Raw genomic sequence first — 57671 nt, 5'->3', positions numbered from 1 at the left:
CCGGAGCATCTGGAATTCAAAAAGGTGACTTATTGCTAATCATCCAAATGCAGGGTGCAGATATTGATTCCACAAATACCAATTCCTATGGTGATGGTAGTGCTACTAACAACCCGAATCAAGGAGCAATAAACTATCCTGCGAATGGTGTAGTTAACGGAAATTTAACCACAAACTTTACTGCTGGAAACTTTGAGTATGCTGTTGCCGCTAGTGATGTTGGTTTGAGCGGTGGTACAATTACTCTGACTTCTCCGCTTGTCAATAGCTACGGTAATAGCGATTTTGCGACTCAAGGACAAAAACGTTATCAAGTGATTCGAGTTCCTCAGTATAATAATTTAGATGTTACTGGTACAATCATTGCTACACCTTGGAATGGCCAGACAGGTGGTATAGTTGCCGTTGATGTCGCCGGAAAACTAACTTTTAATGGCGGACAAATTAACGCTAATGGTCTGGGCTTTAGAGGTGGTGCTGGTCGCAAGCTGTCAGTAGCTACTGGTGGGAGTAACACAGATATAGTCACACTTTCAAGCTTCAACGCCAACGGTTCCAAAGCAGAAGGAATCGCAGGTACACCAAGATATTTATATGATCCAACTAGAACCATACCTCTAGATACAACAGTAGAAGGTTATCCTGGTGGTAGTTACGGACGTGGTGCGCCAGGAAATGCTGGTGGTGGTGGTACAGATGGAAACCCTTCAAATAACGAAGAAAACGCTGGTGGTGGTGGTGGTAGTAATGGGGGTCTAGGTGGTAAAGGTGGTAAAACTTGGAGATCTGCATTGCCTTTTGGTGGAGATGGTGGTGCTGTTTTCCCTGCTTCTGCTCGCCGCTTGGTTTTAGGTGGAGGTGGAGGTGCTGGTAGTAATAACAACGGTACTGGAACTCCAGGTAATGGTTACGCCAGTAGCGGCGCCCCTGGTGGTGGTATTGTGATGGTGCGTGCAGGTACAATTGCAGGTACGGGTACGATTAACGCTGACGGTGCAACTCCAAGTATGCTTCCTGCCAATGATGGTAGTGGTGGTGGTGGTGCGGGTGGTAGCGTTTTAGTAATTTCACAAAATAGTACTATACCTGGTGGTATTACCATTAACGCTTCGGGTGGTAAAGGTGGTACTAACACAGGTGGCGGTTCTCCTCACGGGCCTGGTGGTGGTGGTGGTGGTGGTGCAGTATACATTAGCCCTAACACCGCAACAATTAACTTGAGTGGTGGTCAACCTGGAACTACAAATAACGAAGCTACTAACTTTGGTGGTGCAACAGCAGGTTCTGGTGTGATTGGACCAGTCCCTACAACACCCACAGATGCTACCACTAGTATCTCTGGCGCCGGTTGTTTAATTGAGGCAGCAAAAACCACTTCAACGCCTAATCCAATGGCGGCGCCAGGTACAGCAACTTATACTATTACAGTTTCTAATCCTAGTGGAAGTAATCGTCCAGAAGCTCGTGAAGTAGTAATTATTGATGATTCTCTACCTGCGGGATTTACGCATACAGCCGTACCGATTACACCAGTATATACAGGAGGCGCCAGCGGACCCACTACTGTCACTAGTACCGGAACAGCATCCAAACCTGAGTGGAAAGACTTTACAATTCCCCCAGGAGGCAGTGTTTCTATTACCTTTAATGCGGATATTGCCAATGGTACTGCACCTGGAAAGTACAACAACAGTGTTTTGGCTAGTGCTAAATATGTTAACCCAAGCGCTGGGGTTACAACTGTACCCAATACTGCTGTTACAGTATCTACCACTTACGATGGGACTGTTCCTGCTAACACAGGAGAAGACGTTACTATTATTCCATCAAGTACTTTAACGGCTGACAAAACTGTAGCCTTGGTAGTAGACAGTGATAAATCTGGTGGTACTACCCCTCTACAAAATCAAGTCCCAACTCCAGGGGATATTCTCGAATACACAGTTGTCGTTAAAAATACTAGTACTACAATATCAAGAAATAATGTCGTCCTCAAAGATACAATTCCTCCAAATACAACTTATGTCTCTGGCACATTAGAAATTTCTGCTGGCGCCAATGACGGAGCCAAAAGCGACACATCAGCAAACGACCAAGCAGAATTTGCAGGTTCCCAAGTAGTATTTAGATTAGGAACAGGAGCAAGTAGTACTACAGGTGGGACTTTAGGTACTACAGCAGCAGACAGCACCAGTACGATTAAATTCCGTGTCAAAGTAAATGACCCATTAGCAAATGGTGTAACAACAGTATCCAACCAGGCAGTAATTTCTAGCGATGGTGTTGGGGATATTAAAAGTGATGACCCAGTTACACCCACAGTTAGTGACCCAACAATTAGTAAAATTGCCCCTCGTGTACGTTTGGTGAAACGAATTACAGGTGTTAAAAAGTTTGGAAGTGCAACAGTAGCCTCTATTGGTGGTTACAACGATTTAGCCGCAGATGTCAATGATGATACTACTGTTGGCTGGACTCCCGCTGCAAATACTTACTTGTTAGGAGCCATTACGGGTAATCAAATTCCTGTAAATCCTGGGGTACCTGCTCCTAAAGATGAAGTTGAATATACAATTTACTTCCTCGTTGATGGTGGAATTCCTGCACAAAGTCTTAGCTTCTGCGACTTTGTACCCGCAAACCAGACCTATGTTTCTGGCACAATGCAACTAAATTTGAATGGAGGGGCAACAAATTCAATCACAGACAATCCACCTTCGGCAGGCGAATCTGGATTTTATACCGTAACTTTCCCTGCAGCATGTTCAGGTACAAATAATAATCGCGGCGCCGCTTATTTCCAAGTTGGAAACTCGAATTCTGGTTCTTATGGCTTCATTCGCTTCCGCGCGACAATTGATTAATTATTTTCCTACATCTCAAACCAAACTTATACCTCTGACTTATCACAATCAGAGATCTTTTTTATAATAAATTAATTATATTCTGGATAGCCACTTTTATTTGTACTACAAAAAGAGCGGGCAAGGGTGCCCACCCCACAAGAGAAATTTGGATATTGGCTCTTCCGTACAAAGCGCGTGCTAAATTATTGAATCAGGAGCTTGAAATTCTTACTAGGCTTTTATTGCAGCCATTTTGGACTCCAAGGAAAGTATTCTAACTAAAATGCACGACTATAAGCGCCGCGTTTGCCTTGATTTTAAAGGAAAGTTACCGACTGCGATTAAAATTTAGCACGTTAATTCCGGAAGAACCAAAAGTATTACCCCAACTATCCTTTGTGGCGCCAACAAGAGCGTTTTCTAGTTCGATGACTCGTTCTTGTAACCGTTGGTTTTCTACATTCAAAGTAGGCGCGGATGAGTACTGAGGTGCGTTAATTCTGATGAAGCAACATCCCATACTTATTTTTTATTGGTTACAATTGAAAGTACTAGATTTTCTGTGTGAGCATTCAGAGCGCTGCAAAGTGCTTACAGCAAGCTGGCGGCTTATCGCTTCAAAAATTCTAACCAGTAATTATCTCTAGCATCAAACGATGCCTGTTTAGGTATCTAAATATTTAAGTATTTACTATCATGCCCGGTAGCATAACCGTAATAAAAACCTTTTAGAGACGTTACATGTAACGTCTCTACATTATGGGTAATCTCATTAAACGCTCATTTAAATAAAAGTATAGTTATAGCGATAGCATTTAAGTGCGTACAGCATATAAGTTGAAAGTTTTAAGAGTATCAGGCATTAAACTATTCTTTTCAATTGTAATATTAAAGTCTTGATTTTTAAGAAGTGATTCTATTTTATCTATTCTACCATCAATGTCATGCACTTCAGCAACTATTTGTTTAATTTTATTCCAATCATGTGGAATAATGCCTTGCAAAACTTTATATTCTTCACCTTCAACATCTATTTTTAACAAATCTATAGTATTAATTTCTAATTCATTAATTACAGAAGATAAGGTTCGAAGTGTACCAGTAACTTCCTGGTTTTGAAAAAGGTACTCCACCATGTCATTGCTTAGAGTCTGATTCATTATCTCCCGTTGTTCTAATTTTTCTGAAGGCTTTGTTGTTGAGTTTCCAGCCATATTGGGATAAAATGTAAAAGATTGTGCAGAAATATTTGATGAACTTAAACCATAATTAAATAAATATGTGTTAGGAATCAAATGCAAGTCAACATTTGCTTTTAATACTTTAAATATTAGATTAATAGGTTCAAAAGCAAATATTTTAACTTATTTTTGTAAGTTTTTCAAAAATAAGGTAAATAATCCAATATTTGCTCCAACATCAAAAATACAGTCTCCTTCATTGATGCAAATACCATGCCTAAGATATTGTTGCTCTGTAAATATTTCTGAAAATATATATTCTGTTTCCTCTTTTCCAAGATAGTAGCATTCCAAGTTATTTGGCAAAGTCATTTTATTCATGTTTATTTTATAATCTCCAATATACTTAAGAAATTACAGGTTTGCCTGTAACTACTGCCTTTTCAATGATATCAACGGCTCGATTAACTCCCCCAGCATGGCGAATGCAAGATTGTAACTTAAGCGCATTCTGTTTATAAGAATTTTCCATCAACACATGAAGGAGTGCAGTTCGCAATTTGGATACTGTAACATTTTTTATGGGTAAGGCTTCCCCGCATCCAGCCCAAACCACGCGCGCTGCTACCCCTGGCTGGTCATTAACACTAGGAATTACCACCATTGGCACTCCATTGTTCAGGCATTCTAAAGTACTATTCAACCCCCCGTGGGTTATGCTTATAGCAGATTTTTGCAGTAATTCCAACTGAGGAGCATATTCTACAACTAAAGGTGAGCCAGCAAGTTTTGGAAGAGATTCGGGTTTTGCAGAACCACCCAAAGAGATTACCAACTGAGCATCCAATTCAACACTTGCTTCAGCAATCTTTTTAAAAATAGTAAGGCGATTAAGGATAGTTCCCATCGAAGCGTAAATTAACGGTTGTCCAGTTAACTTTTCATAAGGAAAACCAGGAACTTCTCGACCAACTGTACTATGATAAGGTCCTGTAAAATGGAACCACTGAGGCAATTGTTCTCTGGGAAATTCTAACAAAGCAGGCTGTTGACTGATTTGAGCTAATTGGGAATAAGATTCATTCCGGTTAGAGTGCCTAGGCAACTTCCATTCTTGACGATACTCGTCAATTACTTGTTTAATTGGTTTGCCGATGCGCTCTAATGCCTGATAACCAACTCGATTACGCAGGCGCCCCCACCAAGTTGGATTATAGTTCCAGTTTGTAAAATGAGGTGGGACACTCTCATCACGATTTAGTACCACGGCACTACAAATGGTAATGAAGGGAATGCCCAGATAATCTGCAACAGTTCCTCCCTCTCGTGAAACCTGATCCACCAATAATGCTTCCACACCTGCTGCTTTTATGACCTTTGGGGCATCTCGTAATAAACCAGCCGCATTATTTGCAAGAAGATGAATAGTATATTGCAATGCCTCGCGACCAGTGAGTTTACCTAATTGAGCTAATGCTTCCGCAGCTGATCCCAAAGGAGACTCAGATTCTCCAATTGCTTTAAATTCTAATCCAGTCGCTAGTGTTTTAGATTCTACATCCAGCCTTCCTATTAAAGTAACTCGATGACCGCGCTGTTGAAGTTCTTTCCCCAACGGAAGCATTGTGTTAAGATGACCTGTTGATGTGGGACAGATGAGACCAAAATGAGTCATAAGCGTTTTAGGCTACAAAACTAAACTACTTTTAAATTGAAATTTCAATAGGTAATATTTAACATTATCTATTGAACAATCTCACAAAAAACTATACTAAAGTTAAGTTTTTGACTTTTGACAATGAAGAAATGTAAATAAATAGATGAGCGATGACATTATTTTATTTAGCACCTCCACGCAAATTATTTTTAGACAGATTGCTATTAAAATTGTAAATATTTATTGAAAACAACTGAACTTTAGTTTAGTTATTTACTGAAATATCTAATTAGTATTAAATATATATTGACACCAATAACAACGGGAGCGGTACAGCGGCTATGAGGAAAGCCGGAAGTATATTAATCGAGAAGTTTACAGCAGATGGTGAGAAACCATTACCTAGAATAGTTGTAAAACAAGGACTTGTGGATGCACAAGGCAACAAACTAGAAGATGTAGAACATACGTTACCTAGTTGGTTTATGGCTGAAACTCTTTACATCCACTTCAATGGTCAACCTATAAACTTTGACGCTTAAAAAAGTTTAAGACCTAAGCATAATGGAAAGTCACTTTCCATATTAAAAACTACCTCATTCATTACTAAACAGCGATGAATGAGGTAGTTTTTTTATATTACAGGTTTTTAACAGCTTAAATTAGTAAAACTTATATTCAAAACAAGTAAATATAAGTTTAATGTATGCAAACAACTTCAGATATTTTGTACTAGTTTGACGGCAAATAGGTATCTTTACATAACTAAACAGCGATGTAAATTAAAAAAGTAAGAAACAGCTACTACTTACTTTGAATAAGTTTAGGCACAGTAAGAGTTTAAGGTAGCTAATGCCGCGCAAGGTTTCTGCCCGGTCTAGCTTTCTTAGTTTTATATATAGATAAATGTCTAAAAAAGCACTAAAATTTATCGACGTTTATCTATGCAATAAATTACACAAGACGTAAGATATTTAATACGCTATTGAAATTTAGTAAAAAAAAAGCTAGGCTATTTTGAGTTACAAATTTTAGCTAATTTGTAGCTAATGACTAGAAAACCTATAACCCAAGCAAGTCGGTAGAAGTTTTCTATTTTCGGCGCTATAGCCAAGTGGTAAGGCAGAGGTCTGCAAAACCTCCATCCCCCGGTTCAAATCCGGGTGGCGCCTCTTCTAATATATCAACGTTTCCCGCTCCGCAAGGGACTTCCAGCCTTAAGAGCGGGTATTTGAGTTTGTGTCAAAATACCTCAAAACAGGTCGAACCAACTCAGAAATTTAGTCACAAATTTAGTCACAGTTTTAGGTAGGATTTTAAGGACGATTTTAAGGTCAGGACGAACTTCGCGTCTAACTTTTGTATCGTTGGATGGGGTTGACAACTGTCCGAATCAAAGTTGATCGGCAGAAAAGTAATAGCAAGAGCGATTTTTGTTTGGCAGGGACGTTAGCTTTATCCGCTAGTGGTTCGTGTCATTTTAGTGAGCATCCAGTTTTGGCAGATCGACTTTTTTAGACTAACCATATATGTGGCGCCAAATAATTATGTTTCTTCCATTCATTGGATGCTCCCTAAGTTTATGCAGTGCTTGCTATGATGAAATTCCACCTGCCGCTTTAATTAAATCGGCTGCTTTTTCGCCAATCATTATGGTGGGCGCGTTTGTGTTGCCCCTGATTAGAGTTGGCATGATCGATGCATCCGCAACGCGCAATCCCTTAATTCCATGTACTCGCAGTTTGGGGTCTACCACTGCCATTGGGTCAGTGCCCATTTTACAAGTGCCAGCCGGATGATTTCCCGTACCGCAAGTTTCTCGGATGTAGGCTTCCAGTGCTACATCGGTTTCAACGCCAGCACCCGGAGCAATTTCCTTACTAGCAAACTCATTAAGAGCTTCTGACTGAAACAATTTCCGTATCAATCGAATCCCAGCAACAAGAAGACGCACATCAGCTTGACTTTGCAGATAATTCATCCGTATGATTGGAGCGTCTTTGGGGTCAGATGAGCGCAAACTGACACTGCCAATGTTGTGGAAACGAGTCAAAGAGGCTACACCCGTAAAGCCCTGATTAGGACCGTCATAGCCTGACGGTACATATATACCGGGTCCGAAGAAGAACTGGCTATCCGGTGGAGCCTTCCGGTTGCCTTCGCTATTGAAGAACAGTCCGGCTTCAGACCCATTGCTGGTGATGGCAGGGTTTATTTCTTGAGCCGTCTGTCGAACTACCGAAACGTTGAGGTGATCTTGCAAGTTTTGCCCGACTCCTGGCAAATCAGCCACGACAGGAATTCCCATCTCTTGCAGGTGTTTTGCATCTCCAATGCCGGAAAGCATCAGCAGTTGGGGTGAATCGTAAGCGCCGGCACTTAAAATTATTTCCTGATTGACCCTAACTTGATGCAGCTTCCCCTCGTGCAGATATTCCACTCCAACAACGCGAGTTTTCTTAAACAACAAGCGAGTCACCAACGCGCCTGTCGTTATGGTCAAATTAGGACGCTTTTGAATCGGCAACAGGAAGGCAGCGGCGGTACTGTGCCGTTTACCATCTTTGATTGTGGACTGATAGAGTCCGGCGCCTAATTGCTGCACCCCGTTGAAATCAGGATTGCGATTATATCCCAGCTCCACACAGGCATTGACAAAGCGTTGAGATACAATAGCAGGGGAAATCAAATCGGTGACACTCAACTCACCATCAACCCCGTGGTAAGCATTGGCGCCGCGTTGCTGGTTCTCAGATTTCTTAAAATAGGGTAAAACGTGCTGGTACGACCAACCGGGATTTCCTAGTGACTGCCAGTGGTCATAATCCAGAGAATTGCCTCGGATATAAATCATGAGATTAGTTGAACTGCTGCCGCCCAGAACTTTGCCACGGGGAAGAAACATTTTGCGACCATTCAAGTATGGCTCTGGTTCAGACATATAGCCCCAGTCCACCTCGGAGCCTTGTAGACTGCTGGCTTTTGACGGAATAAAAATCTCCGGTTTTGTATCCGGGTTGCCTGCTTCAAGGAGTAACACAGTTGTGCCACTGTTTTGTGACATTCGGTTGGCGATAACGCAGCCTGCTGAACCCGCACCAATCACAATGTAGTCATACTTAGAACGAACTTTACGCGCTTGACCTGTAGCAGAAGCATGAAGGGCAGAGACTCCAATACTTGCCGCCATTGCAGCGGAACCCTGAATAAATCGACGACGATTCGACAGTTGAAACATACTCACAATCCACGTTAACCTTTAGCGATACATTAGTTCTGCTAATGACGAGTAAACTCTGCTATTTATTTATAGGTACTGCAAGCGAACAACTATTCATATTGAGATGTATTATCATTCTTAAAATAGCAACAATTTTACAGATGCATAATTTAATCAAACCTCCACCTATTAAATAAGCAGACCTAACGTTTTAAGAGGTTGAGTAAAAAAAATCATGTCTAAAACGGTAGAAACGCTGCAAATATCGCGAATTGAGGTGCTAGCGTCTGGCCTGGACGGTCCACGTAAACTGAACTTTGGTCCTGATGGCGCCCTTTATGTTGCGGAAGCTGGACGAGGGGGAACAGGTGCCAGTATTCCATCTCCAAGTCTACCAGGCGCCTCTTTGTTTTATGGTGCCACAGGTGCAATTACCCGAATTCAAAACTCTGTTGCAGAACGAGTTGTCACTGGGCTACCATCGCTGGCATTTCCCGATGGGTCAGATGCAGCAGGCATCAATGACATTGAGTTTGATGCTTATGGAAACGCTTATGCAATTGTAGGCCTTGCTAGTAATCCAGCTAATCGAGATGCTTTGTTAGAAATACCTGATTTTAGTCAGTTAATCGGGATTGATAGTTTTGATAATGGTGGTTCATGGACGAGATTAAGAGATTTTGGCGCCTATGAACAAAACAATAACCCTGATAAACAAGGCGTAAATACTAACCTCTACGATTTGCTTATCAAGGACAATAACGCCTATGTTCTAGATGCAGGCGCCAATGATTTGCTACGAGTCAGCGCGTTTGGCAGCGAAATAAATTTAGAAACTGTTTTTCCGGCTCGTACCACAACTGATCCGCTCACGGGTTCCGAAGTGGTGCGGCAATCTGTCCCCACCTCAGTTACCGTTGGTCTTGATGGCGCCCTTTATGTTGGCGAATTGACTGGTTTTCCTTTTCAAACAGGCACAGCACAAGTTTACCGCATCAATGCTGATGGTAAACCCGAAGTTTATGCAGGCGGTTTTACGAATATTTCTGATATTGCCTTTGATAAGTCTGGTGGTTTATATGTTCTAGAATACGATGCGGATGGTATCTTAAATGGCAGTGATGCAGGCGCCTTGATATATGTATCTCCAGATGGTAAAACTCGCAGGACACTTGCTTCGGATGAGCTAATTAATCCCACAGGTATAGAAATTGGTACTGATGGTGATATTTATATTTCTAACAAAGGCTTTACCGCTGGACAAGGAGAGGTATTACGGTTGAAAAAAGATAACCCCTTTAACCCCGATTCGATTTATAACCAAGTGAAACGGTACACAACTACAATTGCTGCTGATGGTGATTTGGCAGATGTTTACTATCCAGTTTTGCCAAACGCAACTCCCGACCAATTACCAATTGCGCTGATGCTGCAAGGTGCTTTGGTTGATAAAGCAGAGTATTCTAACTATGCAGAAAAAGTTGCGAGCTATGGATTTGTTGTGGTTGTTCCGAATAATGAACGAACCCTAACCATAAATGGACAAAGTATTACAGGATTTTTGGCAGATCAACAGCAAGTTTCGGACGTGCTGGCTCAAATGAAATTAGAAGATGCTAATGCTACCTCACCCATCTTTGAAATTATAGATACCGACAAGTTAGGACTTTTGGGGCACTCGTTTGGTGGGTATGCTGGATTAGCTGCTATTCAAAATATCAACGACCCGGGTGTTTCTAAAGGTGATTATACTCGACCACCTGAACTAAAAGCAGGCATCTTCTTCGGCACCAGTTTCCAGACACCACCTGATAGTGGCACATTTCCCACAATTGACAATCAAAATATTCCTGTTGGCTTAATTGCAGGAACACTCGATAGTATTGCTGATTTTGGTGAAGTGGCATCAACCTATGTGAAAATTCAAGATACACCAAAAGCGCTGATTGCAATTGAAGGCGCTAATCATTATGGTATTACTAATACAGATAATTTGACCCGTGAGCCAAATCGACCAACACTCGATCAAGAAACGGCAACAGGCGCCATTGGACGCTGGAGCGGGCTATTTTTGCGAGCAAATCTGCTTAATGATCAAGATGCTTTTAATTATGTCTATAAGACAGGTGGCGACCTTGATTCAAACGTGAGTGTGATTAGCTAAATAGGAGGTAAATGATGAAAATTTTGTTGGGCAGATGTTAGTAATCAAAATTTTGTGTAATTTAAGAATATGATGCAATTACACAACAACTTTATCAACCCGCTTAATCTCAACCAATGGTTGAATAAATCTCTAGTTTTAACAAGTAAACTTCGGGGCTGGAATGGAATTTTGGTTGAACGATATCAAAATCCTTCAACTTCACCCGAAGTCGAGCTTCCTCCCCTATCCGCTCATTGGCTTAACTTACCATTAGAGGATGTTTGAAAAGTGTGCTTTCATGTCATGCTGAGGAACGAAGGGCGCAGTTTTCCCGCAGGGTAGCATCTCGGTATATATAGCAGTCCTAAATCATTCATAAAATCCGCACGTTGTAGAGACGCGATTAATCGCGTCTCTACAAGGATATAATTTTTACAAATCATTTAGGAATGCTATAGTTTCAAACCCTAGATTCTAGCAGTAAGGGCAAATGCTCCGAATTACGTTCCGTAAGACTCCACTCGCTTGGGACAATTTATACCTTATCTGACTTTTCAAACAACCTCTTAGGTTCCATACGAACACCTGAAACCTGTACACCTACGACGTTTGAGCAGTTTGCAAAATACAAACTACTTCCCAATTTAAAATTCTAGAGATGTCGATGCTTGCGATAATTTGAGATTAGCAATATATATTTTAAAAAATTGTGGAGGACAAGAAGCCGCAGAACTTTTGAAGTCTACAGAAAAAAAATTATATGAATTAGGTGGATAATCTGTCTAACTTTCTACCTCAGTTGGTATTGGAGAGGTTTTAATTTAATCCTTTGCTGCACAGGGTTCTGAAGTCACTATTTTTGATCTTTCCCAAAAGAGCCGCACCCAAATAAAAACTTATGACAACAAAACAAATTCAAAAACTTAAATCTCCTAAATTCATCCAACAAATCGAATCAACTCTAAAACCATTAGAGTTTTTAGACCGTTGTGCCAAAGATTATGGAGACATTTTCTTTACTAACTCATTTGGCAATCTAGAAACTTTAGTCGTTAGCCACCCCCAGGATATTCAAGAGTTATTTAATCCCGTAAATAAAATTCTTGACGCTCCAGGCGCCGCCAATGAAATATTTAAACCTCACGTTGGAGAAAACTCATTAATAATGCAAGACGGTGAACGCCATCAAAAACAGCGCAAGCTAGTTATGCCTCCTTTTCATGGGGAACAAACGGTTAACTATGGGCACCAGATTTGTGAGATTACCCAACAAGTGATGCAACACCTCAAACCAGGTGAAACTTTTATCGCTCGTCATTTATGTGAAGACATTACCATGACGATTATGTTAAAAGTAGTGTTTGGTATTGAGCAGGAAGCAAAATTTGAAAAACTAAAAACTTTAATGACAACTTGGCTCTCGTTGACTAGTTCACCAATTGGTGCCAGTATTTTATTGCTTCCGTTTTTACAGAAAGATTTAGGTGCTTGGAGTCCTTGGGGAAGATATCGCCGTTTACGACAACAGATTGACGAACAAATAATGACGGAAATATTAGAGCGGCGCCAACAAGTGCAATCGTCGAGTCATCGCGATATTCTGAGTTTGCTAATACAAGCAGGATATGACGATGGAGAAAGCATGACTGATATTGAATTAAGGGATAACCTCTTAACTTTACTTAATGCTGGTCACGAAACCACTGCTACTAGCATCGCTTGGGCTTTATATTGGATTCATCAACAACCAGAATTTTATCATAAGGTGTTGCATGAGTTACAAAGTTTAAATACTCCTGACCCAGTTAAAATTGCTCAACTTCCTTATTTAACAGCCATTTGTCAAGAAACTTTACGGATTTACCCTGTATCTGTTTTCACTTTTCCTCGAATTACTCTTCGGTCTGTGAATTTAAGGGGATACCATGTTGCTTCTGGGACATATATTACACCTTGTATTTACCTAACTCATCACCGAGAAGATTTATATCCCCAACCAGAAAAATTTCAACCCGAAAGGTTTATTAATCGTAAATACTCATCTTACGAATTTTTACCCTTTGGAGGAGGTTCTCGTCAATGTTTAGGTCAAGTATTTGCTTTGTTTGAAATGAAATTAATTCTGGCAACGATGCTTTTAAATTATCAGTTTAAATTAGAGGAATTTGCACCTGTTGCTCCAACTCGTCGAGGTTTTTTAATAAGTCCTCAAGGTGGAGTAAAAATGAGTCTTGCTGTGGATACTGCTTATTAGCATTGTTATACTCCAAACTGGTAGAATCTACACTTTTGTCATGAGTTGGGCACGTAATTGGAAAATAATAAAATTATGAATCCAATCTATCCAGATTTAAAAAAGAAGCATATTTTGATTACAGGCGGCGCCATTGGGCAATGAACTAACAAGAGAATGTGAACAGCGTTTAAATTGCGTTATCAAGCAAGCCTACGGGTTGACAGAAACAAGCCCAGTAACCCATATCAACCCTGAAAATGACGAATGTGAAAAAATCAAACCCGGTTCTGTTGGTCAGTGTTTGAGAAATACTGAATGTCAAATGGTGTTTGGAATGGTAATTGGGTAACGATTGTACCTAGAAAAAAGTCAGTGTGTGGTGTTAATGTTAGATAAATTTACATAATAATGTTATAGAGACCGATTAAATTCGGTCTCTACGTTCTAGCATCATAAATTAATTAGCTAAATTTTCTTGAATTATTTCTTGTGGAAAGGACGAGGCTAATTCTTCGATTGTTAGGCAAGTTAGAGCAATTAGCATTTGTGCTTGTGCGTTTGGTTGTTCTAAATAATTAGAATTATCTGTATCAAATTGCTCTAAGTTAACTGCTGCTGCTTTCACTAATTTGGCAAGAATTGTAAATGCTCCTTCAGAAAGTGGCGGTTGACCTCGGTAGCTTTGTAATCTACCCGTTTTTCTACAATCTGGAAAGTTCTCTAATCCTAAAAAGCGAAGAAACCAGTCGCTACGATAACGCCCATTAGCAACTACAATACCTCTGTAGTCGGCGATTAACTCATCAAGTAAATTATTACGCATCGAGCCAAACAGGCGCTGGGTGAAATAGTGCGTACATTCGTGTTCTAAACGAATCTTCATAGATAAGCAGCGCCATTTTTCTGCTTCAATTCCAATATCGATAGGGGATACAGCACTGTAGTAGCCATCACTGAGAATAATAAATCTATCTTGATAAAGCTCCTTTTTTGCAATTATTTGGCGAAACTCCACGGCCCATTTATCCTCGGAGCAGTCATTTGGGTGTTTGGCTGACCATTGTTTTCTGTATTGATGAATTCTATCCCAGTTATTGAAACCAGCAACTATACAGGCGCCCATCGAATCAGGAATTGCAACTGGTTCGTTGTGCTTTGTTAGAGCTTGCACTAGGGACACAAAGTCTTGGCGCCTGTGAAGCAATCAAAACAGGGATAGCTCCAGCTAGGCTTTCATGCACTATTAATTGAAGTTTATTAGGTTGTTCCAAAACTAGACCTGGTGATTTAGCTGTGTCTCTTAGTAACACACCTTTGCGAGTAGCCGACTTATAAGCTTCTGTTTGACTGATTCCTGCTTCTATAGGAAATCGTAGTTGCACCAACCGTTGCTTCAACGATTCAAAAACGCCAATTTCTTGAGCCGAAGTTACATATTCTTGCCAAGCAGGTACATGCACCTCCGGTGGAAACGACTTGATGTTTATTAGGTTTTGATAGTTACAGATTTAGTAGTTAATATCACATCCAACAAAGCAGATGTAAGATATAAATTATAAAAATATACCCATAGATAGATGATAATTTTAAATAAAATTTACAAAAAATATTCTTCTTCAAACTGCATATCTTTGATTTTGCTTACCCTATTATTCATCTATCGGCAATTAAATCGTTGGGAGAAGTAAAAGTCATGAAGCGGATGTTCTTAACTGCCCTGATTTTGAGTAGTACTATTCAGTATCCAATGCAGGCTATAGCTCAAACTCCAAAACCTGCACCCACTAAATCAACTTCACGACCAGTTTTTATACCACCAAAATTGCCTCCTAACATAGGTACTGTATCTGGGCGCCGTACAGGAATGGGGAGCCGCGATAATTGTTCTGCAACCTCAACTGAACTAACTGCATTAGTTCCATCTCAGTCGGCGCCTGCTATTAAACAAACAAGTACATCACAGAAAGAAGTTGTAGGTGGACTAACTACTTCCGAGCGACCAACATTTTTGTTTTACGTTCCTTACACAAGTAGTTCAGCTGAATCTAGTTCTAATGCTCAATTTACCTTACAAGATAGCCAAGGTAACGAAATTTATAGAAGTCAAGTTGCACTGCCATCAAATCCAAGTGTAATTAATGTTACTTTAGCATCAAATGTTGCATTACAAGTAGATAAGCAGTATCAATGGTTTTTTAAAGTCCGTTGCACTATTCAACAAGCAGCGAGCGTTCCTATATATGTAGAAGGCAGTATTCAAAGAGTTAATCTAAACCCTAGTATTATCTCTCAGTTAGAAACCGCAACCCCTGTACAAAAAGCTGCAATTTATGCGGCAAATGGAATTTGGTTTGATTCTATAAATATATTGGCACAGCTACGTTCCTCAAATGAAGTTGAGTGGCAATCTTTATTACAATCAATTGGTTTAAGCAATATTAGTAATATTCCATTTTCACAAACACTTACTAATTAGTTCATTAGTTTAGATATATTGAAAGACGGAAGTGGTGTTAGGGGGTAATTTAAATGTGAATGAATAAATTGAATAAGTCATACGAATTAAATAATTAAAGGAACACAAACGAATTTTAATCAAATACCCTTAAAAGTCAAGTCATGTTTAATTTCAATAAATCATGGGCTGCTTTAACACTCTTAACAGTCGCTTCTGTAAGTGGAACAATGTTAACAGGCAATTATGCTAACGCCAGTAGGCAATTATCTCAAACTTATAACCAGTTACCAATTAAAACGTATGGCGCCCAAGAAAGTGGACGATTGAATTTATCACTTTCTAGTAAGTTTAATTGAGCTAGTTGTAAAGCTTCTGCTGTCGATTTACCTTTTGTCAAGTGATGATAAAATTGATTAATAAATCTCTCTGTGGATTCATCACCAATTTGCCATAAAGATGCTAAGGTACTGCGGGCACCTGCACGTAAAGCTATACCAGCTAATCCTAGTGCCGCGCGCTTATCTCCAGCAGCAGTTTCGCAAGCGCTGAGAACAAGTAATTCTATGGGTTCAGTTCGGGAGCGCTCTCGACTTTTGAGTAATTCATTTAGTTCAGCTACATAAATACGTTTATCTGAAGCTAAAATAAAAGTTTCTGAAGCTTTCGAGCTAAATTTTCCGTGAGTTGCTAAATGGACGACTCGGAAAGGTTGAGCGTTGATGGTTTGTTCTAAAATTTTACTCTTGAATTTATCATTATATAATGTAACTGTTGTTACGCCTGCTTTTTGAATTGATTTTAGTTCTTCTCCAACATAGGGAAGTGATTTAAACGGTTTGGGTGGTTGTGAGAGTCCTCCTGCAAGCGCATTTAGTTTTTGCCGTGCCAGAGGTTTAGGTGTAAATAGCTGTAAACCAGGGCTAATTGCAATAGCATACTTCTGAACTAAATATTTTTTACTGATTTCATCATACAGAGCAGCCATTGGAATATTTCGCAGCGAGCCATCAGGAATAAATACTAAAGTTTTAATTTTATTTTTACTATTGTTTATTTCTGCTTCAATCGGTTTAATTAACCATTTATAAAGTTGTTTGGAAGCAGCTTGAAATTTTTGGATTTCATCAGGCTCCACTATATTATCTCGCATTTGTGCAATGACTTGCTCTACTTCTTTACTACTAATTGCTGAAGCTTTATGTATTAAAGAAGATTGCCCTGGAAGTTTGAGGATAACCCCAAGTTGATTATCCAAAATAATTGGGTACAATATAGCAGTGTCAGGATTTTTATTGTCTACTACTTTATCAAGTGCTACAAATTGATTATTTAAGCAAGCTTCTCTAAAATAATTGTCTAATTCTGCTAATTGCAAAGCTTCCATTCGCTTACGTACTTTGTCTAAATCTGGTTTTGATTGTCCTTTTTCTTGTAGAAGCAGTTCTACTGACTGTCGATAAATAGGTTCTACACTATCACGGAAATTAAACTGTATTTCTCGGTTTACTCCCGCTAAGTCTGTACGGAAATTAGAAAGTGTTTCTATTGATGCATCATAAGCTTTTATTGCTTCAGTAATATTATTTTGTTCTTTAAATATACGTCCTAACTGCCATTCCCAACGGTAAGCAATATCCGGAGCATTAATATCTTGGGACTTTGACCATGCTTGTTTATTTAAATTAAGTGCTTCTTGCCACTGTTGATTTTGCTCGTAAACTTCTGCTAAAGTACCTAGTGCATAAGATAGCGCGCGCGGGTCATTTATCGATGAAGCTTGTTGCACACCGACTGCTAAAATAGAAGCAGTATCTTTTTTATCAGCAATTTTCATGATTGTGCTAGCGAAATTAATTCGGGCATATATACTTGCCTGATTTGCAGGTAAATTAGGTAATTGAGATTGAATTACAGGGATTAGAGTTCTTGCTTCTGTTATTCTTTGATTATTAACTAGCAAGTTTAGTTGATTAATTTGAGCTTGCACTTTCAAGAGTGGGTTCGGCGCCGTCTTTGCTGCATTTTGATAATGTGTAACAGCGTTATTAATATTACCTATAAGCCTAGCGGTATTACCAAGAGATAATTCTGTAAGACTAATTTCTTCGGATAATTGTAAACGTTGAGCGATTTCTAAACTGTGCTGTAAACTTTTCTGAGATTTATCTAATTCACCTAACTGTTGCTGAACATTACCAAGCGAGCGCAATGCACCCACTTTTATAAATGAGTCTGGTTGATTTTGTAACTCTTGAAATACTGATTCTAAAATATTTTCTGCGCGACGGTTAAAACCAGAAACCCGTAAAGCTTGTGCTTGATTTATACGACTGCGTAGAACTGCTGTATTGTCACCCAACTGACGCCAGTATATCTGGGCATGTTTGGCTGTCTCATTCGCTGCATCTGACTGTCCCTGCCTTAGTTGTTGCCCAGTTAGAATATCTAAAGTTGGCGCCAGAACTTTGAGTAATTCTAATTCGGGATTGTTGGCTTTTAATGTGTTATTTGCATTATCCCAACCAAGTAAATTTAAGCTGGTATTAATTGCAACACTTGCTTGTTTCCATGAACCTAGTTGTTCTAATGCGAGAGAGAGGTTGATTTGTGCTGCTGCTTGTCCGAGAGTATTTCCAGATTGTTTGTAAATTTGGATGACTTGCTGGAGAGTAGTTACTGCATCAGTTAGGCGCCCGGCTTTAAACAAATGTTCTGCTGTGGCTTGAAGTTGTTCTGGTGTCGCTTGGGTTATGGTAGTTTGAGTGTTTGTAGGTTCCGGTTGTTTGGCAATTGTGATGGGAATGATAATCAAGGAGAAAGTGAGAGTGAATAGAACTAGGTTAATTGCTGCGATTTTAAATTTTCTTGAGAGTTTCAGCTTGTGCATACTCTGCTTTTCCTCAGTTATCGAACCCTTTATAATAATATAGAGGCAAGTATAGTCAATTTATTCACCACGGATTTTTTAAGTTGTAAGTGGTGGATGATGTGCCAATGGGGTAGTACTGGTGCCGACATGAAATTTGCTATAATAGATTATTAAAAGTTTAGTTCCTGACTTATAACTATTTTATAATTAACGATGAGTAAATTTGTTGTAATCAATATGGAGAAAGGTAATTTAAAGGATGGCTTTTCTCCTGTGACTGCACAATTGTGGGAAAATAACTCCCGTCCGATAAAATTTACAGGTAGTTTACCTGCTGCTCCGGAAATTTATGAACTTTATAAACACTTTAAATTAATATATAAAGCACTTTATAACCGATTTGGAAGCCATTTAAGAATCAAAATAAATTCTACAGATTTAAATAATATTAGTGAAGTAGGTTTTAGTCAAATTCAAGAGCAGTTATATGAAGCTATAAATTCTTGGCTCAACTCTGATTCATTTCGCCCCATTGACCAAAAATTACGAGAGAAACTGGCTTTAGATGAAGAATTTCAGGTTATTATTGAAGCGAACGATATTCTCTTGCAACGGTTACCTTGGCATTTGTGGAATTTTGTTGAGCATTACCAATTATGCGAAGTAGCTGTAAGTACTTCAAAATATGAGCGAGTTAAAGCATTACGTAAACCGAAGAAAAATCAAGTTAGAATATTGGCAATTTTGGGTGATAGTCAAGGTATTGATGTTCAACAAGATAGAAATATTTTAGAACAATTACCACGTGCATCAACAGTATTTTTAGTAGAGCCTTCACGTCAGGAGTTAGATAAGTGGCTTTGGGACGAGCAAGGTTGGGATATTTTGTTTTTTGCAGGGCATAGCCATAGTCAGGGTAATAAAGGTCAGATATATATAAATCAAACCAGTAGTTTAAAAATAAGCGAGTTGAAGAATGCTTTAACACATGCTGTTTCACGCGGTTTAAAAATAGCTATTTTTAATTCTTGTGATGGTTTGGGACTTGCACAAGAGTTAAGTGATTTGCATATTCCTCAAATTGTTGTGATGCGCGAAGAAATACCCGATTTTGTAGCACAAGAGTTTGTAAAATATTTTTTGGGAGCTTTTTCTAGTGGTCAATCTTTCTATTTAGCGGTGCGTTATGCACGTTTAAGATTACAGGGTTTAGAAGATGAATTTCCCGGCGCCTCTTGGCTACCTATGATTTATCAGAACCCTGCTGAACATACTCTAAATTGGCAAGAGTTATGCATAAATTTAGCCAACGTTGATACCTCAATAGAAGATTTACGTGAAAAGATAAAACTGTATATTCAAGAACGCCTGAGCTATATACGGGTGTTAGATATGGCTAACCCTATTAATTTAGGTTACATTTACACTAATGTTAATGTTTTACATATAATTACTAAACACAGGCGCCTAGAAATTGAAGACCTGTTAAAAGATGCAGAAACATTAGACCGTGTTGACCTTAGCAGTAGAACTAGAGAGCGGCTGCCGGGATACGAAGCAGTGCAGCGGTATAATAAGCTGATAGTGTTGGGTAAACCAGGAGCAGGAAAGACTACATTTTTAAAGTATTTGGCAATACAGTGTATTTACAATAATTTACAGAATAACTGCATACCTATTTTTATTAGTCTGAAAAATTTTGCAGAAACACTTGAAAAACTAAATATTCTAGAATATATTACTCAAGAGTTATCGCTTTTGGAAATAACAAATGCTAATGTTAAAGTAGAGCAGCTATTAAGACAAGGGAAGTTACTTTTGTTACTTGATGGTTTGGATGAAGTTCGAGAGGAACATACAAAACGAGTTATACAGCAAATACAGGAAATTTCTGACCGATTTTATAACAATAAATTTATTCTTACCTGTCGAATTGCAGCCAACGAATACGTTTTTGAACGGTTTACAGAAGTGGAGTTAGCAGATTTTGATGAAGAACAAATCGTCATTTTTGCAAAAAATTGGTTTTCTACACATAACACTTCAACAAAGGCAGAACACTTTATCCAGAAATTGAAGCAGAATAAGTCAATTCAAGAGCTTGCAACAAATCCCTTGCTCCTGACGCTGCTGTGTTTAGCATTTGGAGATAAAGAAACTTTCCCTAAAAAGCTTTCTCAGCTTTATCAGGAAGCATTGAGGCTATTACTGAAACAATGGGATGCTAAAATTTATCACGAACGGCAGCAGGTTTGTAAAAAACTGTCCGTGAAGCATAAAGAAGATTTACTGTGCCAAATAGCTTTAAAAACTTTTGAACAGGGAGCTTACTTCTTTGAGCAAGAGCTAGTTGAGGAATACATTGCTGACTTTATCAGCAACTTACGAGATATTGACCCTGGCCCGGAATTATTGAGACTAAACAGCGAAACAGTGTTGAAATCGATTGAAGCACAACATGGGTTATTAATAGAACAGGCAAAGGGCATTTATTCATTCTCTCATTTAACATTTCAGGAGTATTTTGTTGCTAGGGCAATAAAGCAAAGGTCAGATTTAGAAAAGTTAGTCGAGCATATCACTCAAACAAATTGGCAAGAAATCTTTTTGTTAACAACCGAGATGTTGACAAGTCCAGATAATTTGTTGCATCTTATGAAACAGCGAGTTGATGCACTTTTAGCGACTGATGAATATTTGACAAAGTTTCACTCTTGGGTTAATGAAAAAGCCTCTTCTGTAAAGGCGCCTTATACACCTGCAGCAGTTCGAGCTTTTTACTGCAATGTTGTCCATGACCTTGACCACGACCTAATCTATAATATTGTTTTTGACTCTGGTATAGACTTTACTCTTACTCGCAATATCGTTTACATTCTTGCTCACAACCCAATAATTGACATCAATACTGACCTTAAGCGTGCTATTACTTTTGCCTATTGCCTTAATCTTAATAATGACCGCGAGCGTGCTATTGCCTTTGAGCATGGTTTCAAGGACGACTGTGATATCGACTACTACCTCCTCACTCGTGTCCTCGACATCGAAATTGCGCTAGATATTGTTCTTGTTCGTATCCTTGAAATTACCAGCCAGTACGTTAGTAACTTTGATACAACTAACTACTACGTCAGCGACACTGACGATACATTGCAAAATCAATTGCAACAACTCAAAGACCAACTTCTAACGAATGAAAGTCATTCACCGGAGTACAAGCAATGGTGGGAGAAAAACGGTACTATTTGGATTCAACAATTGAGAGCAATAGCTATTCAACATCGTAACATTGGTTTCGACTGGCAGTTTAGTGACTCCCAAAAAGAACTTCTAAAGCAGTATTATAACGCATCGCGGTTGTTACTCAACTGCCTCAACAGTAATTGTAACGTCAGCAAACTCAAGAGGCGAGAGATTCTAGATACATTGCTATTGCCATTCTCAAAGAAGTGAATAAATTGAAATCAGTCATACGAATTAGATATTAAGCTGAAAGCAAGTTAATTCAGATCAAAATTGAAGTGCCGTTTTACACATCTGTAAATCTTCTGGCGCCGTTAGGTATCCAGGGTCAACGAGAGGAGGATCATAAGCAGCGCTTGAGCGTAAACTAACAGTTCCTCTACTATTCATGTGCATGACATTTGGCCACAACCAAAAAGAATTTTTTAAACCTGGAAAACCTTTTAGTGTTCCAACACCTACTGAAGATTCTATGTCAACAATACAGCGGATTATTTTTTGTAGAGCCGAAAATCACTGCCGGAGCTAAACTATAGGAATAGAATGGCACATAAGAGTTTTCGGGAATAGAGAATCCAACACTTACAAACAGGTCGTCATATAAATTTTTACCAACTTCTGGAACGTTTGCAACTACAGGAATATCAAACTTTCTTAATTCGTTTTCGTCGCCGATACCAGAAAGCATTAAAATTTTTGGACTTGAAATGGCGCCTGCACTCAGAATAATTTCATTTTGTACGTAAGCCAAGTTTTGTTGACCTTCTTTAATATACTCAACACCAACTGAAGAAGCACCCTCAAATAAAATTCGAGTTACAAAAGCCTTACTTATCACGGTTACATTCTGATATTGTTGTGGTTGGTAAGTGCTATATGTGGTTTCTCGAATCAAATTAGATGAATTAGTTATATTAAATAGAAACAAAGTGTATCCATATTGATTATCGCTAGTATTGTAATCGGCATTATAAGAGGATGTTTGAAAAGTCAGATAAGGTATAAATAGTCCCAAGCGAGTGGAGTCTTACGGAACGTAATGCGGAGCATTTGCCCTACCCAATTTCTGGATATTTCTGCAAAACTTCAAACCAGTTGCTTGGCGCCCACATTTGTGGGTTGTCTGCACTTCCTCCAGCTTCCAGAAGGAGAATACTTACACCTGAGTCATGAGCAGCAAGTTTTGAAGCTACTATGCTCCCAGCAGAAGCGGCACCAATAATAATATAGTCGCAACAAACGATTTTGGTCATTTCGCATCAAAGGATTTAGTTTACCGCTCATTAAAATAAGTAATTGAACTGAAACCTTGTAGAAACAAGGGTTTAATCGCGTCTCTACAATGTGCGGGTTTTACTTTGAATTAGTACAAGAAAAAGAATGTTTAATTTTTGGAGAAACTTTATCAGGCGCCACCAATTCTATATTCCCACGAGTATCAGCTATCCAACCCGAAGCTTCTATAATAGTTGGATTAGCTGCAATTAAGGGAGGCTTATTTGTGCTCGCGGTATTCAAGTTTTCTGGTTTGCCTTGAAATCTTACCCAGGCACTATAAGTATTTTGGTCTTGTAATGGCTCAGTGGGACTTATGGGTAGTCCTGAACGTCCTGTAGCGACAAAAGAATTATTGTATTGACGACTTCCGGGAGTGCAAGCAGTAGAAATTTGTTGGGAGGCATCAACTAGATTAGTAGAAAGTTCAATTAAGCTGTTAGTGGGATCAATATCGGGTGTTGTAATTTCTACATTACCGCTTAACTCGCGCGTTGCCCCGCTAGCAGTAATGTCGCTTGTGATGCGCGAAGCTACATCCCGAAATTGAATGCCAAAGAGACTTCTGGTATTAATTATGACATTACCACCACGATAGTCATCAGAGTTAGCGGTAATATCACTGTTTTGAAATGCGGCAAGAATATTAGTATAGATATTAATATCACCACCGATAACATTTTCTCCTGTGGCGTTAGTAGTGATATTACTGCCACGACGTAGCAATAATAAATCTTTCACTTGCAGGGTGATAGTCGCCTGTGATTTATTAGGATTGGTCTTGATACTGCGTGTGTCACCGCTAAGAGTGCCATCGTCCAAAGTGATGGAGCGAGCATTAATAGATAAGTTACCCGCATTACCAAGTCCTAAACTTTTTACAAATACTCCCGCTTTATCTCCAACAAGTAACTGTTGGGCATTAATCTTTAAATCTCCCGCTGCTCCTGTTGAATTTTGCCCAGTACTGGTAAATAAGCCGCTGCGAGAGCCATCAAAAGTATTGTTACCAATTACTTGCACAGTATCAACATTTACTGTCAAATTTCCCCCATTGCCTCCACCAAATATACCAGTGCCAATTTGCCCTCCATCTCGTATTAACAAGGTTTTTCCAGTAATCGTCAAATTTCCTGCATTCCCTGTTACGCCTTCATTCTGAGTTGTCAACTTACTGGAAGTAGCATCAAAAGTATTGTTACCAGCAACGGACACAGTGTCAACATTTACCTTCAAATTCCCGCTCTCACCTGCACCAAATGTGCCACTGCTAACTTGTGCCCCATCCTGTACTGATAAAGTTTTTGCAGTAATTGTCAAATCTCCTGCATTCCCTGTTGCACCTCGGTAATTTTGAGTGGACAAACGACTGGAAGAACCATTAACAATATCGCTACCAATAACGGACACAGTGTCAGCATTTACATTTAAATTTCCGCCCTTACCTGCTCCGAATGTGCCACCGCTAACTTTTGCTCCATCCCGTACTGACAACGTTTTAGTATTAATAGTCAAATCTCCTACTTTTCCTGTTGCGCCTCTAGTATTTTGTTGAGCAAACAAGCCACTTGCACCAATAATATTAATTATGTTGGCATTTACAGTTAAAGAACCTCCTTTGCCTGCACCAAATGTATCAGAACTAACCTGTGCCCCATCCTGAACCAGTAACGAACCAGCCTTAATCGTCAAGTTTCCTCCATTACCAATTGCGTTTGCGTTTGTGGCTGCATACAAGCTAGTACGAAACTGGGCAGATCTACCAATCAATTGCACAGTTTGTGCCGAAACTTCTAAATTTCCACCATTTCCGGCGCCAAATGTGCTAGTGCCAACCTGCGCTCCATTCCGTACTAGCAATTCACGGGTATTAACAGTTACATTTCCTCCATTGCCTACTGCTTGTGGTCTTACCCGATTAAAAACATAGCTTCCTGCCCCATCCACTTTTATCTCCTCTGTGGCATTGAGCGTAATATCACCCGCAACTCTATTGGCGGTACCCAAACCATTTCCAATTCCGGCACTCACTACACTTGCACCCGAAACTTCTAAATTCCGTGCGTTAACTGCAATACTTCCACCACCACCAGCTTCTACAGACACACGAGATTGATTAGCTAAAGAAACATCCGCTTTCATCGCGCTTTCATCAAAAGAGCTTAGGCGAAAGTTGTCCTGTTCTATTTGAAGCGCTACAGTTCCTGTTGATGCCAATCCGGACAACTCAACTCGACCACCAAAAGCATTTAATTGACCACCATCTATGTTGACTTTACCACCTACTAACAGCAAACTCTTTCCATCTCTAACACGTAAACCAGATACTTGAAGACCCGCTGGATTTTTCCCTGCTGGTGCAATTGAACTATTTTGAATTGGGGCTGCTACAATTTGATTGAATAATAAGGCATTTGGATTTACTGTTAACAACGGTGAAGGTGCTTCTGGATTTGAGGCACTGAAGAATTCGCTCTGCCCGAACCTAACAGCATCAGCTGTTGTGGCAACAAAGGAACCGCCAATGTTCAAACTAGCATCTTTGCCAAAAATAATCCCATTGGGATTAATTAAAAACAAATTAGCTGTACCATTGGATTGGATTAAACCATTAATAACAGAGGTCGATTTACCCGTTACTCGACTAATAATGTTTTGAATATCCAGTGCATTATTAAACAAAACTGTTGCGCTACTGGGAATAGAGAACTCAGAGAAACTATGGAATAGATTGGCACCTACTGTCGTTCCACCAGAAATAACCCTAGTATTACCCGAATTTATCACATTGGATTTATTCAGAAGAGTCGTATCTGGAAGGATTTGAGCATATGAGCTATTAGCAAGCAAAGCTGTACTACAAATTGTAACTACCATATGCAAGAAAAAACGTGTAATTCCAATCATGCATTCATTCCTATATTTAAACAAAGCTAAATTGGTACTTTAATATCTGGAGAATGGCGCCAATAAATAATTATGCATTTATTCGGATATTTTTTGCTGTTTCAGGCTGACTGCTGTGCCACTAGCAACAATACCAAAAACAGAAGGTATAAATGGTAACCATAATCCTTGATAAAGAGTAATCGTACAAATTCCGTATAATACAATAATTGTTCCAACGATGGCGCCTGCTTTTTGCATGTGGGAATGTAGGCGCCAAACAATTAAACTTGCGCCACCAGACCATCCGCATATCCAGAGAATATCACCCCAATAAGGTAAAACTCTAAAAATTGGACGTTTATTTAAAACTGCATCTACTAATTGATTAACTAGTTGCGCTTGTATAAATACTCCTGGTGTTTTTTCTAAAGCTCCACGTATAGAACTGTAAGGAGTAGACCAGTAGTCACTAATTGAATTAGCTGTAACCCCTATAATTACTATCTTATCTTTAAGAACATCCTGATTCAATTGATTATTCAGTACAGCTTCTAAAGGTATACGTTTGTAATCAGTATCATTATAATTAATAGTTATTTGTATTCCGCCCAAATTATTTACTCGTTGATAGGCACCACTACGACCCGGCTTTAGTCTTTTGAATATTTTATCCCCAAACTGTATATAATCTTCATGAACACTAAAATTTATACCTTTGCTAAATAAGTACCGACTTGCTAATTGCAGTGCCAATGATACATTTGTTTGACAGGGGGAAGAAGCTTCCTGTGGCATCATGAGAATTTGGCGCCGAACAACACCGTCTATATCTTCAACTGCATCGGTAAAACCCTGACGCTCAAGAGGTGTATTTGGTGGTTTAATTCCTTGGGGGTCATATTTAGAGTCTTTACCTTTACAAACAGTAATAACGTTGTTTTTACTAAGTTCAGTATTAAGTTGAATTGGATTTAATTTATCAATTGGGTCGGCAAAATCTCTGTAAATATCTACTCCAATTACTTGAGGTTGATGCTTTTGTAATTTATTAATTAGTTGAGCCAATGTACTATCTGAAATAGATTTTAAACCTAAATTTTTACGCTGCACAGATTGAATATATTCTTCTGTGACTTCAATAATTATGACTTTTGACTCTAATTCTTCCTTTGGTCTCAATACCAGCATTTGGTCAAAGGTTTGCAGTTCCGGTTTCTCAAAAACACCTAAGTATCTTAGACCAATTACGGATGCAGTTACAACTAATGTACTAGCAACTGTTTTTGATAGGTGGGCTATTTTGAAGGTTTTACTTGTTTTAATGGTGCCTGCACCACACAATTCTTGCCAAGTGGTAGGAACAGTAGTAGGATTTTGGTAGATAACTGGCAACCAACTAGCACAAGGATAATCATTCTCTAAACCCTGAAGCTTTGCGCGCGCTTCTCGCATAGCTAAATAAAGTGACTTGCCTTCTTCAAAAGCAAATAGAAAGTTTTCTAGAAACTTCTGCGCTACTAAATCGGGTACTCTTTCACGCATCACAATTATTTGTGGTATATTCAAATCAGCAAGACTTTTTGCCAAACCCATTCCATCACAAGAATTAAAAATTGCTAGCTTCAAACCGCGCTCAATTGCCTTTGAAAGGGCACTTTTGAGTTGAATGACTGTTAAACTCTCACAGGGATTAATGTAAATTTTACCGATATCGTCATTGCTATCGCTATGCCCAGCGAAAAATAGAATATCCCAATCCTGATTCCATAAAAGTTCGTCAAGCTCTATGCGTGTAGGATTGACAATGAATGTAATCTGTGCATTTTTCAATTTTTGCAATAAAGAACGGTCTTCATCAATATTAATATTACAATTACTACCAAGAACTGCCAAAATCCGGACTTTAGCTGACGAAGATGTTCGTGAGACTCTCGGAGTTCCATATTCATGATTACTTAAAGCTAACTCGGCAAAAGGATAATGGTCGAAAAAATTCCACAAATGCCAAGGCAACCGATGCAGTAAAATTACATCTGTTTCGATAATGACCTTAATCTCATCATCTTGACTAAGCAGCGTTCTTAACTGTCGCTCAATATTCTGAAACGACTCACATTTCAACCAAGTATTCAGAGTTGATTGTAGCTCTTTACACACGCTATCAAAATCATTTATAGATACATTATTGATATCCTGCTGATACATTTTTATGCGTTGGTTGTTGCGCTTACGTTGATGTACAGCTTCGTAGAGTATTTGCCACTTTGTATAAAGTTTTACTAATTCGGGTACACCAGGTAAACTTCCTGTAATTTTAAAGCTTTGGTCTTGATGAGAGAGTAGAGCTGTAACAACAGGAAATCCTTGGTTTAAATTTCCTCCTAATAAGGACAGGGTAACTAACTTACTCTTACTCATATGAACCAATCAAACTCCTTTAAATCACAAAGTTTTCTATAATCTGATAATTTTCAATTTTAACTTGGATACTAAAGGTTTCTCCAACTTCTCCCTCAAATCTATTTAATTGTATATAATTATCTTGTTCTCGTGCTTGTACTTCCTGAATTATTTCTCCTGACTCTAATTGTAGAGCTAACTTAACATTTTCAGGTAGATAAAGGGTATCAGGCTTAGGATGTAACTGTACACGAATACAAGCTTGTCGATTATCCTCCCAATTTATAGCTATTACTAAAACGAATGATATCGAATCATCCTCTCCTAAATTTATTAGTTTGGCTCGCTTAACGTTTCTTGCTTCTACTTCTAGCGATTCCCTAAAATTAAATGCGGTTTCACCTATATTGTCACCCAAAATTGCTTCGACATTCTCCCACAGTTGGTCATATACTCCTTCTAACCAACGACTTAGATTCAAGTAACGCGCTTGTTTTAATCGTTGATACAATTGTTGGCGCCATTGTTCATTTTCTAGTAACGCGCTCCAAGTCGTAAATGGAACGGCTAATCTGTGAAAAGTAACAGCATTATGAGTTAACCGTTGTAATAAATTTTCGGCAGTAGTAGTTGATAATTCTTGTAGTGTAGGTTCAGTCCTTATAAAAGGCTCTTGTTTAGAAAATTGGTAATTAACCCAGAAAGCGTTAAAATCTTTGGTTAAATGTCGTGCATCTAGACAATATGTTCTATCTACAAAGTCGTAATTGCCTTTCAATTTAAGCTTTTGATGAGTTGTATAACCCCAAAAACGCACCCAGTCTCCGGAAGCGTTAACTTGTACAGCTAAATAATAATCTGCAGCCCAACTCGGAATATCTACCCATTCTTGAGGTACTTCCAACTCGCTATCATCGATTGCTTCACTGGGGATTAGTACAATTCGTTTCTCTTCTAACAAAACGGCTGTACCATTAACAAATTCCCAAAAAGCAGGTGTACCGGGAAAACTGCACCAAACAATAGCTCGTATCGAATCGAGATTAGAAGTCCAATCTAAAAAAGCATAAACGCAAATTTGATTCAGATAAGCGCGCCAGCGACTACTAGGTGTAGTATACGCTTGGCTCTGCTGCCAGTACTGCGCCTGAATTGCTGGTGTTATTTCTAACACCCATTCTCTTGGGTCTGCGAAAGCAAAAGTCATTTTTTACTACTATTCAACTATAGTTTTACGTTTAAATTACCATAATGGATTCTTAAGTACTCTTCCAAAGCAATACTTATATCTTCTATTAGAGTTGAATCCACAGAATTATTCAAATCTGGACTTAAAGATTGGCGCCATTCTACTAACGCAGCAAGGATTGACTCTCTGCCTTTAACTAACCTTCTCGAAATTGTCGGCTGGCTTCTCTGTAACCGTTGCACAATTTGCTGCTGTGTCAGTTCCTCTTGATAGTAAAGTCTTAATATTTCTTGAGAGTCGCTATCCAAAAGCTGTAAAGCATTTGATATTGCACTAGACATTTGAAGAACTTGCTGTTCTCGGTTTTGAATATCCTCTTTAATTATTATGTCAGCAAGAAGTGAATCACTAGATAAGTCCGGTATATCTAATGTCTCTGCATCCTGTGAATTGACTGTCACGGTATTTAGAGATTTTACAGACGGAAACAGATACGCGCGTATATAAACAGCAGTTTGAGTCAACCAACGTTCAATTTCTTCACTAGTACTTTTAGGAGTAGAAAAACCCAGTTGGGTTTGTCGTTCACGGTTATAAAGGTCAGTAATTGCGGACCAAAGCTGGCGATTTGGCTCTGGTAGTTTTTTTGTACCAGATGATTGATAAACATATAATTCCTTAAAACAAACCCAGGCTAAACGATGTTGATTAATTGCGGTAGGTGATAGTCCAGCAGTATTCAAAGCTTCTAAAATTATTTTTTTAGTAACTTTACGTAGCAACACCCAATTAGTGCAAATGTTCACTTCTTTGCGTTGGCGTAAAATTTCTCTAAACCGACTAGACACAACCATCACAGCATAGTATCTTAAGTTAGAAGATTTTTCAGGATTAAAATCTTTAAGAATTATTTCCACTTCTGCATTAGCAATTTGAAAATAATCAGCTAGTCCATACTGGTTATTTGCGTATTTAGTGGTTATTTTTTCAGATGCCCGATAGAATGGTTCCTGTAAATATGCTAGAAGATGCATTTTTGCAAGGCTATTACAATTATTTTGCCAGCTTTTATACCAGTAAAGTGCCCAAAACTTTTCAGAGTTATCTACTTCTGGCGAGCTATTTAAGTAAGACAGGATACTTCTACGTAAATTTGTGTCCGTTACCCATCTGCTAAATTTGTTTCCCTCCAATTGAGCAAAGGTTGAAAACATTTCTATAATATTTTGGCGAGGATGCATAACTATGTCTATTTGTCTACTAAATACTTGTTAATTTTAATAGTTTTTTAATTTAGACTATTAAGTTTTGATAGATATATATTTATAGTATTCATACTTAGAATACCAGTAATTTTGACATTTATTAATAAAAATATTGCCAGTACCAATATTAAACGAGTAACGCCATCAATACTGAGTAATATAATTTACAGATAATAGTCCTACATTATTTAATAATGTAGGACTATTATAGGTACCTATGATAGTTACAACGAAAGGGCGCCTGTATCAGGTGTAAAAGCGATTATTTTTTAGGTTTGCCAGCTTTTTACCATGCCTCTTTTGATAAAAACCCACCTTTTTGCTTGTACTCTTTAAAAGCAGGATTTACGTTTTGGTCTTGATGCCTGCGCGCTTCCCCTTTCTGATGTTTTGCTTTCTTGGATGGACTTTTATCTTTAGTATGTCCGCCTTTTACAGCACCTCCTTTTTGGGCGATATTGGATAATTTTTGTGGAACTATAGCATTCCTAAATGATTTGTAAAAATTATATCCCTGTAGAGACGCGATTAATCGCGTCTCTACAACGTGCGGATTTTATGAATGATTTAGGACTGCTATATGTGAAGCTTCTAATTATTAATTCGTATCGATAAAATTATTTATTCATCGGACGGGGTTGACGCATAATTTTTTTTCTTCATTTGGACGAGTTGCTAAGTGACCATCCAACCAGTGACACCCCTGAGCTAGTAAATTATCCAAGTCCAAATTCCACAATCTAATGCTTCTGTCATCACTTGCAGAAGCTAACGTCTTACCATCTAGACTATAAACTACCCAGGTGCCTTGCTCAGTATGCCCTGTTATGGTAAAAATTAGTTTACCTGTGGCGCCCTTCCATAATTTAATGGTTTTATCCCAACTTGCGGAAGCTAAAGTCTTGCCATCTGGACTGAAAACGACACTGTTGACCCAATCTGTATGTCCAGTTAAGGTAGAAGTTTCTTTCTTTGTAGCAACATCCCACAATTTAATGGTTTTGTCAGCACTAGCAGATGAGCCTGTTGTTAAAGTATTGTCGTTCTAATATATAATTAGTACCAGTCGCGTGATTTTATTCACTTTGATACAAGTTATATAGGTGAAATGATACGGGAATTATTTAAGTTACGCGCGCATTGAATAAACTCAAATCAGTCATACGAATAAATAATTAAGCTCGACAAACCTCTCCCCAACCCCTCTCCTACAAGGATACAGAAGAGCGAATAGGGGTTCATACCCTTCGTTTCAAACAAATTGGTGGGTAGAGAGCGTATTAATTCGGTCTCTACGTGGGTCTGGAATAACGCAAATTCGTGGGCATGATGGGCGCCACCCCCGAATCGCTCTTCTGTATCCTACAAGGAGAGGGGTTCACGTTAAGCTCAAGCCAAATAAATCAATAGTCCACAGGAGTAAAACCATGTTCAATTTTAGCAAACCGCTCACAGCTTTAGCATTCTTAACACTAATGACAACTGGCGCTGCAATGCCATCTGCAGCAAATGCTGTGACTCCAGCATAACGTCTATGTCAGGTAAATAGACTACGACCAGGAGTTCAACCTGCTTGTACTGTGATAGTAACCTCCCGTGCTAGAGCTACTGTCCGAAGTAGTCCTGGTTCTAATTATAAAAAAATTCGTGTTATTCTCCATAAATATGACGTGAATGTCAGAGTAAGCAAATCTCGCAATTGGGTAAAGCTTTCTAACGCCTCTGGTTGGGTTAATACCCGGCAATTGCAAAAGGTTAGCGACTAGATATCTTGTTACTTTAGCAAACACTTAACAGTTCTATAGGACTACTATTTGATTTTTGACATACACGTAAGGTCGCCATTAGCAACCATATTAGTCTGTGTCATTAATTCTGGAGTGTAGAAAGATTAGCAACGGAGTCTGGAACGGATGTAACGGATATTTGATTTTAAGTAATTAAAATTCACTTTTATACCAATAAATCATCCGTTACATCCGTTGTATCCGTTGCCAGCCAACATACCAAAACTTTCTACAATATTTCATATATACCCATAACAAAAAATGACTTTACAGCAACTTCTTCAGCAATTAGAATCATTATCTTATCATGACAGAGTGCGTCGTATGGTTGAGCTTGGGCGCCAAGTTTCAACTGATACTCAAGTTAGAGATATATTAAATTCTTTAGAGCAAGGTGATTTTACTGAACGTCTCCTCGCGCTTAATTCTTGCTATGGAAGTTACGATGGCGCCAAAATAATACGTGCTTTGAGCGATAATTCACACCTGATACGTTCCAAAGCAGTACAAATGGTCGGCCCACTTACTTCGGACGCACAAGTACAAACCGCTCTTAATACTGTAACGTTGAAAGACTGCCGTTATGTACTCAAACAATTATTAAAGTGGCATCGTCGTAGTTGTATTGATACTTTTATTAATCAACTGGCTAGTACAAATAATGATAGTTTTAGTCGGTTATTACCATGTGCTTCCTCTGAACTTGTCCAACGTCATATAGAATCAGTTATTGACTTTTACGGAATTGATGAGTGGAAACTGTTAGCGCGCTTGCATCCACGAATTGTTGAAGAATTATTACAAAGACGGGCAAACGCGACTAGTGAATTTGACCCTAGACTAACAACCCGTGTCAATGCTGTTTTACCCTTACTCTCAGAACTTTTCCCAGAAACAGCGCTTTCTATCTGCCGGACGGTATCTGGTATTATTCCATTATCAAACTTAAACTTACAACCTTTAACCGAGCGTTACCCTCGACAAGTTGCTGATTTAATTTTGAGTTCAAACGATAGAGCTAACGTCAGCTTTGACAAAGTTGCTCACAAATTAGAAACACAACAGCTTATTTCACTAATTAATAGACGCAAATACACAATAAACGAACAGTATATTTTTTATTTACTGGCGCCACAACAGCGAGAAATTATCTACAGGACTTTTGCCGACAGTTGGCGCAGCAGCATTGGAGGTAACATAATACCAGCAATAATTCCATATTTACCGCGTCACATTCGTGAACAAGAAGCACAACGTTACCTCAATTTACCACGTAACATTTTTCCAGAAGAACGTTTATATTGTGCAGCTTACCTACCTTGGGGGGATACGCACGCATTGGTGAACCCTTATATTAATGACCCTGACCCAGAATTACGTAAGCAAGCACTTTCGACATTAATTTTCGCAACTCGTTATAATCGTTCCCATACTTCGGACATCCTTAACATTGTAAAGCAAAGACGTAACGAACAAGACCCTGTACGCGGTGCCATGATAAAAGGACTAGCAGAATTACCGAGTTCTATCTGGCATTCTCAACATTTGGAAGATTTGAGTCAAATTATCAGTCATGCTTTTAACGCTGTTGACTTATCTAATTTTACTGTCATCTCAATCGAACGTTTGGTTATTCAGATTTTACCATTCCATCCTGCTTGGTCTGCTGGGCAACTAGCGACCTTAGTACAGCAAAGGGGGCAAATTAATTTTTATGATTTGGGTGAAAGACTTTCTAACAGCGATATGCCAAGAGTCGCTCCAATACTGCTTCCTGTACTACAATCTTGGGAGCGCAAACGTGAAAGTAATATTATTGCTGCTGCACGAAGTTTTGGGCACCGTTTAAAAGTATTCGATGGTTTAGTTGAAATATTAGAGCGTATAATTAAGAACACGAGAAACAATACGATTGCATCCGAAGCACTTGATTTAATCGCCAAATATCGACGAGATAAATTAAACGAACTTATCCCCCAACTATTACAACAAGACCCTAGTTGGATAACTCAATATACAGTATACAATTTTTTACATCGAAAGCGTCAGGATTTAATCACACCATTTTTAAGATACTCTGCTTATACTGGTCTTTTCAGTACCGACGAAACTCGTTTTATATTGCCTTTAACAAATGGGTTTAATCGCTGGACAACACAACAGCAAGAAATTTTCCAAAGAACTCTTGAGGAAGTAATTCAAGACCCAGAGCGTGACACTTTAACCAAACTGTGTGTTATCAAGCAACTAGCTGCACTACCAGGAGTACAACCAACTTCGTTACAAGAATTAGCAAACCCTGATAATCCACAGTTAGTTATCCGTGATGCTGCATTATTAGCACTTCCCCAACTAGATAGTCCTTATGGTATACCTATACTTGTCGAAGCATTGAATGATGACCGCGCGCGAATAGCTATTTATGCGCTGCGGAGTATGCTGTTACAAATGCCTGAAAACCAAGCATTACAAACCCTACGTGCAGTTCCTTTAAATAAAGTCACCGTTGCCAAAGAAGTAGTACGTTTATTAGGTGAGTTACCATCATCAGAAGCTTATACTGAATTACTTAGTTGGAATGAACGTGATTTACACCGTGACGTGCGAGTGGCATTTATACGGGCGTTATCGAATCATTTAGAACATCCAGAAACTTGGCCAATACTATTTGGCGCCGCAACTTCATCCGATACAGCCATAGCAAGAACTGTTGGGCGCCAACATTACGATCAATCACAAAATAACCAACAGCAATTACTAGAATTATTTGTAACACTATTAAATCATCCAGACCCAGTAGTACGTTTAGATATACTGGAACGCTGTTGTTATTTTCCAGTTAGTGACCCCTCCAGAATACTTCTACCAGTTCTACAACAATGTATTAATTCACGCATATTCCACGAAACCTCTCAAGCAATAAATGCATTATTAACTACCTATAAAAATTCTGCTGACATAATTGGCGCCACTGTTAGAAGCGTAATATCAAACCGTCGTATCCTGTTAGAGTTAACGCAATATCTTTTACAGATACTCAGATATGAACAGCAACAGATGTTACCAACCGCGCGCGCTGCTATTGAAGCAATGCAAGAAGACCCACTAACTACTAGTTTACAAGTTGATATAGCAATATACGCTTTTTCTTGGGAAGAACTAGCAAGATTTTTTCAACAGCTAGCTTTGGAAGGAAAAATGCATCATGAAGTTTTATTTAGAGCAGTACAAGGTCTAGAACAAATAATTATTAGAAACGATACTAGCGAACTAATACGTTTAGAAGAAATTTTGGCGCCAAGTGATGATGAAAAATTACGTCGTATAGCACTTGCAGCATTAATTGCTCAATCACAAGTGCGGGGTTGGAACAATGTACTAAAACAAAGATTGTATGCATTCCGCAATGACCCTTCCCCAATGGTTGCCGAAAAAGCACAATTTATCATCTTGCCAGATAGTTAATTTTAGTTAGTAATTAGTAAGGTGGCTTATGCCAACCTACGAATCAGTTACTGTATATAAAGGCATACTCGCTATCATGGAGAGGGAAAATGACTGTAAAACTTCCTGATGGACCGCAAACTCACCCTTGGGTACAAACATTCCATTGGCTGACTAACCCCTTAGAATTTATGGAAGACTGTACTAAACGCTATGGTGATATTTTTACCCTACGGATTGGTCCTGTTTTTACTCCTCAAGTATTTATTACTAACCCCAAAGCGATTCAACAAATTTTTAGCACTGACCCCAAAGTTTTAGACTCCGGTGAAGCCGCAGGTATTAAATCTCCTTTAGTAGGACGGCAATCAATGTTAGCCTTAGAGGGGAAGCCGCATCAACGACAGCGCAAACTGCTAACACCTCCGTTTCATGGCGAACGAATGCTTTTCTTTGCTCAAGAAATTAGAGAAATTACAGCATCCGTTACAGATAAATGGCTGTTGAACGAAACTTTTTCAGTTCTAAGCTCTATGCAAGAAATTTCCTTACAGGTAATTTTAAAAGCTGTATTCGGCTTAGATGCAGGTGAGCGTTATGACAAACTTAAAACATTGCTGTTGGAAATATTAAATCCCAAGCGACCTTTTGTTTTTATATTAATGTTTGTTTTTCCAGCAGTACAGAGGGATTTCGGCGCCTGGAGTCCTTGGGGACATTTTTTACGCTTAAAACAGCAAATAGACGAAATAATCTATACCGAAATTCAAGAACGCAGAGAAAAAGCAGAGCCGGAGCGTAATGATATCTTATCTTTAATGATGGCAGCTCGTGACGAATTTGGGCAACCGATGACAGATGTAGAATTACGTGATGAATTGATGACTTTGTTAGTAGCAGGTCACGAAACCACTGCAACAGTTTTGTCCTGGGCTTTATATTGGATTTACAGTTTACCAGAAGTACGCTCTAAATTACTGCAAGAACTTGATAATTTAGGAGAAAATCCCGAACTAAATGCAATATTGCAATTACCTTACCTTAACGCAGTTTGTTCGGAAACATTGCGGCTTTATCCAGTCGCCATGCTAGCATTAAATAGGTTGGTCAAATCACCTATAGAAATTATGGGGTATCAGTTGGCGCCTGGGACATTAGTAATACCTTGTATATATCTCACGCACCACCGAGAAGATTTATATCCCAACTCCAAGCAATTTCAACCAGAACGCTTTTTAGAACGTCAATTTAGCCCTTCAGAATTTTTACCCTTTGGTGGTGGAAATCGTCGCTGTATTGGTCTAGCATTTGCTATGTTTGAAATGAAACTAGTATTAGCAACAATTTTATCTAATTTGGAGATGGCTGTTGTTGGTGAACCAGTACAACCAGTACGTAAAGGTGCTTTATTAGGACCATCAAAAGGTGTACCAATGGTGGTAACTACTAAGAAGAGAACACTAGCAATTTTCTAGCCACATTTTTTAAAATCTCGCTCACATCTGTTCAATGTCAAATAGTTATTTATAGCGGTATATGTAGAGACGTTACATGTAACGTCTCTACATGGTTTATTGTCGTTCTTATAAAACTTCTGATACCCTAACCGCCTTGGCGGTCGTTATAACTTGTTGACATGTAAATTTACATATTCCTTACGTAAATATGAAAAAATAGATTGTACCTCTTCTAACTCCTCCTCACTCATTTTGTATATATGAATCTCTCTACCCCAATGTGATAAGTCAAGAATAATTGACTTTTCAATATTTTGTTTTAAAGTTAAGTCAGAAGCTTTTCCCAGAGATAAACCAAACCACTTTACTCGTCCATACTCGCCAAAAGGCTTGATTAGTAACTCGTCAACTATCGTTGGAGAAAGTTCACTAACTAAACGAACAGGAGTATAACTAGGATAGTCTATTTTCTTCAATATTCTCTTTCCGTTTGAATATATTTTTTGCTCGGCATCCTGTAATGCTTGCGCTTCTTCTCGCCAGAAACTTAACTCAAAAAAATTACATGTTGGCGCAAAAATATGAATTAGCTTTTGATAATGATCTGTATATATCGGAACCATTAGATCAGGTATTGGCTCGTAATACCTTGATATCTCTATATGAGCTTCATACATATAATAATCCTATTTCATTTTATTGTACTTAAATCACATTTTCAACCGAATGCAAGGTTAGCCGTGTTTTATGAGGGTTATTTGTCATAAGTTTTAGGAGTAGAAATATTGGCAACGAATGATTAACGGATGTAACGGATGGTTGATTTTCAATAACTAGATTTTGTTTGTGACAAATAACTTATCCGCTACATCCGTTACATCCGTTGCTAACAAACATCCCAAAATTAATGACACGAACCACTACCTCCTTCGACGTTTTTTGTTGGAGAACTTAGCAAAGGTGGCTCTAATTACAATTAATAAAGGCAATGTAACAATAAGTAAACCTGGCAAAGCCACTGGAGATGAAAATATCGCAACACTCAAAAGCCACAAAAATAAACCTCCCAAAAATACCCAGCTAGTCAGGAGTACCCACCAAGATATTCCAGTGGAAGACATACCCCTCATTGCCCGACCTTGAGCATAAACCTCTCCTATTGGGTCATAAGCTTTATGAATTTGTTTAACATCGGTAGTTCCCATTGAAGCAGGAATATCAACTAATAGCTTATCTTGAGGCTTGTTATAATCGCTAAAAAAATCCTGATTGTCGTCATTGTTGATATTAGACATATATTCTCCTTATTTTTAGCTTTTTTAACTCTTCTACTTTGTTATTGGTATTGATAAGTTAATTTTATTCACTAGGCAATAAAGTTTAGTTTACTTGAGCATCAGGCTTAACTCGAATGTTTCTATTGCCTCCTCAGCTTATCAAGTTGCTCCTTCATATCGGGAATGCGAATAGATGTATAATTGAAGTCACCATTAATTTTCCGACAATTTGCTGATAGCATATCTCCCTTAGAAATGATAATGTTGTAACAGCTATATTGGAAATTAGTAGTTTGATTACGACCTACATACACCAATGTACCGTTATTATTTATAATGCCATGAAGGTAAATTGCCCCAACATAATAACCGCCATCAGGTTTCTGACACTTTATATATAGCGCATCGGGAACAATAGGATAGTCACCTCTTTCACACCTATCTTGGGAACTACTACTAGATTGAGCGAAGGTTTCTTGAGATAATGCCAGTAAAGGTGTAATAGCTATAAGGGTGATTCCACTCAATTTGATAAAATTTTTAACTCTTGTTTTCACGATGTTACTCTCAAGTGATTTAACGTCCTAATATATTATTCGTATCAAGAATCATATTTATTCCAAATTACTCAATTTCTGACCAAGCCGTGAATAAAAAATTTTATTGGTACTAATTACTATAACAGAAGTGTAAGTTCGTCTTAGACTCACTCAAATTCAACATCATACTTTATTCGGTACAACTTTATGGAAGAAAAAACGACTCAACAATCTACTACATCTGCTGCGCCTAAAGTAGACGGTGATTTACCTTGCCCTGCCGAGGAACTCTCTGATACAGATTTAAATTCAGCGGTTGGTGGAGCGCGTCCACCTTCGGCATATTTAGATCGGCATCCAAGACAAATAGGAAGAAAAAGAAGAAAGTAGAAGAAGCTGCATCTGACTAAAACCTCTCCCCCAACCCCTCTTCTACGAGGATACTGCTGGCGATTCGGGGGTAACACCCTACGCTTGAACGATAAATCAAGCATTTCAGCAATAAGTGGCGCCTCAAACGATAGCTCAAAAACCCTATTAAATCGTGGCTATGAGGGGTCAGACCTACCATTCGCCAGCAGTATCCTACGAGGAAAGGGGAGTATATTTTTCCCCTATCTCACATCTTGCACCAGACCCAGAAACCGGGCTTCTTGACAAAGACTTTGCTATAAAACGCTGATTTTTCGTACAGAAGCCCGGTTTATTTAAGCTTATTGAGAATGCTGCATTCCGGTGAGCTATTGCTTTACACATAACTCCTTTGCCTGCTCTGGACGAGTCGATAAGTAACCTTCCAACCAACCACACCCCTCTGCTAGCAAATTATCTAAGTCTAAATTCCACAATTTAATAGTTTCGTCCCCAGATGCAGATGCTAATGTTTTATTATCTGGACTGAAAGCGGCGCCCCATACCGAATCAGTATGTCCTGTCAAGGTAGAAATTTGTTTACCTGTGGCAACGTTCCATAATTTTATGGTTTTGTCTTCACTGGCGGAAGCTAAAATTTTCCCATCTGGACTAAAAGCGACACCCAGGACTCCTTTTTTATGTCCGGTTAGGGTAGAAATTTCTTTTCCTGTGGCGCCATCCCAAAGTTTAATAGTTCTATCACCAGCGGAAGCTAAGATTTTACCATCTGGACTGTAAACTACGGTTGTGACTATTTCTTTATGTCCAGTCAAGGTAGAAATTAATTTTCCTGTGGTAGAATTCCACAATTTGATGGTTTTATCGTTACTCGCTGAGGCTAAAGTTTTACCATCCGGACTGTAAACAACGCTTCTAACTAAATCAGTATGTCCAGTTAAGGTAGAAATTTCTTTTCCTGTGGCGCCATTCCATAATTTAATAGTTTTGTCCCAAGATGCGGAAGCTAGGGTTTTACCATCTGGACTGTAAACAACGCTGTTAACTTCATCAATATGTCCAGTTAAGGTAGAAATTAATTTTCCTGTAGTCGCATTCCATAATTTAACGGTGTTGTCGCGACTTGCAGAAGCTACAGTCTTGCTATCTGGACTTATTGCGACACTCCAAATTCTACCTTCATGTCCGGTTAGGGTAGAAATTAGTTTTTTTGTGGCACCATCCCATAATTTAATAGTTTTATCATCACTTGCAGAAGCTAGGGTTTTACTATCTGGACTGTATGCGACGCTGTAAACCCAAGATTTATGTCCAGTTAGGGTAGAAGTCGGTTTTTTTATAGCAATATCCCATAATTTGATAGTTGGGTCATCACTTGCAGAAGCTAGAGTTTTACCATCTGGACTGTAAACTATGCTGTTGATTATACTTTGATGTCCATTTAAAGTGGAAATTTGTTTTCTTGTGTCAACATTCCATAATTTGATGCTTCCATCAAGATTTCCGGAAACTAAGGTTTTACTATCTGGACTGTAAACTATGCTTCTGACCTCAGATTCATCGTTAGTCAAAGTAGAAATTTCTTTGACTGTGGCGCCATCCCATAATTTAATGGTTCTATCATCGCTTGCAGAAGCTAAGGTTTTGCCATCTGGACTGTAAACAACACTTCTGACACTATCAGTATGCCCTGTTAAGGTAGCAATTTCTTTTCTTGTAGTAACATCCCACAATTTAATCGTCTTATCACCACTTGCGGAAGCTAGGGTTTTACCATCCTGACTATAAACGACGCTACTTACCCACGATTGATGCCCTGTTAGAGTAGCAATTTCTTTTCTTGTATTAATATCCCACAATTTAATTGTATTATCATTACTCACGGAAGCTAAAGTTTTGCCATCTGGACTCGTTACAACGCTGTTGACCCAATCTGTATGTCCAGTTAGAGTAGAAATGATTTTTCCTGTGGCTATATCCCACAATTTAATTGTTTTATCACCACTTGCGGAAGCTAAGGTTTTACCATCTGGACTATACACAATGCTGCTGACAAAATCAGTATGCCCAGTTAGGGTAGAAATAATTTTTCCTGTTGTTACATCCCACAATTTGATGGTTTTGTCTGGACTTGCGGAAACTAAAGTTTTGCCGTCTGGACTGTACGCAATGCTTCTGACCTCCGAATTATGCCCTTCTAAGCGATTTTTTTCGCGAATGTCAAACAAAATTTTCTGTAAGCTAAATACAGGACTGTATGCTGGATAGTCTACTAAAGATTGTTTTGGTTTAAGTAAAGTTTTTAATCCTCGTCCAGTCTGCATTGCTAATAATAAACCATCAATTTCTCTTCCATCCTTAAAACCTTGTAATGCGCTTGCTCCATCTTGTTCAAGGTGCGTTGCTGTTACAGCATTTTGACGAGAATTTTCTGCTTGTGCGACTACAAATGACGAGAGTATTAAGGAAGATACCAAAATAATAGTGCCTATACGCATACGTAGGGTAGCTCTTTGAGTTGCTTTTCTTAAAATATTATTGGCTTGCTTTTGTGCCTCGGCGCCTTTTCGTTCTATTTCTATGCTAACTTCGTATTCAAGTTTTTCTAATTCTCTAGCTCTTTTTTCTTGAGCGAGTGCTATTTCTGCTTGCTGTTTTTCTAATTCCTTACTGGCAGCCAAAAACTGATAATCTCTGTCACCCAAACATTTACTCATTGCCCAAGCAGTAGCATCTCGCAATGCTTTCCCTCGTAACAAGCGTGACTCATCTTGACAATTTGATTCAAACCATGCTGTTAAATTATAAGCATAAGGGCGTACTTTCGCTAATTCTCTCTCAGCCCAATTCCAATCAAAAACCGATTCGTATATACGATTATAAACTTTTAAAATTGCATTACTTTTTGCAACAAGCCCTGATAACCGTAATTCTACCTGCTCTGTACTTTCGTCTGCTACAACTTCTTGGCGCCTGTTATTTGTATCATTTGAAAGTAATATACGTTGATAAAGTCCTAAAAGACGGCTTCTATATGTCTCATTCTTCTTAGAAATTATTCTATTTAGTATTGTTCGTAAATGTTCGGGTTCATCCTGAGATTCCCAATTGGTAATAAATCGGTTTGTAACTATTTCTTCTACCCATTGCGCTTCGCCATTATTTTGCGGTGCAGTGCGAGATTTAACGAGATAGTTACAAACCTTTTGAGTTAAAAAAGGTTGTCCTCCCGTCCAATTTAAGACTTCTTGTAATACAATTTCTGAATTATCTACTTTGCCAGCTAAACCTGGAGCTAAAGATAATCTTGCTTCTTCTATAGTAAAGCCTGTTAACTCGATTGCCTCACCAATATTGAATGGTGTTCTAGTTTTATCAGTCATTAAGTCCGAAGGAGTTGTAACCCCTAATAAACAAAATGTCAAATTATTATATACAGGATTATCTGCCCGTTGATTGTAACACGCGCGAATCAATGCAAAGAAATCATCGCTTTTATGCTTTAAACTTAGAATGCTATCAATCTCATCGATAAAAATAACTATCTTTCGATTATTTTGTGCTACCTGTGCTAGTAAAATATCAATAAACTTACTAAAGCGCTTCACGGGAGATAATAATTCCTGCTCTAACCACCAAGAATCTAAATCTATATCTAAGTGAAATATCTCTATAAGTGTATCAATAATATCCGCATACCACTGGTCATGAGTTACATAATTAGTAGCATTCATCGATAAGTCAATTGCAGCACAAGCAATACCGTCATTTTGTAAACGATGCATTACTTGCACACGTAAGCTTGACTTACCTGTTTTACGCGAGTTAAAAACGTAACAAAATTTACCAGCCTTTAAACTCTCATACAGTTCAGTATCAGCTTTACGCTTCGTGTAAGTAGGAGAATCAAGGCTTAAAGTACCGGAATATATGTATTCGTATGGTATTTGTATGTTCATTACTCCAGCTTGTTATTAATATTACGTTTACATTTGGAAATAGATTTTAGACGCGCGGTACGCTCTATAACAAAGCAGTCATACCATTAAAGGTAAAGGTTACAGCGTATCTAACGCAATCTCATTTTTTGTTCACTTTTTTATTGGTTAAGCTGACCAAAATGCACTTTCTCAACAAGCGTAAGGTCGCCAGTGGCAACCCTACGCAAAATAAATAATACAATTTCACTACACGTATTTTAAAAATAATTACTTGTTTGGTACTGAATTGTCTATTTATAATGAAATTTTTAACCTGACATATTGCATCTTTTTATTTTTTGCAGGATAAAAGCCAATTTAAGCTTTAAATAACATTTCAAACCCGATGCAAATTATGTCAAATCAACAAGATTATATGTATAACTTTGAAGTTACAACCCTTGCAGGACATAAAAGCTGGGTTAGAAGCGTGGTATTCTCACCCAATCGCAAAACAGTTGCTTCTGCCAGTGAGGACAAAACGGTGAAACTGTGGGATACAGCGAGTGGCGAACTAATTCATACACTCACCGGACATACAAACCAAGTTTGGAGTGCGGTATTTTCACCCGATGGCAAAACAGTTGCTTCTGCCAGTGATGACAGAACGGTGAAACTGTGGGATGCAACGAGTGGCAAATTAATTAACACACTTACTGGACATACAGATTCGGTTTTATACGTGATATTCTCACTAAATGGTCAAATAGTCGCTTCTAATAGTCGTGACTATACAATAAAATTGTGGGATGTAAATACTGGCAACTTAGTTAATACATTTATTTATGGATATGAAAACTTAGTTAGTGACTGGATATCCTTACCCTTATGCAAAATAGTTGCTTCTACTGCTTCTGGCGCCACTGTGAAACTTTGGGATGTGCATACTAGCGAACTGATTCATACACTCACTGGACATACAGACACAGTTGGGAGTGCGGTATTCTCACCAGATTTTAAAATGGTTGCTTCTACTAGTAATGACAAAACGGTGAAACTGTGGGATGCAACCAGTGGTAAACTAATTAATACACTCACTGGACATACAGGCGAAGTTTGGGACGTGATATTCTCTCAAGATGGCAAAACAGTTGCTTCTGCCAGTAGTGACAAAACGGTGAAACTATGGGATGCAACCAGTGGCAGACTAATTAATACACTCACTGGACATACAGAGTCAGTTTGGAGTGTTATATTCTCACTAGATAGCAGAATAGTTGCTTCTACTAGTAATGATAAAACAATAAAACTGTGGGATGCAAAGAGTAGTGAACTAATTGATACACTCACTGGACTAAGATACTCGAATATAAACGTGATATTCTCACCCGATGGCAAAACAATCGCTTCCTCTTGTCGTGACTATACAGTAAGACTGTGGGCAAATTAAGTTTACATCAAATTTTTTGGAGATGAATATTTTAATTTTTCATACCCTATTAATCTTATAGGAGGAAATATGATTATGAGGTCAGCAGTTGCTTTTGTAGCCATTTCATTTTTTGCAGGAACTAACGAATTTAAGCCTTCGATAGTATCCCAAACCCCCATGCAAATATTGTCAAATCAACAAGAGGTAGTACACAGCTTTCAACTTACAACCCTAAAAGGACATACAGACTTAGTTACAAATATAAAATTTTCTAAAGATGGCAAAACGGTCGCTTCTGCAAGTGCTGACAATACGGTAAAACTGTGGGATGCAAGTAGTGGTAAACTAATTAATACACTTACCGGACATACAGACTTAGTTAGAAGCGTAATATTCTCACCAGATGGTAAAACAGTCGCTTCTACAAGTAATGACAAAACGGTTAAACTATGGGATACAACGAGTGGCAAACTAATTAATACACTCACTGGACATACAAACCAAGTTTTTAGTGTGATATTCTCTAAAGATGGCAAAACAGTCGCTTCTGCTAGTTTAGATAATACGGTAAAACTGTGGGATGCAACGAGTGGTAAACTAATTAATACACTCACTGGGCATAAATCTGGAGTTTTGAGTGTGATATTCTCACCCCTAGGGAGAACAGTTGCTTCTGCTAGTATAGATAGAACAGTAAAACTTTGGGATGTAAATACTGGTAAATTAATTAATACGCTTACTGGACATACAGGTCTAGTTACAAGCGTAATATTTTCACCAGATGGCAAAACAGTTGCTTCTGCTAATTATGATAAAACGGCGAAACTGTGGGATGTAAATACGGGTAAATTAATTAATACGCTTGCTGGACATACAAACTCAGTTTCGAGCGTAGCATTTTCACCAGATAGTAAAATAGTTGCTTCTGCGAGTGTAGACAGAACGGTGAAACTTTGGGGTGGTTCGACTGGTAAACTTATTAATACACTTACTGGGCATACAGACCCAGTTTGGAGCGTAAGTTTCTCACCAGATAGTAAAACAGTCGCTTCTGCTAGTTCTGACAAAACGGTGAAACTGTGGGATGCAACGAGTGGTAAACTTATTAGTATACTCTCTAATGATACATGCCAAGTTTATAGCGTAATTTTCTCACCAGATGGCAAAACAATCGCTTCTACTGGTAATGAAACTACGGTAAAACTTTGGAAAGCAAGTGAGATAAGACGTTTGATTAGAATTAATTAGGCGCCTTGGATAACATCTCAAACCAAAATATAAACAATTTTAAATCAACACTCTTGACATGTACAACTTTGAAGTTACAACCCTCGAAGGACATACAGAGTTAGCCACAAACTTGATATTCTCACAAGATGGTCAAACAGTTGCTTCTGCTAGTTATGACAAAACGGTGAAACTGTGGGATGCAACGAGTGGCAAACTAATTCATACACTCACTGGACATACAGACCAAGTTTGGAGCGTGGTATTTTCATCAGATGGCAGAACAGTCGCTTCTGCTAGTTTAGATAAAACGGTGAAACTGTGGGATGCAACGAGTGGCAAATTAATTAATACACTCACTGGACATACAGATACAATTTGGAGCGTGGTATTTTTACCAGATGGCAGAACAGTCGCTTCTAATAGCCGTGACTGTACAGTAAAATTTTGGGACGTTAATACTGGAAAACTAATTAATACAATTGTTGCTAAATATGCAGACGAAGATGATAGCGTGATATTCTTACCAGATGGCAAAATAGTCATGTTTACTGTTTCTGGCGAAACGATGAAACTGTGGGATGTACATACTGGCAAACTAATTCATACACTCACCGGGCATACAGGTATAGTTAGGAATGCGGAATTCTCACCAGATGGCAAAATGATTGCTTCTACTTCTTTTGGAACAGTGAAACTGTGGAATGCAAATACTGGTAAACTAATTTATGCACTCACCGGACATACAGATGAAGTTGAAAGCGTGATATTTTCACCAGATGGTAAAATACTCGCTTCTGCCAGTGATGACAAAACGGTGAAACTGTGGAATGTACAAACTGGCGAACTAATTCATACACTCACTGGACATACAAAGTTAGTTTGGAGCGTCATATTCTCACCCGATAGCAGAATAGTTGCTTCTACAAGTACTGACAAAACGACGAAACTGTGGAATGTAAATACTGGCGAACTAATTTATACACTTACTGGACTTACATACTCGGTTAATCACGTAATATTCTCACCCGATGGCAAAACTATTGCTTCTGGTTGCAGTGACAATATAGTGAGACTGTGGAAAATGACTAATGAATTGTAAAAATTGTATACATATAGAGACAGAGACGTGACATGTCACGTCTCTACAATATGCGTAAAACAAAAATTGGTATTAAATTTGAATCATAAACGCAAACTGAAGTACTGACGATATAAATTGCAACTAGGAGTAACGCAATTTTCTTGCAGCTTTACAAGTCCCATTCGGTGCAATTTAAATGCAAGCTGAGAGTCTATATCTACAGGTTCTTGGGAATTTACACATAATAAAAATGCTGATGCTAGTTCTGGATATTGCCGCAAGTTGTGTAAGTGTTTTCCTAAATGGTCTCTAAATATTCCGGATTCGGTTGCTGCTGATTTTAGTAATTCTTCAACCGAAAGATTTTGTTGCTTTGCGCTATCAAACGCTTTATGTATTAATGCTGGATTTCCACCTATAAACAACATCAATTTTTCAATATCAGAAGAATTCCAACTAAGTTGATGCTGCTGTGCTAAAGAAAGCACTTGTTCGGGCTTAAAATCTGGTGGTTCCACTGTTAGTCCAACACCACCAAGAGGAGAGGAGTTAATATCCATTGCTCGGTACACTTCGGTGGAATGAACGATAACAAACCGAATTTTCTTCCAAATCTCACCAATATTGTCAGTTGACTTTGCTTGGTCGTACCAATACCTAATTAATTTACAAAAGTTATTAAAAATTTCTGGTTGTTCAAATACTAAATCCACATTATCCAATCCGAAAACCAGAGGAGCATTAATATTACTTAATAAATGTTTTTGAAAATAACGAGTACAATTTTTATTCAATCCATACATTTTTTTCCAATATTGGTCTATATTTTCTTCTATATCCAATTCTTCACCGACATGCACACACATCCATTGTAAAAATGTATCATAATCGCTAAAAATAGTACTATCAGCCAGCCGAAAATCTAACTTAACTGTCTGATATCCTTTTTCTCTCGCATGACCTAAAACTTTTTCCAAAAGCCAGGTTTTACCCATTTGTTCAGGCGCCTTAATTCGAGTTAAAGACCCTGGTTTTTGTATTTCTTCATAACATCTCGCTTCGAGATATTCGGGATTTTCGATTGATTTACGTTCAACGTAAAAGGGAGATTCAACAGGATTTTGATTATTATTTTCAATAATATCTTCGCAATTCAACCCTAAAACCTGAGAGTAAGCTTGAAATGCAGGCGCCTTTATTGGTTTAATTCCGTACAAAAAGCGTCGAAATGTACTTAATGATACTCCATCTGCGAAGCATCCTCTTTCCTCCCAGTCTATATTAGGTTCTAATACTTTACTGGCTTCCAGCAGCCATTTAAAGTCTTCGATTACCAAACCTTTTTGTTCCCTAGCGTATTTAATCTTTTCAAGTCCTTGAGTTGAAGCTTTCAGAGTCCGCACGCTGATCTCCTTTATCAATACAACTACTTAATATAAAAGCTACTGTATATAAACAGCAATATCACTTTTTGTTCACTTTTTTCAAGATTGGTTTATTAATCTTCACCTAAATACGCTTTACGAACTTCTTCGTTTGTTTGTAAATCACTCGCTCGACCTTCAATTTCAATTTTCCCTGTTCGTAGCACATAACCGCGCGTAGCAACATCTAATGCTTGACGAGCATTTTGTTCCACTAATAATATTGTTGTTCCTCGTTCTTTATTTATTTGCTTGATAAGAGAGAATATTTCTTGTACCAAGTTTGGAGCTAAACCCATGCTTGGTTCATCTAGTAACAATAAGCGAGGTTTTGCCATTAACGCGCGTGCAATTGCTAGCATTTGTTGTTCACCGCCGCTAAGTGTTCCACCTTTTTGACTTATTCGTTCTCGCAAACGGGGAAATAAGTTCAGAACGTATTCTAAATCGAATTTTATACCAATTTTATCTTTCCGAGAAAAGGCGCCCATTTGTAGGTTTTCTAGGACTGTCATCCGAGGAAAAATCATCCGTCCTTCTGGACTTTGAGCTATGTGTAATTGACGAACAATTTTTTTTGCTGATACTGTTTCTATTGGTATTCCCTCGAATAATATTGTACCCTGATGTGGACGTATTAGCCCTTGGATGGTTCGTAAAAGAGTGGTCTTTCCGGCGCCGTTACTTCCAATAAGGGTACAGATTTCGCCTCTTTTAATATAAATTGATACACCTTTTAGGGCTTGGATGTTTCCGTAGTATGTGTGGATGTTTTTAACTTCTAACATTAGTAAATTTTGAATTTTGATAGATAGTAGATGGTAGGACTGGCAGTGCCCACCTTACTCTTTGCCTAGCTCCTAACTTGCACATTCCAAAATCCTATATATAGCAAGGGTTTCAAATAAATGTGCTAGTTCTATATTTTACTGGTGCGCGAAGGGCGCCAGTCAGAGGCTCATATCTTGCACCTAACGTAAAAACCCGTATAAAGCCAATTAGAGATGGTAAAACTATAACCAAAAGATAATTTAATTATCTAAGTATACATGAATATATTTTTAACTATAAGACACCATATTAATACAATCCTATTGCGGCGCCAAGTAGCCAACTAATTATGGCGCCGCTCCAACCACCAAAGGTAAGAACAGTAATGACAGCGACTATTTCCAATACTCCAACCGATTTTATTATTTGGTTTAGTATTTTTTTCATTGTGATTACTTGTGGATATTAAACTTTTTCCTGTGCGTTATCACCAAGTAAACCACCTGGTCGGAACGCCAAAATTATTACTAAAACCGCGAACACCCAAGCGTTTGTCCATCGACTTGAAAAGTATTGGTCGCTTAAAGCAGAAAGTAATCCAATAAATACTCCCCCTAACATTGCTCCTAAAATATTACCAATACCTCCTAATACTGCGGCTGTAAATGCTCGTAAACCCGCTGTAAAACCCATTGTAAACACAATAGTATTATTATAAAGTCCGACTAATAAACCTGCGGCGCCAGCTAAACAACCACCAATTAAAAACGTTAGTAATATAATCCCATCGACATCAATGCCCATCATTTTAGCTGCATCACGATTTTGAGCAGTCGCACGCATTGCTTTGCCCCAAGATGTATACTGTACAAATAAGTGTAGTCCTACCATTAAAACCAGCGCTGTCACCAAAACGATTAAATCTTTAGCCGTGAATTGAATACTGCTTTGAATTCCAAGTGCTTTGAGAATATCAACGCGCGGTAATAAATCTGGAAAACTTTTTGGTGCTGCTGCGTTTACACCCATTACGGGGATAAATGACTTTAAACCACCCCAAAACAGCCCCATATTTTGAAAAATAAATGATACTCCAATTGCCGAGATTAAAGGCGCCAGTCGTGGAGCGTTTCGTAACGGTCGGTATGCATATTTTTCAGTTAATATATTTAAGCCAGCGCATAAGATAGTGCTAACAATCAAAGCAACAATGATGGCGCCTATGCTTGATTGAAATGATGCACCATCGCTAATACCAAAAGCACCTATAATAGTTAGTGAGGCAAAAGCTCCTAACATGTATAAATCACCGTGAGCGAAATTAATCAATTCGATAATGCCGTAAACCATTGTATAGCCTAATGCAATAATTGCAATAATGGCGCCGTTAACCAGACCAATTAATAATTGTTGAACTAAAAGAGCAGGATTACTTTTGATTTCGCCAACAATCCTTGATATATCCAATCCTGCAATTGGCACCAATAATAAAACTAAATAAGCAATAACTATATATAATAGTATTTTTTGCCATTCATTTAGTAAATTTTTCCCTTGTAAGTTAGTTTTAGATACTTTTTGCAGTGATTTTATCATAGGAATTATTTAGCTTTAGCATCTAACACAGTAACAAATTCCCATTTATTGTTTTTAACGGTATTTCCTGACATTGCGGTTAAGCTTGTATCACCATTCGCATCAAAACTCCAAGTACCAAGTATACCTTGGTAATTTTTAGTACCTAAAACAGCATCACGAATTGCCACGCGGTCATTTTTACAAACTTTGTTAATAGTATTAATAACTACTCTGGCAGCTTCATAACCATAGGCAGCATAAGCTTCTGGTTCGATGTTATATTTCTTTTTGTAGCTGTCATACCAAGTTTTACCAGCACCTGTCAACTGTTTAGGTGGAACACCACCAAAAGTTGCTAAAACACCTTCTGCATCTTTACCTGCTGCATCAATCAAAGCTTGTTCATATGTACCATCAGGACTCATAAATTTAACTTTATCCGCTGTCATCCCAACATTACGCATGTCTTTAATCAACTGCCCAGCGTTATTTTGGGTAATGCCACCAAAATAAATCATGTCTGGATTGAGCGCTTTAACTTTATTCATCAAAGCTTTGTAGTCTGTGGCTTTAGGGTCAATACCTTCGTGTCCTAAAACTTGAAGCCCAATTTTTTTACTTGTAGCTTTAAATACGTCAGCTAATCCTTTACCGTAAACTTCTTGGTCATCTAGAATATAAACTTTTTTGGCTCCAAGTGATTTCGCCCAATTCGCTGCCGCAGAACCTTGTAAATCATCAGCAGGAACTACGCGCGCATAGTTACGTTTGCCATTTGGGTAGTATTTTTCGGGTTCTCCTGGTTCTCCACCTGCTTTGGTTAAGCCAACAGCCGTATTCGCTGGACTGACCATGACTAAGTTAGCTTGGTTGAGAATAGGAATCGCAATTTTAGCGGCGCCAGAGTTATAGGTGCCGATATACGCGACTACATTCGGGTCTGCAACAGCTTTATTTGCATTTTCAGCTTCTCTTGCAGCATCCCATTTTCCTGTTGCCGCAGTTGCATCGTCTAAAGATTCATATTCAATCTTGAGCTTACCGTCACAAGCTGCTGAGTTAGTTTCATCGAGTGCTTGTTTGATACCGTTTACCATTGTTTGGCTTTGACCAACTGCACTACCTGTTAAGGGAAAGCTGGAAATAATTTTAATGGTATTTCCGGAAGCAGGTTGATTAGAGGCACCAGGACTATTAGCGTTTGTACCACCACATCCAGTTAAAAAGAATCCAAGACTATAAACAGTGATGAACAGTGTACTGAACCGAATAACTGCTTGTTTTGACTTAATACGATTGTTAAGACTTGTTTTTTTCATGTATGACATTGTGAGTAACGTAAAGCTTCTGATTATTAATTGGTGCCAATTAAATTTTTTATTCATCGGATGTTATCAAAGCTAGCAGAAGCGCTTGGTAATAAGGTAATCAGCTTCTGCTGCTATGGTCTAGCTCAAAATCTTTCTGGTTCAACGCTCAACCGCGAAGCTTTGGGAGTAGAAACTAAGTAGTTCATTTCGCCACGATAAGACTAAAATGTTTCATGATTGATTATACGAAGTATTAATATTTTTTTACTATCTTTATATATATCTCTATAGATGTTGTCGTAGAACGGTAAGCGCTTTTTGTTCTATTTGTCGAATTCGCTCTCTACTAAGACCCAAATGCTTACCAATTTGTGCTAGACTGAGTTCACGTCCATCTACCAAACCGAAGCGTAAGGTTAGTACTTCCTGTTGTTGATGAGACAGACGTGATAATAAGTTTTTAATATCTTGATAGTTAGATTCTTTCAGAAGGTGATTTTCGGGAGAAGGTCTACTATCTTCGATTAAATCGTGTAATAATGTATCTTGTTCCATTCCAACTCGAATGTCTAGAGAGATGGATTGACGATTTAACAGCAAACACTCTCGAATTTGAGTGGGTTGTAAAGAAAGCGCATCAGCAATTTCGTTGGTGCTAGGAATACGACCGAGTTGTTGTGATAATTCATGTTGCGCGCGCTTTACCTTGTTTAGTGTCTCATGAACGTGAACTGGTAAGCGAATTGTACGTCCTTTTTGGCTAATAGCGCGCGTAATTCCTTGACGAATCCACCAATAAGCATAGGTTGAAAACTTATACCCTAGACTTGGGTCATATTTTTTAACACCTCTTTCTAAACCTAAAGTTCCTTCTTGTATTAAATCTAAAAATTCTAAGTTACGTTGTTGATATTTCTTAGCAATCGTTACTACTAAACGCAGGTTAGATAAAATCATTTTTTGCTTGGCTTTTTTCCCTAATTTTAGTTGTTGAAGTAATATTTTTTTATCAACATTTATTTTGTTTGCCCATTCTTCTAATGTAGGTGTACGCTCTAATTCAATAGCAAGTTGTTCTTCAGCAGCAAGTATAAACATCATCTGCTGAACTTGCTGTGCAAGTAAAACTTCTTGCTCATATGTTAGCAAAGGAATTTTTCCAATTTCTTTAAGATATACTTGTACTAAGTCAGTTTTGGATTGAGATGATTTACTTGTTTTACTAGTCATAGTTTTTACTTGTGAGCAACGTCGGGCTTCTACTTATTAATTGGTCTCAATCTAACTTTTTATTCAATGGCATGGCGTCAGCGTACCAGTTAATTTTGCCACAATAAGACTAATGCATCTGTTTCCACAGCCTGACCTCCTCTAAATTTGGCATTTAAAGACATAAATGTTTTATGTCGGTTTTGTTAGGAAGTACTAAGCAGTACTTAAGTATTGATTGAGATTCTGTAATTGATAGTTAGGTTTATATAATGTGATAAATTGTTGTTCACTACCTATAAATTAATTTAATTCACGTTGATGCGTAGTTAATATGTATTGCTATTGATGTAAGCGCCGACCGTGTGTGAATCGCCATAACCAGAGCGTACACCCTATCAAACCAATACATTTACCTTGTCCGCAATGCTAAAGTAAGTGCCATTCATCAATAAGGTTATATTATCATCGGTGCCGCTTCAGCAGGCTGTGTTGTTATCAATCGTCTAACCGAAGACGGTAAAACAAAAGTATTGCTACTCGAAGCTGGTGGTTCCGATACTTTGCCAGAAATCCAGGTTCCTGTAGAATAGCCTAAATTATGGAGTACTGAGATAGACTCGTGGTATTCTACTGAAACCGAACCATACCTCAATAATCATAAAATTTACCACCCGCACGGAAAAGTACTCAGTGGTATCAGTTCGATTAATGCTATGATTTACATGCGAGGCAGCCGTTCTCATAAAGATGGTAATCGACACAGTACAGCGGCATGACAGCAGATAAACAAAAGTCATTATTATTACTAAGTGTATTTAAAAATAAGTATTTATCGCAAAAATGTAGTTACGCAAGATGCATAACTACAAGTAATTGTGGTATGAATAAGTTAATCTTGATTTAATTCCATAGCAATACAGAAGGAAACATTTCTGGATATGCTAATCGTAATAATTGATAACCGATTCCCGCAGTTCCTTGAAAAAAGCCAGGATTGTAAAGACTTTGATATCCAGGGAAAATTTGAAACAAACCTGTTTTTTCTGCATTTTCAATCAGAGTTGCTACTTGCTTTTGGATTATTTCGTTAAGTTGCCCTTGTGAAACTATTTTTGATAAATTACTCCTTTGGGCTGCTACTAATAGCGTTTCAATCCGACCAAAGTTACCGTAGCACAGATTGTCTATATTCTGTAAGCCGATTTTTTGTGTTGTTTCTAAGGTTTTTTCAATATCATTGTGAATTTCTTCATTGTTTAATATTGGTAAACAACCTAAACGAGCTAAAGCAATACCTGGGGCGCCATCACACCAACTAATTGATAATTCCTGTAATGAGTAAACGCTGCGTTCATAAGCTATTGCTTCAGCAGCTGCCTCTAAGTACACTGAGTTATTAGTCACATCATGTAGTCGCAGTAAAGCATAAGCAATACCAGCGGTGCCGTGAGCAATACCTGTAGTTAAATGACCCGTGCTACTAGTTACACCACTATTTACTAAATGGTCGCCACAAATTTTTGCCAGTTTAAAAGGTAATGCATGACCAGTAGCTTTGTATAAAGTTATTAACCCTAAAATACAACCAGCGGCGCCGGATACAATATCAAACTTTTGGTCACGGTATATATCTTCAGGAGAAATTAGTTTTACAAGCGTAAGAGCATAATTGATAATTTGAGGTTCTTTTAAAAACTGACTACACCGTACTAACGTGTAAACAATCGAACCTATTCCTTTACCTGCACCAATACCAATTTGTCTAATTAACTTTTGCTTACGTACAACCGAGTTTTGTAAAAGATGATTTATTGGTTGTAAAGCAGCATTAGCTAAATCACGAAATTCTTGATTATTAGTGACTTTTGTTAATGCAGCTAGAAACAAAGCAACACCAGAACTACCATTATATAAATCATAACCCATAGGTTTAGGTTGTATTTGCCCAGATTCGGGTAAATAATCTATCCCCATCCAGCAGACACTACCCGTTCCTGCACGCACTGCACGGTGTTGCATTTCTTGAGCAATTTTAACTGCTTGATACACAAAAACTTCCTTGAACAGTGGATTTTTCTCAAGGTTCTGTCCTACTGCTGGAGTTGATAATGCTATGGACTTAATATCACTAGCGTTGCGTGCGTACATTGAAGTACGAATATAGACAATTTGCTGTTCTAAATTATCTTCACATAACTGATGCAGACGATTGACAACAAGCTTATAGCTAGGTTCAATAAAATATCTTTCTATATATTGATGAGGGTTGATTTGTAACTTATCACTATTGCTGCTAGTTACAAAAAATGGTATATCTAGATGCACTAAAGCTTGTTTCTCTGCTGCAATAATGTCCCAGTGTAATGGTCTGTGTTCATGTTCTAAAAATGCTTTGCATAAAACATCCAACGCAATACTCAAGTCAGCACCGTCTCGCAGGTTCTTCGGTTGTAACGCTTCTTGAAGCAATGAAGCGTAAACTTGTCTCGGACGGTAGATAGCACGGACTTGTTGCTTCTGCAACTTTGTCAGTGGACTATCTATTAAGAGTGTATCTCTATGTGCCATTAAAAATTGGTACATTTGGCGAAAGCCATCGACCACTTCCTCGGTATAATCGTTCGCCGATAGATAAGTACCATTTAATATAGGTATATTGTGGCATGGTTCGATTTCTACATACTCATTGCTTAAAACCATTCCGTCAGTATTGATATTCTGCCATATAAGTAAGCTCTTGGAAGTTTCTTGTCCTCCAACTCCACCTAAAGCACTTAGGTCATATACTTCACCATTTCGTCCTACTTCCCATTTTGGCAGAAAGCTTGTACTAAGTACAGATTGACTAAATTGCAAATTGGCTAAAAAGAAAGCGTCTTGCATATCTTCTGGAGTCTCTTCTAAGCGAACAATTGCAGACATCAACATTTCTAGGTCGATTGCAACAGGTTGCTCTCCACATGCAATAATATTTTCTTGATGAAAATCGGCGCCGGAAAGTGCATATAATATACACAATAGCATTCCTGAGCGTTGATAATAGCGTATAGCACTTCCAGAATGTTTTAAAGCAGTATAATCTACATATTCAACCCATCCATACTGAAAACGGTTAATAATTTTTAATACTTGTAAATCTAAAGCAATGCCTTTATAATTTAAATAAGCAAGTAATTCAAAAAAAGTTTCTTCTAAACCCAAGTCTTTAGGTTTATAAATTAACTTTAAACCAGAAGAAAAAGTAATAGCATAAACCGAACGTCCCTTATTGTGTCTATCTGATATACCAGGTCGAATATCAACAACTTGTCCAAGCTGACTATTATTCTGAAAAGTTTGCTGAATATCAGACCAGTCGGTTGCTAATCTATATATAAACTCACATGTATTATCGACCCAGTAATCTGTTACTGTAGCTACCATCCTAGCCAAAACGCTATATTCCTCAAAAAAATCTAATAATCCTCCTGATAGCATTTTTTCAACAAATCTATTGTACTGCTCTCGTGAATGAGAATTTTGTATTTTTCCAAGACGAGAAACCAAAGAAGGTTGTTTATAAGTTTGAAATATATGAAATTCTATAGCTAATGTTTGGTCACAAAGTTCAGTTAAATACTCAAGCAAGTTACGTTCAAGTTGACCATAAGATTTTGCTGACAGCATCGGATAATAAAAACCCAACTTGACTTCTAACTTTTGTCGAGCAATATATATAAAGGGTAAAAATATTTCCTCAAAGGGCAATAAATTTTCAGCATCTAATAAATACTGACTTGACAAAGGCGCCTTGCTAGCTGATAATACTCCTTTTAAAGTTTCTGTCCAAGTAGGTAACTTATTTTCATTAACTAAACATGCACAACTAATAGCTTTGCCAACAGTGTGTAAATCTATATTATCCCACGATAACCTTTTTTCAAACTTTGCTTCATTGTCTCCTGCTATAAGCTGGCGCCATTT

At 38.2% G+C, this 57671-nt stretch carries 43 protein-coding genes, 1 tRNA gene and 1 pseudogene (2 of these 45 cut by a window edge); 18 read left to right on the top strand and 27 right to left on the bottom strand.

Annotated features, from left to right (window positions below):
* Positions 1–2864: the 3' portion of a beta strand repeat-containing protein gene (locus DSM106972_RS23750; protein WP_127083014.1), read on the top strand. The gene continues 277 nt to the left of window position 1, outside the view; only the last 2864 of its 3141 coding nucleotides appear in the window; the start codon falls outside the window, past its left edge; it ends in the stop codon at positions 2862–2864.
* Between the two features lie 310 nt (positions 2865–3174).
* Here DSM106972_RS23750 and DSM106972_RS51530 read toward each other — a convergent pair whose 3' ends face one another.
* From DSM106972_RS51530 to DSM106972_RS23740, 4 genes are all read right to left on the bottom strand, one after another.
* The gene (locus DSM106972_RS51530) at positions 3175–3312 is read right to left on the bottom strand and encodes a hypothetical protein (RefSeq protein WP_158632874.1); all 138 of its coding nucleotides are present in this window, start codon (positions 3310–3312) and stop codon (positions 3175–3177) included.
* Positions 3313–3661: 349 nt separating this feature from the next.
* On the bottom strand, positions 3662–4204 hold the full coding sequence (locus DSM106972_RS23745) for an FkbM family methyltransferase (RefSeq protein WP_201800774.1): 543 nt from the start codon (positions 4202–4204) through the stop codon (positions 3662–3664).
* 6 nt (positions 4205–4210) lie between these two features.
* Positions 4211–4408 (bottom strand): hypothetical protein, encoded by a 198-nt coding sequence (locus DSM106972_RS52635; protein ID WP_201800770.1) that lies wholly within the window; start codon positions 4406–4408, stop codon positions 4211–4213.
* Between the two features lie 25 nt (positions 4409–4433).
* Positions 4434–5702, bottom strand: a complete 1269-nt coding sequence (locus DSM106972_RS23740) for a glycosyltransferase (protein ID WP_127083013.1) — start codon at positions 5700–5702, stop codon at positions 4434–4436.
* A gap of 323 nt (positions 5703–6025) precedes the next feature.
* On the opposite strand from DSM106972_RS23740, the gene DSM106972_RS23735 reads away from it, so the two are divergent.
* Together DSM106972_RS23735 and DSM106972_RS23730 are read left to right on the top strand one after the other, a co-directional pair.
* On the top strand, positions 6026–6226 hold the full coding sequence (locus DSM106972_RS23735; RefSeq protein WP_233787311.1) for a hypothetical protein: 201 nt from the start codon (positions 6026–6028) through the stop codon (positions 6224–6226).
* A 558-nt stretch (positions 6227–6784) separates the two neighbouring features.
* Positions 6785–6856, top strand: a tRNA-Cys gene (locus DSM106972_RS23730).
* Between the two features lie 422 nt (positions 6857–7278).
* Here DSM106972_RS23730 and DSM106972_RS23725 read toward each other — a convergent pair.
* Complete coding sequence (locus DSM106972_RS23725; RefSeq protein ID WP_267901145.1) at positions 7279–8922, bottom strand: GMC family oxidoreductase; 1644 nt, start codon at positions 8920–8922, stop codon at positions 7279–7281.
* A 217-nt stretch (positions 8923–9139) separates the two neighbouring features.
* Here DSM106972_RS23725 and DSM106972_RS23720 point away from each other — a divergent pair, with 217 nt between their 5' ends.
* From DSM106972_RS23720 to DSM106972_RS55860, 5 genes are all read left to right on the top strand, one after another.
* The gene (locus DSM106972_RS23720) at positions 9140–11068 is read left to right on the top strand and encodes a ScyD/ScyE family protein (RefSeq protein WP_127083012.1); all 1929 of its coding nucleotides are present in this window, start codon (positions 9140–9142) and stop codon (positions 11066–11068) included.
* 69 nt (positions 11069–11137) lie between these two features.
* The gene (locus DSM106972_RS52630) at positions 11138–11335 is read left to right on the top strand and encodes a hypothetical protein (RefSeq protein WP_186538604.1); all 198 of its coding nucleotides are present in this window, start codon (positions 11138–11140) and stop codon (positions 11333–11335) included.
* 613 nt (positions 11336–11948) lie between these two features.
* Entirely contained in the window at positions 11949–13304 is a 1356-nt protein-coding gene (locus DSM106972_RS23710; protein ID WP_127083011.1) for a cytochrome P450, read from the top strand.
* A 133-nt stretch (positions 13305–13437) separates the two neighbouring features.
* Positions 13438–13635, top strand: coding sequence for an AMP-binding protein (locus DSM106972_RS23705; RefSeq protein WP_233787310.1), 198 nt, complete (start codon positions 13438–13440; stop codon positions 13633–13635).
* Positions 13602–13682, top strand: a complete 81-nt coding sequence (locus tag DSM106972_RS55860) for a mannan-binding protein (RefSeq protein ID WP_127083060.1) — start codon at positions 13602–13604, stop codon at positions 13680–13682. Before DSM106972_RS23705 ends, DSM106972_RS55860 begins: the two co-directional genes overlap by 34 nt.
* Before the next feature lie 61 nt (positions 13683–13743).
* On the opposite strand, the gene DSM106972_RS23695 is transcribed toward DSM106972_RS55860, so the two are convergent.
* Together DSM106972_RS23695 and DSM106972_RS55415 are read right to left on the bottom strand one after the other, a co-directional pair.
* Positions 13744–14457 carry a DUF7005 family protein gene (locus tag DSM106972_RS23695; RefSeq protein ID WP_325052207.1) on the bottom strand — a complete coding sequence of 238 codons (714 nt, stop codon included), beginning with the start codon at positions 14455–14457 and terminating at the stop codon, positions 13744–13746.
* Positions 14414–14746 (bottom strand): DUF7005 family protein, encoded by a 333-nt coding sequence (locus tag DSM106972_RS55415; protein ID WP_127083009.1) that lies wholly within the window; start codon positions 14744–14746, stop codon positions 14414–14416. Before DSM106972_RS55415 ends, DSM106972_RS23695 begins: the two co-directional genes overlap by 44 nt.
* 233 nt (positions 14747–14979) lie before the next feature.
* Between DSM106972_RS55415 and DSM106972_RS23685 the strand changes: the two genes are divergently transcribed.
* On the top strand, positions 14980–15762 hold the full coding sequence (locus tag DSM106972_RS23685; RefSeq protein WP_127083008.1) for a DUF928 domain-containing protein: 783 nt from the start codon (positions 14980–14982) through the stop codon (positions 15760–15762).
* A gap of 256 nt (positions 15763–16018) precedes the next feature.
* Here the strand turns inward: DSM106972_RS23685 and DSM106972_RS23680 are convergent, their stop codons facing one another.
* Positions 16019–18631: a CHAT domain-containing protein gene (locus tag DSM106972_RS23680; protein WP_127083007.1), complete on the bottom strand. Its 2613-nt coding sequence runs from the start codon at positions 18629–18631 to the stop codon at positions 16019–16021.
* Between the two features lie 195 nt (positions 18632–18826).
* Between DSM106972_RS23680 and DSM106972_RS23675 the strand changes: the two genes are divergently transcribed.
* Positions 18827–22066, top strand: coding sequence for an NACHT C-terminal helical domain 2-containing protein (locus tag DSM106972_RS23675; protein WP_127083006.1), 3240 nt, complete (start codon positions 18827–18829; stop codon positions 22064–22066).
* A 57-nt stretch (positions 22067–22123) separates the two neighbouring features.
* On the opposite strand, the gene DSM106972_RS53740 is transcribed toward DSM106972_RS23675, so the two are convergent.
* The 8 genes from DSM106972_RS53740 to DSM106972_RS23645 all read right to left on the bottom strand — a co-directional run bounded on the left by DSM106972_RS53740 (position 22124) and on the right by DSM106972_RS23645 (position 31865).
* Positions 22124–22252 carry a GMC oxidoreductase gene (locus tag DSM106972_RS53740; protein ID WP_233787309.1) on the bottom strand — a complete coding sequence of 43 codons (129 nt, stop codon included), beginning with the start codon at positions 22250–22252 and terminating at the stop codon, positions 22124–22126.
* Positions 22253–22331: 79 nt separating this feature from the next.
* Positions 22332–22871: a GMC family oxidoreductase N-terminal domain-containing protein gene (locus tag DSM106972_RS53735; protein WP_233787308.1), complete on the bottom strand. Its 540-nt coding sequence runs from the start codon at positions 22869–22871 to the stop codon at positions 22332–22334.
* Positions 22872–22911: 40 nt separating this feature from the next.
* Positions 22912–23109 carry a GMC family oxidoreductase N-terminal domain-containing protein gene (locus tag DSM106972_RS53730; protein ID WP_233787307.1) on the bottom strand — a complete coding sequence of 66 codons (198 nt, stop codon included), beginning with the start codon at positions 23107–23109 and terminating at the stop codon, positions 22912–22914.
* 100 nt (positions 23110–23209) lie between these two features.
* On the bottom strand, positions 23210–26038 hold the full coding sequence (locus tag DSM106972_RS23665) for a two-partner secretion domain-containing protein (RefSeq protein ID WP_127083005.1): 2829 nt from the start codon (positions 26036–26038) through the stop codon (positions 23210–23212).
* A gap of 78 nt (positions 26039–26116) precedes the next feature.
* Positions 26117–28438, bottom strand: coding sequence for a CHASE2 domain-containing protein (locus tag DSM106972_RS23660; RefSeq protein WP_127083004.1), 2322 nt, complete (start codon positions 28436–28438; stop codon positions 26117–26119).
* A 19-nt stretch (positions 28439–28457) separates the two neighbouring features.
* Positions 28458–29627, bottom strand: a complete 1170-nt coding sequence (locus tag DSM106972_RS23655; RefSeq protein ID WP_127083003.1) for a DUF1822 family protein — start codon at positions 29625–29627, stop codon at positions 28458–28460.
* Positions 29628–29644: 17 nt separating this feature from the next.
* Positions 29645–30850 carry a sigma-70 family RNA polymerase sigma factor gene (locus DSM106972_RS23650; RefSeq protein ID WP_127083002.1) on the bottom strand — a complete coding sequence of 402 codons (1206 nt, stop codon included), beginning with the start codon at positions 30848–30850 and terminating at the stop codon, positions 29645–29647.
* A gap of 649 nt (positions 30851–31499) precedes the next feature.
* Entirely contained in the window at positions 31500–31865 is a 366-nt protein-coding gene (locus tag DSM106972_RS23645) for a WD40 repeat domain-containing protein (protein ID WP_233787305.1), read from the bottom strand.
* 1057 nt (positions 31866–32922) lie between these two features.
* Here DSM106972_RS23645 and DSM106972_RS23635 point away from each other — a divergent pair.
* Together DSM106972_RS23635 and DSM106972_RS23630 are read left to right on the top strand one after the other, a co-directional pair.
* The gene (locus DSM106972_RS23635) at positions 32923–36126 is read left to right on the top strand and encodes a HEAT repeat domain-containing protein (protein WP_127083000.1); all 3204 of its coding nucleotides are present in this window, start codon (positions 32923–32925) and stop codon (positions 36124–36126) included.
* Positions 36127–36215: 89 nt separating this feature from the next.
* A complete protein-coding gene (locus DSM106972_RS23630; protein WP_127082999.1) occupies positions 36216–37580 on the top strand; it encodes a cytochrome P450 in 1365 nt (454 codons plus the stop codon).
* A gap of 146 nt (positions 37581–37726) precedes the next feature.
* Here the strand turns inward: DSM106972_RS23630 and DSM106972_RS23625 are convergent, their stop codons facing one another.
* The 3 genes from DSM106972_RS23625 to DSM106972_RS23615 all read right to left on the bottom strand — a co-directional run bounded on the left by DSM106972_RS23625 (position 37727) and on the right by DSM106972_RS23615 (position 39396).
* Positions 37727–38239: a hypothetical protein gene (locus DSM106972_RS23625; RefSeq protein WP_127082998.1), complete on the bottom strand. Its 513-nt coding sequence runs from the start codon at positions 38237–38239 to the stop codon at positions 37727–37729.
* Between the two features lie 243 nt (positions 38240–38482).
* The gene (locus DSM106972_RS23620; RefSeq protein WP_127082997.1) at positions 38483–38857 is read right to left on the bottom strand and encodes a hypothetical protein; all 375 of its coding nucleotides are present in this window, start codon (positions 38855–38857) and stop codon (positions 38483–38485) included.
* Positions 38858–38979: 122 nt separating this feature from the next.
* Positions 38980–39396: a hypothetical protein gene (locus DSM106972_RS23615; protein ID WP_158632873.1), complete on the bottom strand. Its 417-nt coding sequence runs from the start codon at positions 39394–39396 to the stop codon at positions 38980–38982.
* A 189-nt stretch (positions 39397–39585) separates the two neighbouring features.
* On the opposite strand from DSM106972_RS23615, the gene DSM106972_RS23610 reads away from it, so the two are divergent.
* Positions 39586–39768 (top strand): hypothetical protein, encoded by a 183-nt coding sequence (locus tag DSM106972_RS23610; RefSeq protein WP_127082995.1) that lies wholly within the window; start codon positions 39586–39588, stop codon positions 39766–39768.
* A 350-nt stretch (positions 39769–40118) separates the two neighbouring features.
* On the opposite strand, the gene DSM106972_RS23605 is transcribed toward DSM106972_RS23610, so the two are convergent.
* Positions 40119–43709 (bottom strand): WD40 domain-containing protein, encoded by a 3591-nt coding sequence (locus tag DSM106972_RS23605; protein ID WP_127082994.1) that lies wholly within the window; start codon positions 43707–43709, stop codon positions 40119–40121.
* 376 nt (positions 43710–44085) lie between these two features.
* Between DSM106972_RS23605 and DSM106972_RS23600 the strand changes: the two genes are divergently transcribed.
* From DSM106972_RS23600 to DSM106972_RS23590, 3 genes are all read left to right on the top strand, one after another.
* The gene (locus DSM106972_RS23600) at positions 44086–45120 is read left to right on the top strand and encodes a WD40 repeat domain-containing protein (protein ID WP_158632872.1); all 1035 of its coding nucleotides are present in this window, start codon (positions 44086–44088) and stop codon (positions 45118–45120) included.
* Positions 45121–45195: 75 nt separating this feature from the next.
* Complete coding sequence (locus DSM106972_RS23595) at positions 45196–46350, top strand: WD40 repeat domain-containing protein (protein WP_233787304.1); 1155 nt, start codon at positions 45196–45198, stop codon at positions 46348–46350.
* 58 nt (positions 46351–46408) lie between these two features.
* On the top strand, positions 46409–47431 hold the full coding sequence (locus tag DSM106972_RS23590) for a WD40 repeat domain-containing protein (protein WP_127082991.1): 1023 nt from the start codon (positions 46409–46411) through the stop codon (positions 47429–47431).
* An 83-nt stretch (positions 47432–47514) separates the two neighbouring features.
* Here the strand turns inward: DSM106972_RS23590 and DSM106972_RS23585 are convergent, their stop codons facing one another.
* The 5 genes from DSM106972_RS23585 to DSM106972_RS23570 all read right to left on the bottom strand — a co-directional run bounded on the left by DSM106972_RS23585 (position 47515) and on the right by DSM106972_RS23570 (position 52505).
* Complete coding sequence (locus DSM106972_RS23585) at positions 47515–48816, bottom strand: AAA-like domain-containing protein (protein ID WP_158632871.1); 1302 nt, start codon at positions 48814–48816, stop codon at positions 47515–47517.
* 95 nt (positions 48817–48911) lie between these two features.
* Entirely contained in the window at positions 48912–49625 is a 714-nt protein-coding gene (locus tag DSM106972_RS23580; protein WP_127082989.1) for an ABC transporter ATP-binding protein, read from the bottom strand.
* A gap of 292 nt (positions 49626–49917) precedes the next feature.
* On the bottom strand, positions 49918–50055 hold the full coding sequence (locus tag DSM106972_RS51525) for a hypothetical protein (RefSeq protein WP_158632870.1): 138 nt from the start codon (positions 50053–50055) through the stop codon (positions 49918–49920).
* A gap of 18 nt (positions 50056–50073) precedes the next feature.
* Positions 50074–51204 (bottom strand): branched-chain amino acid ABC transporter permease, encoded by a 1131-nt coding sequence (locus tag DSM106972_RS23575; RefSeq protein ID WP_127082988.1) that lies wholly within the window; start codon positions 51202–51204, stop codon positions 50074–50076.
* Between the two features lie 5 nt (positions 51205–51209).
* Positions 51210–52505, bottom strand: a complete 1296-nt coding sequence (locus tag DSM106972_RS23570) for a branched-chain amino acid ABC transporter substrate-binding protein (RefSeq protein ID WP_233787303.1) — start codon at positions 52503–52505, stop codon at positions 51210–51212.
* 42 nt (positions 52506–52547) lie between these two features.
* Between DSM106972_RS23570 and DSM106972_RS51520 the strand changes: the two genes are divergently transcribed.
* The gene (locus DSM106972_RS51520) at positions 52548–52697 is read left to right on the top strand and encodes a hypothetical protein (protein ID WP_158632869.1); all 150 of its coding nucleotides are present in this window, start codon (positions 52548–52550) and stop codon (positions 52695–52697) included.
* A gap of 84 nt (positions 52698–52781) precedes the next feature.
* Here DSM106972_RS51520 and DSM106972_RS23565 read toward each other — a convergent pair whose 3' ends face one another.
* Positions 52782–53726 (bottom strand): RNA polymerase sigma factor, RpoD/SigA family, encoded by a 945-nt coding sequence (locus tag DSM106972_RS23565; RefSeq protein WP_127082987.1) that lies wholly within the window; start codon positions 53724–53726, stop codon positions 52782–52784.
* A 440-nt stretch (positions 53727–54166) separates the two neighbouring features.
* Between DSM106972_RS23565 and DSM106972_RS56150 the strand changes: the two are divergent.
* Positions 54167–54442 (top strand): annotated as a pseudogene (locus DSM106972_RS56150) (choline dehydrogenase); the annotation flags it as partial.
* A 166-nt stretch (positions 54443–54608) separates the two neighbouring features.
* On the opposite strand, the gene DSM106972_RS23555 reads toward DSM106972_RS56150, so the two are convergent.
* Positions 54609–57671 carry the 3' portion of a type 2 lanthipeptide synthetase LanM family protein gene (locus tag DSM106972_RS23555; RefSeq protein ID WP_127082986.1) on the bottom strand. The gene runs 132 nt beyond the window's last position, so the window shows 3063 of its 3195 coding nt (coding positions 133–3195); the start codon falls outside the window, past its right edge — the gene reads right to left on this strand; it ends in the stop codon at positions 54609–54611.

Source organism: Dulcicalothrix desertica PCC 7102 (genome assembly GCF_003991905.1).
GTDB classification, from domain to species: domain Bacteria; phylum Cyanobacteriota; class Cyanobacteriia; order Cyanobacteriales; family Nostocaceae; genus Dulcicalothrix; species Dulcicalothrix desertica.
The sequence above is the reverse complement of the archived record's forward strand: the minus strand, read 5'-3'. Positions and strand labels throughout refer to the sequence as shown.

Bases quoted from the DNA above. Each gene is read 5' to 3' on its own strand.
- DSM106972_RS52635 (WP_201800770.1), bottom strand. From the start codon at position 4,408: ATGAATAAAATGACTTTGCCAAATAACTTGGAATGCTACTATCTTGGA.
- DSM106972_RS23740 (WP_127083013.1), bottom strand. From the start codon at position 5,702: ATGACTCATTTTGGTCTCATCTGTCCCACATCAACAGGTCATCTTAAC.
- DSM106972_RS23735 (WP_233787311.1), top strand. From the start codon at position 6,026: ATGAGGAAAGCCGGAAGTATATTAATCGAGAAGTTTACAGCAGATGGT.
- DSM106972_RS23725 (WP_267901145.1), bottom strand. From the start codon at position 8,922: ATGTTTCAACTGTCGAATCGTCGTCGATTTATTCAGGGTTCCGCTGCA.
- DSM106972_RS23720 (WP_127083012.1), top strand. From the start codon at position 9,140: ATGTCTAAAACGGTAGAAACGCTGCAAATATCGCGAATTGAGGTGCTA.
- DSM106972_RS52630 (WP_186538604.1), top strand. From the start codon at position 11,138: ATGATGCAATTACACAACAACTTTATCAACCCGCTTAATCTCAACCAA.
- DSM106972_RS23710 (WP_127083011.1), top strand. From the start codon at position 11,949: ATGACAACAAAACAAATTCAAAAACTTAAATCTCCTAAATTCATCCAA.
- DSM106972_RS55860 (WP_127083060.1), top strand. From the start codon at position 13,602: ATGTCAAATGGTGTTTGGAATGGTAATTGGGTAACGATTGTACCTAGA.
- DSM106972_RS23685 (WP_127083008.1), top strand. From the start codon at position 14,980: ATGAAGCGGATGTTCTTAACTGCCCTGATTTTGAGTAGTACTATTCAG.
- DSM106972_RS23680 (WP_127083007.1), bottom strand. From the start codon at position 18,631: ATGCACAAGCTGAAACTCTCAAGAAAATTTAAAATCGCAGCAATTAAC.
- DSM106972_RS23675 (WP_127083006.1), top strand. From the start codon at position 18,827: ATGAGTAAATTTGTTGTAATCAATATGGAGAAAGGTAATTTAAAGGAT.
- DSM106972_RS53740 (WP_233787309.1), bottom strand. From the start codon at position 22,252: ATGCACATGAATAGTAGAGGAACTGTTAGTTTACGCTCAAGCGCTGCT.
- DSM106972_RS53730 (WP_233787307.1), bottom strand. From the start codon at position 23,109: ATGACCAAAATCGTTTGTTGCGACTATATTATTATTGGTGCCGCTTCT.
- DSM106972_RS23665 (WP_127083005.1), bottom strand. From the start codon at position 26,038: ATGATTGGAATTACACGTTTTTTCTTGCATATGGTAGTTACAATTTGT.
- DSM106972_RS23660 (WP_127083004.1), bottom strand. From the start codon at position 28,438: ATGAGTAAGAGTAAGTTAGTTACCCTGTCCTTATTAGGAGGAAATTTA.
- DSM106972_RS23655 (WP_127083003.1), bottom strand. From the start codon at position 29,627: ATGACTTTTGCTTTCGCAGACCCAAGAGAATGGGTGTTAGAAATAACA.
- DSM106972_RS23650 (WP_127083002.1), bottom strand. From the start codon at position 30,850: ATGCATCCTCGCCAAAATATTATAGAAATGTTTTCAACCTTTGCTCAA.
- DSM106972_RS23635 (WP_127083000.1), top strand. From the start codon at position 32,923: ATGACTTTACAGCAACTTCTTCAGCAATTAGAATCATTATCTTATCAT.
- DSM106972_RS23630 (WP_127082999.1), top strand. From the start codon at position 36,216: ATGACTGTAAAACTTCCTGATGGACCGCAAACTCACCCTTGGGTACAA.
- DSM106972_RS23625 (WP_127082998.1), bottom strand. From the start codon at position 38,239: ATGTATGAAGCTCATATAGAGATATCAAGGTATTACGAGCCAATACCT.
- DSM106972_RS23620 (WP_127082997.1), bottom strand. From the start codon at position 38,857: ATGTCTAATATCAACAATGACGACAATCAGGATTTTTTTAGCGATTAT.
- DSM106972_RS23610 (WP_127082995.1), top strand. From the start codon at position 39,586: ATGGAAGAAAAAACGACTCAACAATCTACTACATCTGCTGCGCCTAAA.
- DSM106972_RS23605 (WP_127082994.1), bottom strand. From the start codon at position 43,709: ATGAACATACAAATACCATACGAATACATATATTCCGGTACTTTAAGC.
- DSM106972_RS23600 (WP_158632872.1), top strand. From the start codon at position 44,086: ATGTCAAATCAACAAGATTATATGTATAACTTTGAAGTTACAACCCTT.
- DSM106972_RS23595 (WP_233787304.1), top strand. From the start codon at position 45,196: ATGAGGTCAGCAGTTGCTTTTGTAGCCATTTCATTTTTTGCAGGAACT.
- DSM106972_RS23590 (WP_127082991.1), top strand. From the start codon at position 46,409: ATGTACAACTTTGAAGTTACAACCCTCGAAGGACATACAGAGTTAGCC.
- DSM106972_RS23580 (WP_127082989.1), bottom strand. From the start codon at position 49,625: ATGTTAGAAGTTAAAAACATCCACACATACTACGGAAACATCCAAGCC.
- DSM106972_RS51525 (WP_158632870.1), bottom strand. From the start codon at position 50,055: ATGAAAAAAATACTAAACCAAATAATAAAATCGGTTGGAGTATTGGAA.
- DSM106972_RS23575 (WP_127082988.1), bottom strand. From the start codon at position 51,204: ATGATAAAATCACTGCAAAAAGTATCTAAAACTAACTTACAAGGGAAA.
- DSM106972_RS23570 (WP_233787303.1), bottom strand. From the start codon at position 52,505: ATGAAAAAAACAAGTCTTAACAATCGTATTAAGTCAAAACAAGCAGTT.
- DSM106972_RS23565 (WP_127082987.1), bottom strand. From the start codon at position 53,726: ATGACTAGTAAAACAAGTAAATCATCTCAATCCAAAACTGACTTAGTA.